Consider the following 51622-nt stretch of genomic DNA (forward strand, 5'->3'; position numbering starts at 1 on the left):
CAGGGCGTGGCGGTTCAGGGCCAACACGTTGGCCCGCCGGCGCCGAGTGCCGGCTGTGCCAGTGAGGCGGGGTGGGTAAGGTGGCGCGGACCCGAGGGCATACCGGACCTGGCGTTCCTGCTCCGCCCGGGCCTGCTGAGAAGCCACCATGAAATCCCTGGCCATGCCGGCGGCCTCGTCGAGATCCAGGTTCCAGGCCAGGGGGGGTGCGACCTTGCACGAGACGCCACGACTCACCGGTTGTGCTGGAAAGGGCTAGTTCAAGGTAGAGCGGCCTGCGTCGGTCCGGGAGTTGCCTCCGACCCCAGCCGCCGGCCCGCAGGCCCTTCCGGAACTTGGCCCGGCTGGTCCGTTCCGCTCTGTTCACGATGCTGCCTTGGCTGCGGCACGCTCACGGCGGACCTGTGCCGACTTGTACGCCAGGGCGATGTAGTACGCCTTCCGGGCGTGGCCTGCCCTGCGCTGTCGCTCTGCCTCGGGCAGCATGCCCTCAAACCGGGTGAGGTTGGCGGCCCGAGCGGCAGCGGTCATTTCCTGGCCCGAGTGCCGTGAGTGGGCTACGTGCGCCGCTTGGCGGGACCGCCGACTCCGGCCGGCGGCGTCAAGTGTTGCCATGGATGATCCTGCCGCCGCATCGGTGCTGACCACCTTGCCGAGTACTTCCCGGCAGGTCGGTGGTGTCGAGGTGACACCGTCGTGATGCGGTACCCCCTAGACTACTACGCAGCTCACGCTCCGTGTTGGGTCTGCATGCCTATGTTGGTGGTCCAACTCGGGCCCGGACGCTCCTCGTATCTATGCCTGAGGCCCCCAATAGCACGGCGCTAGATGCCCCGTACCACCCAATTGGACGATGTGGGGGTGAGCGGCAATGCTCATGGCCCGACCTCCGGGCGACCCTCCGGGGGGCGCTCATGCTCAGGACCAGGCACGGTTTTCGTTGATGAGGACGCACGCGACTTGCGACTGACGAAGCAGGCCCTCGGCAGCCGTTCCGGCGCGCGCGTGCTGCTCCTCCTTCTGGTCGTCGCCGCCCTCGCGGTCGGGTGCGCCAGCAATGCCCCCCAGGACACGCTGCGCCCGGCCGGGCGCAACGCGAACGAGGAGCTCGGCCTCTATCAGCTCGTGTTCTGGGTCGCTGTGGTCGTCTTCGTGCTCGTCCAGGGCCTCGTGATCGCCGCCATCGTGCGCTTCCGACGGCGCGACGGTGACGACGGGAAGGAGCCCGTGCAGGTGCACGGGAACACCCGGCTCGAGTTGAGCTGGACCATCGCCCCCGCGCTGATCCTGCTCGTGCTCGCCATCCCCTCGGTCGCCACGATCTTCAAGCTGGCCCGCGTGCCGAAGGACCATCCCCTCAACGTCACGATCGTCGGACACCAGTTCTGGTGGGAGTACCGTTACACCGACGCCGACACGAAGTTCACCACCGCCAACGAGCTGCACATCCCCACGGGCCGGTCGATACGCATCGTCGAGAACGGCACGCTCGGGAACGCCGACGTGATCCACAGCTGGTGGGTGCCGAAGCTGTCGGGCAAGACCGACAACATCCCCGGTCGCGTCAACAAGCTGACCCTGGAGACCGACAAGCCCGGCACCTACCTCGGCCAGTGCGCGGAGTTCTGTGGGCTGTCCCACGCCAACATGCGCCTGCGGGTCATCGCCGAACGGCCCGCGGACTTCGCGCGCTGGGTCGCCGCACAGAAGCAACCGGAGCCGCTGAAGCCGGACGAAGCGTCACCCGCGGGTCAGGGCCGACTCCTGTTCGAGGCCAAGGGGTGCAGCGGCTGTCACACGGTGACGGGCCTCTCGCGCGGCAAGGTCGGCCCCAACCTCACGCACGTGTACAGCCGTGAGACCTTCGCCGGCGGCATCTTCGAGATGAATACCGACAGTTTGCGCCGCTGGCTCCGCGACCCGCCGGGCGAGAAGCCCGGCTCTCGCATGCCGAACCTCAACCTGGCTCCCCAGGAGATCACGCAGCTGATCGCCTACCTCCAGACGCTCAAGTAGGGACCATCATGGCAACCGTCGCCGAACCGACACTCGCACTCCCCGAGGCAACACCGGCCCGGCGGAGCATGCTGCGCCGACCCTCCGGCGCCCCGAAGGGCGTCTGGGGTTGGATGACGACCGTCGACCACAAGAAGATCGGCATCCTCTACGGAGTCACCGCCGGCATCTTCTTCCTCATCGGCGGCATCGAGGCGCTGGTGCTCCGCTTGCAGCTCGGTGCGCCCAACCAGACTCTCGTGAGCGCGGACCAGTACAACCAGCTGTTCACGATGCACGGCACCACCATGATCTTCCTGGTGGTCATGCCGCTGTCGGCCGGCTTCGCGAACTATCTCGTGCCGCTGATGATCGGCGCACGCGACGTTGCATTCCCGCGGCTCAACGCGTTCGGCTACTGGGTGTTCCTGGTCGGCGGGCTGTTCATGTACTCGAGCTTCTTCCTGGGCGGCGCCCCGAACGGGGGTTGGTTCGGCTACGCGCCGCAGACCGCCCTGCAGTACAGCCCCGGGCACAACATCGACTTCTGGGTGTTCGGGCTGCAGATCCTCGGCATCGCGTCGCTCAGCGGCGCGGTGAACTTGATCGTCACCATCCTCAACATGCGCGCGCCGGGCATGAGCCTGATGCGCATGCCGATCTTCGTCTGGATGAGCCTGGTGGCGCAGATGCTGCTGCTCTTCGCCATGCCGGTCATCACCGTCGCGTTGTTCCTGCTCATGTTCGACCGGCTGTTCGGCGCCAACTTCTTCAACATCAACGCGGGCGCCGACCCATTGTTGTGGCAGCACCTGTTCTGGATCTTCGGCCATCCCGAGGTCTACATCCTCATCCTGCCGGCCATGGGTGTCGTGTCCGAGGTGCTCCCGGTCTTCTCGCGGAAGCCGCTGTTCGGCTACTCGGTGATGGTGTTCTCGGGCATCGCCATCGGCTTCATGGGGTGGGGCGTGTGGGCTCACCACATGTTCGCCACCGGCCTGGGCCCGGTCGCGGTCTCGGCCTTCAGCCTCTCGACCATGTTCATCGCGGTGCCGACGGGCGTGAAGATCTTCAACTGGATCGCCACCATGTGGGGTGGGCGAATACGCATCTCCACCCCGCTCCTGTTCGCGGCCGGCTTCGTCGCGATGTTCACGATCGGCGGGCTCAGCGGGGTCACCCACGCCATCGTGCCGTCCGATACCCAACAGACCGACACCTACTACATCGTCGCCCACTTCCATTACGTGTTGTTCGGGGGCTCGATCTTCGGCCTCTTCGCGGGCGTCTACTACTGGTACCCGAAGTTCACCAACAAGTTGCTCGACGAGCGCTTGGGCAAGCTGCACTTCGTGCTGATGCTCATCGGGTTCAACCTCACGTTCGGGCCGATGCACGTGCTCGGCCTGCAGGGCATGCCCCGGCGCATCTACACCTACCCGGCCAACCGGGGGTGGGACTTCTGGAACTTTGTCTCGACGATCGGCTCGTTGACCATCGCCCTGTCGATCCTCGTCTTCCTCATCAACGTGCGGAAGACACGGCGCACCGAGCAGGACGTCGGCGCCGACCCGTGGGACGCGCGCACGCTCGAGTGGAGCATCCCGTCGCCCCCGCCCTCGTACAACTTCGCCAGCGTTCCGGTCGTCGCGGCGCGCGACGAGCTGTGGCATCGCAAGTACGGCGAGGACGGCGAGGGCCGGCCGGTGCGTCGCGAGCTCGACTATCCGGTGGTCGAGAGCCTCGACGACGGTGAAGGCAAGCACATCCACATGCCATCACCCTCGTACTGGCCGCTCGTCGCCTCGCTCGCGTTTCCCGTCATCTGCTACGGGCTCATCTACCGGGTCTGGGCGGTGTCGATCCTCGGGGCGTTCTGGTTGATCGGCGCCATCTACGCATGGGCCCTCGAGCCCCAGACCGCGCCACCCGAGGACGACGACGACGCGGTCGAGCCGCCTGCGCTCGGGCCGGGCGACGACGGGCAGCCCGTGCCTGCCCTCGCGCAGGGGGGCGGCTGATGGCGTCGGTCACCACCACACCTGTGACCACCGGCCCCTCCGCGGGCCACGGCGACGAGGCCCATGAGACCTCCACCGGGCTCAGCAACGCGAAGGTGGCGATGTGGGCCTTTCTCGGCTCGGAGTGCCTCCTCTTCGGCGCGCTGATCTCCACCTATCTGCTGTACCGGGGCCGCAGCCTCCCGGGCACGCCGACGCCCAAGGACGTCTACGACATCCCCTACACGTCGGTGAGCTCGTTCGTGCTCCTCATGAGCTCGCTCACCATGGTCCTGGCGCTGGCGGCGATCCAGCGCGACGACCACCACCGGGCACGGACGTGGCTGCTGACGACCGCGCTGCTCGGGTCGGTGTTCGTCGGCGGACAGGTGTACGAGTTCACCAAGTTCTACAGCGAAGGCCTGAAGCTCCAGACCAATCTGTTCGGCTCGAGCTTCTTCGTGCTCACCGGATTCCACGGTGCGCACGTCACCGTCGGCGTGCTCATGCTGCTGTCGCTGTTCGGGCTGTCGGCTCGCGGGCGCCTGCCGAAGGAACGGGCCGAGACTGTCGAGCTGGTCGGCCTCTACTGGCACTTCGTCGACGTGGTCTGGATCGTGATCTTCACCCTCATCTACCTGATCCCCAGCTAGGAGAGCCTGCGCGGATGACGGCCACCGACACACACGAGCAACGTGACCACCGCCACGATCATCCGACCGACCAGCAGTACGTCGCCGTCGCGATGGTGCTGGCCGCGATCACCGCGGGTGAGGTGGGCGTCTACTACATCAAGTCGCTCCCCAACCCGCTGATGATCGGGCTGCTCTGCGCGATGGCCTTCACCAAGTTCACCCTGGTCGCCCTGTGGTTCATGCACCTGCGCTTCGACAGCGTGATCTTCCGCCGTCTGTTCGTCACCGGCCTGGCCTTGGCCGCGGCCGTGTACCTCATCCTCCTCACCAGCCTGCACGTCATGGACTAGCCGTGGCGTCGACCCGCGTGTCCGTGACCGTGGCGTGATCGCTACCGCGCTCCGCACCGACCGGTTCCCGCCCTGGCACGCGCACGTCGACGTCCTGGCGATCATCGCGGCCGCGGCGTTCGCGTGGACGATGGCCGTTCGCCTCGAGCAGCGCCGGCGTGACGAGCACGATGTCGACGCGGACGGTGTCACGGAGCACGCTGTCGACGCGGAGCCCGTGGTCACGCGGCACCAGGTCGGCTGCTTCGTGGCCGGCCTCGGTGCCATCTTCGTGGCCTCCGACTGGCCGGTGCACGATCTGGCCGAGGGTTACCTCTACAGCGTGCACATGGTGCAGCACATGCTCATCACGCTGGTGGCCGCCCCGCTGCTCCTGCTGGGCACTCCTGCCTGGCTGGCGCGCCGGCTCCTCCCCGGACGCCTCCTGAGGGTCGTGCGGCAGGCGGCGCGTCCGGTCCCCAACCTCTTCCAGTTCAACGCCATCCTGGTGCTGAGCCACTGGCCCTTCTGGGTGAACGCCACGTTGCGAAACCACCCGCTGCACTTCGTGGCCCATGCGCTGCTGCTGCTCTCGGCCCTGCTCATGTGGATGGTGATCGTCAGCCCGCTACCCGAGGTGCCGCGTGCGCGGCCCCCGATGCAGATGCTGTACCTGTTCCTGCAGACGCTCCTGCCGACGGTGCCCGCCTCGTTCCTCACCTTCGGGTCGAAGCCGCTGTACTCGTTCTACGAGACCGTTCCCCGCCTGTACGGGTGGAGCGCGCTGAGCGACCAGCAGGTGGCCGGCCTCATCATGAAGCTCGTCGGAGGCTTCTACCTCTACACGATCATCGCGGTCATCTTCTTCCGATGGTACGGCGACGAGGAACGCAAAGAGCGAGCGTCCCAGGTTCCCGAGACGCTCTACTGGGACGACGTGGAGCGCGAGCTCAAGCAGCTCGGCTGATCGGTCACTCCCAACGGAACGTCAGCGCGGCGACGAGCGGCGCGACGACAGCCCAGGCCACCAGCACCACCCAGGCGCGCGCAGGCACGTGGCCGGCGGCGGCGAACGCGTCGTGGAGCGCATCGGAGAGCGCAGCCGCGGGCAGCAGGCGGGCGACCGTGCGCGCGACGGCCGGCAGCTTGGCGAGGGGGATCACCATGCCCCCCAGCAGGAGGAGCACGAGGTAGAGCCCGTTCGCCGCGGCCAGCACCAGCTCGCCGCGCATCGTCCCCGCCATGAGCAGTCCGACACCCGCGAAGCCGACGGTGGCGAGCAGCATGGCGAGGCCGGCTTTCGGCGCGGAGCCGGCGGGGTCCCACCCGAGCAGGAGGGCGACGACGACGAGCACCGCGACCTGCAGCACCTCGACTGCGAGGATCGCCAGCGTCTTGGCCGCGAGCAGGGCGGGACGACCGAGCGGCGTCGCGCCCAGGCGTTTCAGGACCCCGTACTGACGCTCGAAGCCGGTTGCGATCCCGAGGCCGACCATCGCGGTGGACATGACGGCGAGCGAGAGTACGCCCGGAGCGACGAAGTCGACCCGGCGACCGTGCTCGATGAAGCCGACGTCGACGGTCGAGAAGAACACCAGCAACAGCACCGGGATGCCGAGCGCGAGGAGCACCGACTCGCCCCGCCGCAAGGTGAGGGTGAGCTCGACGCGCGTCTGCGCGAGAACGGCGCGCATCAGTCGGGGGAAGGGGTCGTGAGCCGTAGGAACACGTCCTCCAGCTTCTGGCGACCGGCGCGCAGGTCGGCGAGGGGAAGGTCGTTCTCCGCGAGCCACGCGGTGAGCGTGGCCACCGTCGCCGGCGCAGGCGGCGCGTCGACCAGGTACTCGCCCGCCGCCACCTCGGTGACCGGCGCCGCGAGGCGCGCACCGAGTGAGCCCACGTCGAGCCCGGGTGGGGCGCCGAAGTGGATCTCGTCGCGGCCCGCGGTCATGAGGTCGGCGGGTGTGCCGCGCACGACCAGCCGGCCGTGGTCGATGATGACGACGTCGTCGGCCAGGCGCTCCGCGTCCTCCAGCTCGTGGGTGGTGAGCACCACGCACACGCCGGACGCGCGCAGGTCGCGGATGACCTCACGCACCACGCGGCGGCCGGCGACGTCGATCCCCGCCGTGGGCTCGTCGAGGAACGCCACCTCCGGTCGCCCGATGAGCGCGAGCGCGAGCGAGAGGCGCTGCTGCTCGCCGCCCGAGAGCCGTCGCCACGGCGTACGCGCCACCGCGCGCAGGCCGACCCGCTCGAGCAGCTCGTCGGGATCCTCGGGCCGGTCGAAGAACTCGGCGAAGAGACGCAGCACCTCGACCGGGCGGATGCCCGGGTACACGCCACCGGTCTGGAGCATGACCCCGATCCGCGGCATGAGCGTGGCGCGATCGCGTCTGGGATCGAGGCCGAGCACGCGGACGGCACCGGCGGTCGGGGCCCGGTAACCCTCGAGCGTCTCGACGGTCGTGGTCTTGCCCGCGCCGTTCGGCCCGAGCAGCGCGAGCACCTGGCCGGGCTCTGCGCTGAACGAAAGGTCGGCCACAGCGGTGATGTCGCCGTAGCGCACGACGAGGCCGGAAACATCGATGGCGGGCATCCGCCCGCAAGGTACCGTGCCCGGCATGCTCGACCCCAGGCGGCTGCGCACCGACCTCGACGCCATGAAGGCCGCGCTGGCCCGGCGGGGCGACGACACGTCGGCGCTCGACCGCGCCGCGGAGCTCGACCGGCTCCATCGGGAGGTGGCCGGCCGGCGCGACGGCGCGCGCGCGGAGGTCAAGCGACTGTCGGTCGAGGTGCGCACGGCCCGCCGTGAGGGCGACGACGCGCGGGCCGAGCAGGCCGTGCACGAGAGCCGGGCGTTGGGCGAGGAGGAGAAGAAGCTGACGGCCGAGGCCGACGCGTTGGGCGGCGAGCTGCGCGGTCTGCTGCTCACGGTGGCCAACCTGCCCGCCGCGGGCAGCCCCGACGGCACCTCACCGGCCGACAACGTGGTGCTGCGCGTCGAGGGTTACGACGCGAGCCGTTACACCGATCAACAACGCGTGCCCCATTGGGACATCGGCGCCGCGCTCGGCATCCTCGACCTCGAGCGGGGGGCGAAGTTGTCGGGTTCGATGTTCCCGATGTTCCGCGGCGCGGGCGCCGTGCTCGTGCGCGCCCTGTGCCAGCTCGCCCTCGACCGCAACGCGGATGCGTTCGAGGAGGTGCGCCCGCCCACGCTGGTGCGCACCGACACGATGGTGTCGACCGGGCACTTGCCCAAGTTCGCGGACGACGCCTACCACGTCGAGCGCGACGACCTCTGGGCGATTCCGACCGCGGAGGTACCGCTCACGTCGCTCGCCCGCGACGAGGTGCTCGACGAGGCCGACCTGCCCATGCGGCTCATGGCGCACACCAGCTGCTTCCGGCGCGAGGCGGGCTCCGCGGGCCGCGACACACGCGGCGTGCTGCGTGTCCACGAGTTCGACAAGGTGGAGCTGCTCGCGTACGCGACCGCCGAGCAGTCGGCGGAGGTGCACGCCGAGCTGCTCGCGCGCGCCGAGGGCACGCTGCGGGCCCTCGGGTTGGCGTACCGGGTGCTCGACCTGTGCGCGGGCGATCTCGGGGTCTCGTCCGCGCGCACGTTCGACCTCGAGGTCTACGCCCCGGGTTGCGACATGTGGCTCGAGGCGTCCTCGGTGTCGTGGTTCACCGACTACCAGGCGCGCCGGGCCAACGTGCGCTACCGCCCCGCGTCGGGGGGCGGCACGAGCTTCGTGCACACGCTGAACGGGTCCGCGCTGGCCGTGCCGCGCGTGTGGGCGGCGCTGGTCGAGACCTGCCGCCGGCCCGATGGCTCGATCGAGGTGCCCGAGGCGCTCCGGCCGTACATGCGCGGCCTCGAGGTGATCGCGGCGCCCGATGGTTCGGGCTGATGGTTCGGCTGACGGTTTGCGCTGAACGACCGGGCGTTGGCTAACGTCCTCGCCGTGAGCACGGCGCAGACCATCTTCGCCATCGCCCTCGGCGCGATCACCGTTCTCATCACCTGCTTCGCGCTCTACGTCGCTTCCTCGACGATGTGGGGCGACCGCTGGTACCGCCGCCCCGCCGGCGAGCCCGGGTCGGAGCCGCAGGCGGCGAGGAGCGAGCCGGGGTGAGCCCGAGCAGCAAGGTCTACAAAGGGAAGTCGGGGCAGTGGGCGTTCGTGGGGCACCGCGTCAGCGGGTTCCTCGTCTTCTTCTTCCTGCTTTTGCACATCGTCGACGTGTCGCTCGTGCGCTGGCCCGCGACCTACAACGAGGTGCACGAGCTCTACGGCAACATCCTGCTGCGTCTGTTCGAGGTGGGCCTGCTCTTCGCGCTGCTGTTCCACTCCCTCAACGGCCTGCGCATCGTGCTCCTCGACTTCTTCCCCGACGGCGTGCGCAATCAGCGGCTGCTGCTCTCCGGCGTGGTGTTCCTCACCCTCGCAGCCGGAATCCCCGGCGCGTGGATCATCGTCAAGCCGTTCTTCCTCAACTGATGGCGATCCGTACACCCGACCGCGTCGGTCGCCCCCGCGCCGGCGGCGACCGCCGGCCCCGCCAGAACTTCGAGACGTGGTCGTGGTTCTTCATGCGGGTCAGCGGGCTGGCGCTCATCTTCCTCGCGCTGACGCACTTCGCCATCACCCACATCACCAACGACGTCACCAAAACGAACATCGACTTCGTCGGGAAGCGGTGGTCGAACCCGCTGTGGCAGGTCTTCGACTGGGCCCTCCTCGCGCTCGCCCTTCTCCACGGCCTCAACGGCCTACGGACGGTAATCGACGACTACGTGCGCGTGCCCACGCGCCGAGTGGCGGTCAAGGCCGTGCTGTACACCTTGAGCTTCGGCCTCTTCGCGTTCGGCACGCTCACCATCTTCACGTTCTCCTCCTAGCGGGTGTGAAGCGGGCGCCGCTGGCCGCGACGGTCGTCTTCGTCGTCGTCACCTCGGGACTCGGTGGGTGCGGCAAGGCCAGGCGCGAGACTCCCGCGGAGCGGCGTGCCAAGGAGCGGGAGACGATCGAGCGGATCCGCGTGCAGGTCGCCCGCGTGCGCGGCCTGAAATGGAAGGCGCCGCTCGCGGTTCGCATCGTCTCGCGGGCTGAGCTGCGCCGGCGGCTGAAGCAGGCGGACGCGCGCGATGCGCGGCCCGAGCGCGAGGCGTCCGACGAGGCGATCCTCAAGCTGCTGAAGCTCATTCCCCAGGATCTCGCCTTGCAGGCAGCAGTCGACAAGCTCGTCGCGGCCGAGGTCGTCGGCTTCTACGACCCTCAGACGAAGCAGCTGTTCATCGCAGGGGAGACCAACGGCAAGCTCACCCCCGATACCGAGGTCACCGTGGCCCACGAGCTCGACCACGCGCTGACCGACCAGCACTTCGACTTCGGTGCCACGACGCGCGCCCTCGAGGAGAGCGACCGCGCCGAGGAGCTGTTCGCGTACACCGCGTTGATCGAGGGCGACGCCGTCCTACTCCAGAGCCTGTGGGCGCAGCGCTATCTGAGCGACAAGGCGCAGGGCTCGCTCGGCGCCGAGCTGAGCGGCTCGGGCCCGGACGACACGCCCGCGTACCTGCGGGCATCGCTCACCTTCCCGTACACGAAAGGCCTCGACTTCACCTTCGAGCGGTACCGCACGACGCGCAGCTTCGCCGGCGTCGACGCCGCCTGGCGCCGACCCCCGACCTCGACCGAGGAGATCCTCCACCCCGAGCGGTACACGGAGGGCCAGGAGTGGCACGCGCCGGCGCTGCCCGACGTGGCCACCGCCGCCGGGTGCACGCCGCTGAGGTCCGGGAGCCTCGGTGAGTTCGACATGCAGGAGGTGCTGGCCCGGTACCTGAGCGAGCGTGACGCGGACCGCGCCGCCGACAGCTGGGCGGGCGACGCGTTCAGCTTCGTTCGGTGTGGCACGGTGCCGGGCCTGGTCGAACGCTGGGCGGCCGACGACGAGGCGGGCGCCGGTCGCCTCACGACCGGCCTGATGCGGTGGGCTCCGTCGTGGGCCGGGGGTCGCCCACCGGACGCGGACGGATTCTTCTCGGGAAAGGGCGGCGCAGGTCGCGTCCACCGCGTCGGCCGCGACGTCGCGCTGGTGCTGGCCGGTGACGAGGCCACCGCCGGCCGCCTCGCCAACGCGCTCGGCTGACCCCGCGGCCCCGCTCGGGGCCGATCCGCGCGTGCAGACTGTCGGGCATGGGCCAGGAGGTGCAATGTTCGGCGCACGTCGACGGTCACACGGTCGTCGGGAAGGCGATGCTCGAGACCGACGAGCTCCTCTTCCGCGGCGCCGAGCGCATGCGCATCCCGTTGGGCGACATCACGAAGGCGACCGCCGCTGACGGCCGTCTCGTCGTCCGCCACAAGAGCGGTACCGCCACCTTCGAGCTGGGGCCGGTGGCCGCGCGTTGGGCCGAGCGGATCACCCACCCGCCGACGCTCGCCGACAAGCTGGGTGTGAAGCCGGGCCATCGGGTGACGCTCCTGGGTCTCGACGACGCGCGGTTCGCGAAGACGCTCGAGGAGCGCGGGGCCGACGTCGGGCGCGGCAGGCTGCGCAAGGGGACCGACGTCGTCCTGCTCGGAGTGCACCGGCCCCGCGACCTCGACCGCCTCGCGAGGCTCGAGACGTCGATGGCGCGCGACGGTGCGATCTGGGTCGTCTATCCCAAGGGCCGCAAGGATCCGAGTGAGGGCGACGTCATCGAGGCGGGCAAGGCCGCGGGATTCGTCGACGTCAAGGTCGCCCGCTTCTCCGACACCCATACCGCGCTCAAGTTCGTGATCCCCAAGGCCCGCCGTTGAGTCATGCCCGGCTGTCCACGAGGAGTCGGAGCACCTCGGCGTCGTCGGCGGAGGCTTCCGGTCCGTAGGTGAGCACGACGGTGCCGCGCGTCCCGCACCGGGGGCAGGTCAGCGCCACGACCGCGGTCTCGTCGGCCGCGTCGGACGCGCCCTCGGTGCGCAGGAGCCGGTGGAGCCGCACCTCGACGGCCGGGCTCTCCCGCCGGCAGGTGAAGCAGAGCAGCGTCCCGTCGGGCCGGGCCGCGAACTGACCGGCGTACCCTTCCGTCTCGAGCCGGTGCATCGCCTCCGCGATCGTGCAGCCGTCGGTCACGTCGTCGCTCGGCTCGCTCGGCTCGCTCATGCCGCGACGGGGAGCTCGACGTCGTCATCGGTGAGCAGCGCGAGCACGGCGCGTTCGATCGCGCCCTGGGTGGAAGGCTGGCCCATCTCGACATCCTCGCCGATCCCCTCGAGCGCCGCGGCGATCGTGAGGCCCGACCGATAGCGGTCGACGACCCGGGGGTCGACGTACGACGAGCGCGACACCGCGGGCGTGTTGCCGAGATAGTGGGCGACCTCCTGCATGGCCCGGGCGACGGCCCGCGTGCGGCCGGTGGCCGATGTCGCCCGCTCGGACACCGCCAGCGCCACCGCCGCGAGCACGGTGGCGTTCCACGTGCGGAAGTCCTTGGCAGTGAGCTCCGCGCCGCTCAGCTCCCGGATGAACGCGTTGATGTCGGCCGATCTCACGTCGACCCACAGGCGGCCCCGCCGGTATGCGAGCAGCTCGTGTCCCCCGCCGGTACGGCGCTTCAACGCGGTCACGACCGAGACGACTTGCGGATCCACGATCGACTGGATGCGGCGCTTGCCGTTCTTGGCCTTGTAGTCGAACGTCACGACGTTGCGCGACACCTCGACGTGGCGCTTGCGCATCGTGGCCAAGCCAAACGTCTGGTTCTGCTCCGCGTAGCCCTCGGTGCCGATGCGGAAGAACCCGAGGTCGAGCAGCCGTACCGCGCACGAGAGCACGCGGTCGCGGGTGAGGCCCCGCTGCGACAGGTTGTGCATGCACGTGGCGCGCAGGTCTGGGAGCAGCCGCGCGAACTCGAGCATGTGGTCGAACTTCTCGCGGTCGCGATGCGCGCGCCAGATGTCGTGGTAGCGGTACTGGCGGCGCCCCCTCGCGTCGGTGCCGGTGGCCTGAATGTGCCCGCCGGGGAGGGGACAGATCCAGACGTCGGTCCAAGCCGGAGGGATGGCAAGCGCGCGGATCCGATCGAGCACACCGGGATCGGCGATCCGCTTGCCGTTCTCGTCGAGGTAGACGAACCCTCTGCCCGCACGCCGCCTGGCGATCCCGGGGCCGGAGCAGTCGACGCGTCGGAGCCGTGGCACGCGCTCACCCCTTCCCGCCTCCGCACCGGGCCAACCGCCCGGGCGTGGACGGGCCCCGGCCCGTGGGCCGGGGCCCATCGTGCTGCTGCCTGCGGGACCTGCCTACTTGGCCCGCTCGGCCACTTCCTGCTCGACCTCGTCCGCCTTGGCCGTGGCCTCGTGCTTCTTGGCCTCGGCGCGGGCCTCGGTCGCCTTCCGCTGGGCCTCGCCCTTGTCCTTCTGGGCCTTGCCCTCGCGTCGCAGGTCGGGGTTGTCGGTCACGTCTCCGACCGCCTCCTTGACCTTGCCCTTCGCCTCTTCGAAAACACCCATGTCGTTCGCTCCTTTTCCTCTGCGTTCGATGCGTTCGAGCGCGCGTACCCGATGGTCCGCGCGGGGAAACTGGACCTGTCGTCCGCCGGGGGGGCGTCATCGCGGATTCGAGTCGTCGCGGCCCAGACCACGCTCTCTGAGGGATCGAGGGCCGGCGGAGCACCCGCATCGCGCCACCGCCACCTGGAGGGGGGTGGGGACCCGGCGGCGGTGGCGCGGTGGAGATCCTCTCCTGTCGAATCAAGGTTGCGGACGCGAAGTGTACGCGACTCCGCGGGCAACGACGTCGAGCGCGCCGAGTGCCGAAACCGCCGCGCGCCATCGCCCACGGCGCGGCACCGCGGGTCCCGGTTCGTGGTCGGTCAGGGCGCGGGCTCGGGCCCGATCACGGGAAGGGCGCGCAGCAGGGGCTCGACCTCGTCGCGGGTGACGACGTTGTCGAAGCGGGCCGTGATCCTGCCGTCGGCACCGATGACGAACACCCAGGGCTCGTTGAGGTCGTTGTTGCGAAGGAGCCACTCGGCCGCCGCCTTCGTCAGCACCTGCTTCTCGAAGTCCTGCCAGATCTCGACGTGGACGAAGCTGGCCCGGTCGGCGTAGGCGCGCGCGAGCTCCTGCACCATGTCGGTGACCGGACCGCAGAAGCGGCTCGTGCAGTACACGGGCGTGGCGAACACCACGACCGCGGGTCGGTGCAGCGCGAGGGCCCGGGCGATCGTGGTCTGGTGGAGCTCGGGGTCGGGTATGGCGGCCCCGTCGGCTCGGGAGTCGAGGGCCTTCGTCGGCACGTTCGGGGACCGCACGGTCAGGTTCTCGCTCGGCAGGGCCGGATCGCCCGGCGCCGGGATCGCGTGCTTGTCGCGCACCGGGAACGCCGCGGTCGCGGTGCGGGGCTTCGCCTCACCGACGAGGCGGGCGGTGACGTGGACCTTCCAGAACCCGGCCCGGTCGAACGCCACCTGGGCGCCGTAGACACCCTTCCCGACAGAGCCGGGCAGGGGCGCCGGGCCCGGACGCGACCCGGCCGCCGGGCTACCCGGCAGGCTGATGAACGGCGCCGTCGCCTCGGGCCCGGGCCGCGACCGCGCCCCCTTCTCGCCTCTGCCCTCGTAGGTGAAGCGAAGGTGGACGGAGCCGTAGCTCACGAACTCCTGGTCGTTGGTGAGCAGGCCGACGATGAAGCGGGCCGCGGGTCCGACCGCGAGGTCGAAGCTCGCCACCTCCGCGGCCAGGCCCTTGGACGCGGCCGCGCCGGCGCCGCTGCTGCTGTTGCCACCACCACCACACGCGGCTGCGCCCAAACCGGCGACTAGGAGGCACGCGGCGACGCGGCGCGTCACGACGCGCAGCCCGGCGCGGCGTGGTCGAGCCGGCGCAGCCCGGCGCGGGCGGCGGCGATGAGCGTGTCGAGGTCGGCGGGGAGCGAAGCAGGCGGGTGGTCGAAGGCGAGGTCGGCCTCGACCCGGAACATCGCCTCGAGCACTCGCGCCGTCGAGCGCCGGTCGACGTTCTCCAGCGCCCGCGCCAGCACATGGAGGGTGCCGTGGGAGCGGTCGAAGAACGTGGTGCGCACGCGCGCCGGGGTGCGGGCGGCTTGGCCACGCGCGACGCACAGCCCGGCGAGCGCGCGTGCATAGGCGTCGTCGGCAGCGGACTTGCCTGCCGCGCAGGCACCGGCGACCAGCACGACGAGCACGAGGAAGGCGCCGAACCGCACGCGGGAGAGCCTAAACGGCAGTCGCGGCGAGACTGCGTCGCCGATGAAAGTGCCGGAGCATTACCGTGGACGCAGCGAGCAACTGGCTCGGGTGCGCAGGAGCGTCATGGTCGATCACGCAATGGTCGGGAAGGTGGGCCGTGTCACCGGCACCATCAGCCCGGGCCGGCTCGGCGAGGTGATGGTGCCTGTTCGGGGCGGAAGCGAGGCGTTCCACGCGTACGCCGCCGACCCCGACGACACCATTGCCAACGGCAAGCGCGTCGTCGTGGTGGAGTACTTCGCTCCGCGCACGGTGGTCGTCACCCCCATGTAGGGGGTCGACGCGAAGGAGGAGGGACACATGGTCCTCGCAAGAGTGACCGGTTGGGAGATCGGCCTGGCGCTCGCGGCAGCTGCGATTCTTCTGTTTCTCATCGTCTTCCGCCTGATGTGGCGGGTGGCCGAGCCGAACGAGGCGCTCATCATCTCGGGCCTCCGCGAGCACGGCTCGCCCCAGGGTGCGGGTGAGAGCCTCGGCTTCAAGATCGTCACCGGCAGGGGAACGCTCGTCATCCCGGGCATCCAGCAGGTCCGACGGCTCTCGCTCGACCTGCGCGAGTCCGAGCTGAGCATCGACTGCGTCACCCACCAGGGCATCCCGCTCGGCATTCGGGGCGTGGTGATCTTCAAGGTGGGCGACGACTTCACCTCGATCGCCAACTCGGCCCGTCGATTCCTCGACCAGCAGAACCAGATGGACCAGCGCGTCCACAACGTCTTCGCCGGCCACCTGCGGGCGATCGTCGGCAACATGACGGTGGAGGAGATGATCCGCGACCGCGAGAAGCTCACCGCGTTGACCCGACAGTCGTCCGGCATCGAGATGGAGAAGCTCGGCCTCATCGTCGACTCGCTGCAGATCCAGGAGATCGACGATCCCACGGGCTACATCACCAACCTGGGCCGGCCCCATGCCGCCGCGGTGGCCAGCCAGGCCCGCATCAACGAGGCGCACGCGGATCGCGAAGCAACCGAGCAGGAACAGCAGGCGAACGCGCTGAAAGCGCAGGCGGTGCGCGGCGCGTCGATCAAGCAGGCCGGGTTCCAGGCCGAGATCGACCGCGCCTCGGCGCAGGCCAAGCAGGCGGGCCCATTGACCGAGGCGACCGCGCACCAAGAGGTGGTCGTCCAGCAGACGAAGGTCGCGGAGCTCGAGGCCCAGCGGGAGGAGCAGAGCCTGCAGGCGACCGTGCGCAAGCCCGCCGACGCCAAGGCGTACGAGCAGGTGACCCTCGCCCGGGCCGAGCGCGACGCCCGCATCTCTGGCGCCGAGGCCGAGCGCCAGGAGGTCGAGCTGGCCGCGGCAGCCAACGCCCAGCGGGTGAAGCTGGCGGCGGTGGCCGATGCCGAGCGCGTCCGTCTGGCCGCGGCGGCCGAAGCCGAGCACGTGCGCCTCAACGCGTCGGCCCAGGCCGAGTCGGTGAAGGCCATCGGTGAGGCGGAGGCGGCGGCCACCCAGGCCAAGGGGTTGGCGGAGGGCGAGGCGGTGCGGGCCAAGGGCATGGCCGAGGCCGAGGCGATCAAGGCGCGGGCCGACGCGCTGGCCGAGAACCAGGACGCCGTCATCGGCCAGCAGCTCGCCGAGAACTGGCCCGCGATCGTCGAGGCGGCCGCCAAGCCGTTCGGTCAGATCGACCAGATGATCGTGCTGAACGGAGCCCAAGGCCTGTCCGAGGCGCTCGCGCAGGCGCTCAGCCAGGGGGTGGCGGGGCTCCAGCTGGCGCGCAATCTCCTGGCCGGTGGCAACGGTGGGCCCGGCGCGGGAGGGGCCCGAGCCGGAGGCTCGCCCGCGGAGCCCGGGTCAGGCGCGCAAGCGGTCGAGGGCTGAGGCCACCGGGCGCCAGCACGCCGCCGTGAACGCGGCCTGCGCGTCCGGGTCGCCGGCGGCCTCGTCGGCCGCGTCCCACAGCTCGGCCTCGACGGGCCCGAACGCGGCACGTATCTCGGGCAGCGCGGCGGCGGTGTCGACGTCGGCCTCCACGCGCTCGCGCAGCGTCAGGAAGCGCTTCCACACGCCCGCGTCGCCGAGCTCACGCGGCACACCGTCGGGCGGGAAGACCGGCACGTAGACGCTCACGCACGGGCTTCCCGGCGCGACCCACGCACGCACGGACCGACCCGTGTCGGACGGCAGCTCCGCGATCAGCGACGAGGCGGTGGCTTGGTAGCCGCGTACGTGCATGCAGACGGTCACGCCGGTGCCGTCGGGCATGGACGCCGCGGGTGGAGCGCTGACGGGTGTCGGGTCACCGCCGGGAGGCGCCCACGGGCGTTCACCGTGATGACGCATCTGCGCCGCGAGTATCCGCGGCGTCAGCGCGTCCGACCCGGCCGCGAGGCAGGCCCGGCTCGCGGCGAGCCGCGCGTCGGCATGGCCGGTCGGCGCGCGCGCCAGGCGGTAGGTGTCGAAGTCGGTTCCTGCCGGGACGTCGTCGGACGCGCGCGTCCAGTCCGCACCCAACGTGAGGCGGTTGGAGATAGCCGCGGTCCGGTCGACCGGCCGGGCCGCCCAGGTGCGCCCGCTCGTCTCGAGCACCCACGCCCGCCCGGGGTCGGCGACGAGGAAGGAGGAGAAGTAGGGCTCGTCGTGCGTCCGGTCGCCGACGCCGCCCTGACCGTGGCGCGCGAGCAGATCGGTCATGACGTCAAGCGCCTCGTTGGCGGTGCGGCCCCGTTCCAGCCCCAGCCGCACCAGGTCCATGCCGAGCAACGCAGGCTCGACCTTGTACGGGTCGTCGACAGTGAAGACCTTCTCGTTGCCGATCGCCACCCGGTGCTCGTTGACGCCGGTCTCGAGCCCCCAGAGCCATTCGGGGCGGCAGCCGAGCAGGGCGAACGCGCCCGCGTCGTCGATCTCGATGTACTGCGTCCTCAGGCGACCGCCGCCGCGTCGGGAGGCGAAGGACTCGACGAGTTGCACCTCGGCCACCGGCCGGTCGGAGTTCTTGGCGAACAGGGTGCGCTCGCTTCCGACGGCACACAACGTGTCGCACATCGACTGTTCCTTCACGGGTTCCCGGGAGCTCACCCCGGTGGATGGCTCAAGCTACTGCGCCCTGCGAACCGGAGGTCCAGGCGCCCGCTGATGGTTCGTCGCCTCTCTGGTGAGAGCCGCCTCATATGTGTCAGCATTGATATTCATGGCGATTGATTCTGACGCGGTTGATGCTGCCGTGGGCCCCTCCACCCTGAAGGTCCTCGGCGATCCGGTGCGCTGGGAGATCGTCCGCCGGCTGGGCGTCGAGGACCTCTGCGTCTGTCACCTCGTCGAGGACCTCGACCTCGCGCAACCCCTCGTGAGCCACCACCTGCGCGTGCTCCGCGAGGCGGGCGTCGTCGAGCCCGAGCGGTGTGGCCCTTTCACCTACTACGTGCTCGATCGGGACACGCTGCGCCGGCTCGCCCGCGAGCTCGGCGAGCTCGGCACGACGCCCCGTCGGCCGCGCCGGCGTCCCTGCACATGAACATCCACATGAACAGCGCCACATGAGCACGACGCGCTCGCTCGGCGCGCGGGCGCTGGCCGAAGGTCTGGGCGCGGGACTGTTGGTCGCCGCCGTCATCGGTTCCGGTATCGCGGCGGAGCGGCTCTCGCCCGGTCAGGTCGGCCTGCAGCTGCTCGAGAACTCGACGGCGACGGTCTTTGCGCTGGCGGCGCTGATACTCACGTTCGGTCCGGTGTCGGGCGCGCACTTCAACCCGGCGGTGACGCTCGCCGAGCTCGCGACCGGCAAGCTCGAAGCGCGTGCGGCGGCGCCATACATCGGCGCGCAACTGGCGGGCGCCTGCGCGGGCGCCATCATCGCCAACCTCATGTTCGAGCTGCCCGCCGTCCAGCTGGCCACCAAGGACCGCATCAGCGTGGCGACCTTCCTCGCCGAGGTGGTCGCCACCTTCGGGCTGTTGACCGTGATCTTCGGTGTCGTGCGCTCCGGGCGCCTCATCGCCGTGCCCGTGGCGGTGGCCGGTTACATCGGCGCGGCCTACTGGTTCACCTCGTCGACCAGCTTCGCCAATCCCGCGGTGACGGTGGCCCGCACGCTCAGTGACACCTTCGCCGGCATCCGCCCCGCATCCGCCCCCGGCTTCATCGCCGCCCAGCTGCTGGGCGCGGCCCTGGCCGTGGTCGCGGCGCGCGTGTTGTTCCCCGAACCGGAACCGTCTCTCGAGGAGGCCCTCGATGCCCGACCTTGACCCAAACGCCCCGGTCGTGCTGTTCCTGTGCGTGCACAACGCCGGGCGCTCTCAGATGGCGCTCGGGTGGTTCAACCACCTCGCGGACGGCAGAGCTGTCGCATGGTCGCGGGGGTCGGAGCCGGCGACTGAGGTCAACCCGGCGGCGATCCAGGCCATGGCCGAGGTCGGCATCGACATCGCCCGCGAGTTCCCCAAGCCCTGGACCGACGAGATCGTGCGCGCTGCAGACGTGGTCGTGACCATGGGGTGTGGTGATGCCTGCCCGGTGTTCCCCGGCAAGCGCTACGAGGACTGGGAGCTCGATGACCCCGCCGGTCAGCGCGTCGAGGCGGTGCGTCCCATCCGCGACGAGATCGGCCGGCGCGTTCGCGAGCTCCTGGTCTCCTTCGGGATGACCGTCGCCTGATCGTGTCCTGTCACTCCTCATGCTGCTCACGGCGCAGGTAGGCGCCGAGCGCGGGTGGCCCGAAGATCACGACCAGCACGGCAAGGCCCGCCGCGACGTAGAGCCCGGTCGCCACCTGGTCCCGCCCGTTGGCGATCGTCGCGGGAACGGCCGCGAGGGCCGTCGCGCTACCGGCCACCCCTGTCGGGTCGGTGCTCGAATCGACGGTCTGATCGGTTGCGGCAGCCGCGCCTGCACCCTGTGCACCCGAGCCCGCCTTCGCTGCAGCGGCCGCCAGAGCCGCACGGGCTGCCGCGGTCGCGCCCTTCTTGGCGCTCGCGGGCGGCAGCGGCGCGTTGCCCGTGATGAACGAGCCGGTGATCGTGGGGTTCGCACACTGGTCGATCGGGGGCGGCGCGGGCGCGCCGGGGATGAGCCTCTCGGCGTCGAAGCCGAACTGCACCAGGTTCTTGGGCAAGGGTGAGTAGCCCAGCTGCACGGCCTTTTGCTGGCCCGCGCACAGGAAGTAGAGGATGAACCTCCCGAGGACGTCGCCCTTGTCGGTTGAGAACGGTGCCTGAGTGCCCGTGGGCACGATCATGTAGCTGTAGCTCGACACCGGATAGGCGCGCGGGTCGGGGTTGGTGTAGACGCCGTCGAGGACCTGGGTGCGGTCGGGGTTGATGCGGGCCGCGGTCAAGGCGATGGAGACAGCCTGTGCGGTGGGCTGAACGTAGTACCCCGCCTGGTTGAGCACGGACACCACCGGGAAGCTGCGCTGGAGGGCGTATCCATACTCGACGTACGTGATCGAGCCGTTGTTGTACGGAGCCGCGACGTAGTTGGCCACTCCGTCGGAGCCCTGCTGCGCCCGGCTGTTGCCGAAGTAGGGGTACAGCGAGGTGGGCGGGCACGGTGAAGGCAGGTGGGTGGCGTTCGCGCAGAATGGGTTCCAGATGTCGGGGGTGACATGAGCCATGTATGCCGTGAACTGAGCGGACGTGCCGGAGCCGTCCGAGCGCACCACTGGTGTGACCGCCAGGTGAGGGAACACCCGGCCGTCGTCGGCGGTGACGGCGGGGTCGTCCCAGAAGGTGATGCCGCCGGTGAAGATCTTCGCGAGAGTCGGCCCCGACAGCTTGAGGTCGGAGATGCGCCGGCCGTTCACCTCGAGGTGGTACATGAACGACGTCCCGCCCGCCACGATCGGCATGTATGCGTAGGGCCGCGCTGCCGCCCGGGCGACCTCGTCGTAGAGCAGGTTGCCGTTGCGGTCGTGGCTGGCAGGCTGGAAGGGGATCTCTGACACCGCGAAGTCCGACTGGGCCGAGATGTAGAAGGTACGCCCGGTCGAGGAGCCCAAGCCCTGGTAGTTGATCGAGAGTCCCTGCCGCGCCACATCGGCACGCCACTGGTCGACCGCGATCTGGCTCCACGTCGAGCCCGCGCCGTCGACTGACACGCTGGCGCCCGCGGGCGCGACGGGCGCACCGAGGAGCACGACCACGCTCACGAGGGCGATCCGGACGAGGATCGGCTCGAGCCGGTTCATCCGAAACGCCCTCTCACGTAGTCGAGCGTGCGGGTGTCGTCGGGTTCGGAGAACATCTTCTCGGTGGTCCCCGACTCGACGATGTAGCCGGGCTCGTTCTCCCCCGCCAGGAAGAAGGCGCAGTCATGGGACACCCGCTGGGCCTGTTGCATGTTGTGCGTGACGATCACCACGGTGACCTCCTCGGATATCTCGGCGATCGTGTCCTCGATGCGCCGGGTTGACGTCGGGTCGAGGGCGGAGCAGGGCTCGTCCATCAACAGGACCTGGGGCCGGACCGCGAGCGCGCGCGCGATGCAGAGCCGCTGCTGCTGACCACCCGACAGGGCGCCACCCGGCGTCTCGAGGCGGCTCTTCACCTCGTTCCAGAGGCCCGCCCGTCCGAGCGCATGCTCAACGAGCTCGCGGCGTTCGGCTCGGCTGCTGAGCTTCATCCGCGACAGCTTCAAGCCCGACAGCACGTTGTCCGCAACGCTCATGGCGGGAAAGGGGTTGGGCTTCTGAAACACCATCCCGATGCGCTTCCGCGTCTCCGTCGTCGACCGTGGGCCTCTGTAGATGTCGAGGCCGTCGAGCTCGACGGTGCCGGCCAGAGATGCGCTGGGGACGAGCTCGTGCATGCGGTTGAGGATGCGAAGGAAGGTGGACTTGCCACATCCGGACGGCCCGATGAGCGCGGTCACGCGCCGGGGGGCCATGTCGAGCGAGACCCGCTCGAGCACCTTGTGATCACCGAACCAGGCGCTCACCGCACGGGCGGTCAGCCTTGCGGGTGCGATCCCGAGGCCGCGCCGTGATGACGTCGCCGGCAACGTCTGGACCGTCGCGCTCACGCGTGCTCCTTCATGTCGAGCCGACGCCTGCGCCGGCGCTTGAACGGTCCGGCGTGCCCCGGACCTCGTCCGCCGATGATGCGGGCGATGACGAACAGGACCAGCACCAGCGCCAGCAGCACCAGTGCGCCGGTCCACGCTCGCTGAACCTGCGCGTTCTGGGGGAACCTGATCAGCCGGTACACGAAGTACGGCAGGGCGTCCTGTTTGCCGTGAAACGGGTCCGCGTTCATCACGAACGCGCCTCCGATGGTGAGCAGCAACGGCGCGGTCTCGCCGATCGCCCGGGCCACGCCGAGGATCACCGCCGTCGCCAGTCCCGGCCGCGCGGTCGGGAGCACGACGTCGCGCGTCGTGCGCCACTCGGACGCGCCCAGCGCGAGCGACGCCTCCCGCAGACCGCCCGGGACCAGGCGCAGCACGACCTCCGAGGTGCGGGTGACCGTGGGCAGCATGAGGACAGAGAGCGCCAGCGCGCCCGCGAAGCCGTTCTGGCCGAACGTGAGGACGATGACGGCGAAGATGAACAGCCCGGCGACGATCGAGGGGATCGCGCTCATGGTGTCGACGATCAATCGCACGGGCCGCGCGAGACGCCCACCCACCTCGTTCAGGAACACGGCCGTGGCGACTCCGAGCGGCACCGATATGAGCACGGCCAGCCCCACCTGCTCGAGCGTGCCGACGATGGCGTGGGCACCTCCCCCGTCGGTGGCCTTGCTCAACGAGCCCGTGTAACGGAGGTCCTTGACGAAGAAGGTCGGGCGCAATGCCGCCCAGCCGCGGTACGCGGTGTAGCCGACGATCAAGGTCAGCGGGACGAGGAGGCAGAGCCCTGCCGTCGTCAGCACCACGGTGGCCAGTCGATCTGCCGCCGCCAGGGGGCCGGACCGCTCGCGTACCACCAGCCAGTGCACAGCCAGGAACACGCCGTACCAGCTCAGCCAGAACCCCAGGCCACCGCTCAAGGGCGTCAGCCGCTCGTACACCAGCCACACCAGGCAGAAGGCGGAGAGCCCGGCGCCGCACACTGCCATCGCGTCGTCGACGTCGAGGCGGCGGAACCGCACCCGGTCTTCGAGGGCCTGTGTCTCCCTTTCGATTCGCAGTTCGGTGGACGCGGTCGTCATGGTGTGACTCAGATCTCCGTAGCCGCGCCGGAGCGCGAGCGGTTGACGATGACCGAGGCGATCGCGTTGACGACGAGAGTCATGCCGAACAGCACCAGGCCTGCTGCCATCAGCGCGCTTATGCCGAAGGTGTTGGACTCGGAGAATCGCAACGCGATGAGGGAAGAGATCGAGTTGCCGCCACCATCGAGAATGTGGATGCTGCGCACGAAGATCGGCGAGATGATGAGTGACACCGCGATGGTCTCGCCCAGCGCACGTCCGAGCCCGAGCATCGACCCGCCCACGATGCCGCCGCGGCCAAATGGCAGCACCACTGTCCGCACCATGCCCCAGCGCGAAGCGCCCAGCGCCAGCGCACCTTCCTTCTCACCCACCGGCGCCTGGGAGAAGACTTCACGCATCACCGCAGTGCAGATGGGAACGACCATGAGTGACACCACGACGCCGGCGATGAACGTGGTCGACGCGTAGTTGGTGCTCTTCGTGCGGAAGAACGGCACAACCGACGCGTGGTCGGTGAGCCAGCGGCTGACCTTGATCAGCCTCGGCTGGAGGAAGAACAGGCCCCACAAGCCGTAGATGAGGCTGGGCACCGCGGCCAGCAGGTCGATGAGCGACGTGATGGGGCGCCGCAGCCTGCGAGGCGCGTACTCGGTGATGAAGAGGGCCGCGCCGATCGACAGGGGCACCGCGATGACGAGGGCAACCACCGCGATGAGCACAGTGCCCAACAGCACCGCAGAGATGCCGAACCGTCCGCTGTCCGGCGTCCAGGCCTGCTCCGTGAGGAACCGCCAACCGCCCGAGCGGAGCGCCGGGAGCGCCCGCGCGAACAAGAAGGCGCCGATGAGCCCCATGACGAGGAGGGTGGCCGAAGCCGCGAGCCGCACGACCATGCGGTACACGCGGTCGGCGGGAGCGCGGTGCACCCGGATGGTCACACGCGGCTGCTCCAGATCGTCGACGATCATGTCCCCGCGCGGACCAGGCCCGGAGGGGCGGCGGGGCCGTCTGGGGGTCATAGCGTGGCGGGGAGCAACCCGCTGAAGCTGTCGAAGATCAGCAGGACCAGCAACAGGATCACCGGTGTGCAGATGAGATAGGCAGGCCACCGGGACCAACGGCGGTAGAGCCAGGCGGTGGCCAGGCCGGCAAGGGCCAGCATCTCGGCCCACAGCAGCAGGGCCGTGATCGCGGTCGGCTCACCCTGGAGCCCCAACTCGTCGCGATGCAGCGTGGTGGGGCGGCCAGCGGGCGCGGGCCACGCCGCGCCCCGCAGCGACGCGGTCGCTCCGAGCCGACGTTCGGCGAGCAGCAGGGGATCCGACGTGACCAGCGTGAGCCGGCTGTCCGCGGTTGGCCCGATCGGGTCGGCATGGTGCGGCGACACGGTCCACGAGCGCTGCACCACGAAGACCGCCCGGCCCTGGCCCGTGGTGACCCTGATCACGTCGCCGCGTCGCAGCCGGTCGAGGTGCAGGAACGGCCCACCGTAGGCAAGGCGCCGGCCGGCGATCACCGCATTGCCGCGCTGACCGGGCAGCGGCGAAGCGCGCAGGTGGCCGGGGCCCTTCTTGAGCTGGGTGGCGCTGGTGCCCTCCACCACGATCTGGTGGATCCCGAGCCTCGGTACGTCGAGCACGGCGACCGCCGTACCCTCGGCGATGTCGCCTCCGAGGGGTGCCTCGCCGAAGGCGAGCGGCGTGCGGAACGAATGTTGGAGCGCCCCCTGGGCGCGCCCGTGCTCGAGGGCGGACGCCGCGACGAGGTAGGCCACGAGACCGAGCGTGAGCACGCTCGCCCACGTGAGACCCCGTCCGATGATGGCCATCGCGGTGCGCCGGCGTCGATCCACCCGCGCTTTCGCGGGACGCGGCGCCGTCGCCTCCGCGGATTCGCGGCGCCCGCCGTTGAGGCCCTCTGGCTCGACGACGACCGCGATCGTGTCGTGCTCGCGAGCCGGCGGGTGGCCGGCCGCGATGCGGTCGACCGATTCCGCGTGGCCGCCGCGGTTCCCGAGCGCGGCGCGCGAGTCGGTCATGCCGGCGTCGGGCCGGTCGGTGGATGTCGCCGGCCCCGCCGGGCCCGGGCGGAGAGGACCGGCCCCGCGGCCCCGGCCGCGAGGCCGAGCACGAGCAGCACGGGAAGGATCAACCGCCACCCGCTCCCCGCCAGCGCGCGGAACGCGGCGCCCAGCGGGCCGCCGCTCCGGCCGCGTGACCGCGTCGCAGGTGCGCGGTACGCGACTGCGCTCGGCGCGGCGATGCTGGTAGGCGCGTCGAAGCCGCTGCCCTGGCTTGATCCGGTGTCGGCACCTGCGGATGGCCCTCCAGGGACCACTGCCGGTTGATCGTTCGCGAGCGGAGGCTGGTCTGGGCTGACGGGTGGCGGAGTTGCGCCTGACACCACCGCATCGCGGGCTGCGGTTGTCTGAGCCGCCAGATCGGGAGGCATCGGCAGATACCCGAGCGGGAGTCGGCCGGGCACCTGGCCGGGTCCGGCTGCGTAACCCAGGAACTGTGCGATCTTGTCCGCCTTGACGGCCGTGGTCTGGCTCGTGGGCACCATCGCGTAGTCGATCTTCACCAGTGGATACGCGTTGGTTGCGCCGACGTCGGCCCACCTCGTCACGCCGTCGGGGTTCGTCTTCATGGCGCGATAGCCGGCCGCGAGCGCGCCAGAGTCCGGGGCCACGAACGCTTCGGTCGGGGCGGCGTTGGCCCGGTGGAGCTTGGCCACCGGGAACCCGAACTGCTTCGCGGTGACCGCGTCGAGCACGGCCATGATCCCGTCGTTCTGGGTGCTGACCGACACTCCGTCGCCGGGCGGCTGGAAGTTGAAGAGGCGTCGCGCGTTGGCGATGGTTCCCGAGCGTGGGTTGTAGTTCCCGAGGGTGTTGGGGTCGCGGGCCTCGAAGATGTCCGTGGGGTAGGCGATGCCTCTCCAGAACTGGTCGACTGCGACGGTCGGGTCGTTGCCGTCGAGAAAGGCCCGGGCTGCATGGTCGGCTTCCAACCACCCGGTGAGCAACAGGGCATCGGCGTTGCGCTCCGCGCGCAGCAGCGGCGGCTGCACCTCCATGGGCCAGCTGTGGCCAGGATTGAGGGCGACGAACTCCGGATCCTGGAACAGGTGCAGGCCGGACCCGGCGACGAGGATGGCCACCAGCCGGGGGCTGAGGTTCATGTCGGTGATGCGCTGGTGCGTGAGCGTGTCGGTAACGCTGAAAGCCACCGCCACGCCGGTGACGTCGATGGGTGCGTACGCGTACGTCCGGTGTGCCGGCGATGCGGCCATCTCGTCAGGTGTCACGGGCGATGAGCTGAGCCCCACGTCGACGCTGCCGTTGAGGAAGTCCCGCCTCCCGGCCGGCGACGAGATCTCGGTGTAGTCAAGGGCGAGGGGTCTGCTGCCGGTGCAGACCTGGGCGGCCCACGTGTACAGCGCGTGTGACGTGGAGGCGGACCCGTCGGTGCGAACGTCGGAGCTCGACGTTGGTGGGCAGTCGGCGGGACTGGGCGCGAAGCGAATGGGGGCCGTGGCCGCCGACACGGGCAGGCCGGTCCGGGGCAGGCGGCTCCCGTCGTTCTCGAACGCGAGCACCGAGCACGGGTTGGTGGACGTGCAGTCGAGCACGGGGAGGTCCTGGGCGGGGCGTACCTCGATGGATGCCGTACCCGTGCCATCGGCGGCGGTGGTGCCGTCGTAGACCCCGGTTCCCTCGTTCGGGCCGCTCGGGGGCTTCAGCACCTGGTAGCAGTCACTCACCGACCTCGGCACCGCGCCCTTGCACTGAAACAGAGTCACCGTGAAGGCGCCGCTGGGGTCCGTGGGGTGGAAGCCCGTCCAGTGGACGTCGACGACCTGATCGACGAGCCCGGAGGCCGGCGAGACGACGATCGCGCGAGCTGTCGCCGACGCCGTCCCGCCGGTCGCGGCCAACAGCGTGGAGAGCAGCGCGAAAGTGAGCACGGTGCGCGCGGCGCGGGCCGCGGTACCGCGTATCCCGTTGAGCGGCCGCCATCGGCGGGCGGCGCAACGTCGTGTCATCGCGATCCTCCGAGGCACCCCACAAGCGCGCCAGATCATCAGTCGTTGAAGCTGACGGGACTTCCGCGCCACCACTAGTAACACGGGCGGACCCGGTGCAGACCGGTTCGCGCGAAGTGTTCCTCCGCCGTTTGCCGTCCTTTTACCGACGCGCGAGATGTCGTCGCGCGAGGCATGTGATCGAGCCGATCCCAGTCGTCGGCCGATGTTCACGCGCCGATCAGACGCCCGCCACGAGACCTTCTCGTTCCACCACTAAGCCATCGCGAGATGCATCAGTTGCCGCGCAAGTCGCCCGGCAAACTGCCGATCAAGGAGGACTCAGACTTGCTTCGTTTCGCCAAGAGAGCAGCGGTGGCCATCGGTGCCACGAGTCTCGCCATGAGCATGTTCGCGACCACCGCGCATGCGGTCGCCCCGCCGAACGGTGTCAAGGAGGTCCTGAACGGGCCCGGCTCCAACACGACGTACAACGTCATGGGCGCGATCACGCACGACTACAACGTGAATGCCACGGTGAACCCCGATCCCGACATTGCCAAGAACCCGCCGCCTGTGCTCGCGTCGGGTCAGACGTACCACATCGGAGGGGACACCCACTGTGGGCCCTTCGACTACAACGCCGGCAACCCTCCGCCCAACGGTTCCTCCAGCGGCATCAATGCTCTGGTGGCCGATTCCGCCGGCTGCGTCGACTACGCGCGGTCGTCTCGCGGGAAGAGCCCCAGCGATCCCTCGAGCCTCAACTTCTACGCGTACTCGAGGGACGCGGTGACCTGGGTCAAGTTCAGCAACGTGGCCTGCCCGGGCAGCGACGTGGCCCCCGCCGGCTGCGCGCCGAAGACCCTGACCCAGGACCAGATCAAGGGCATCTACCTCTGCACCGAGGGCGGCAACACGCCGCTGTACACCGACTGGAGCCAGGTGGGCGGCGACGCCGGTGCCATCCACCGCTACCTGCCCCAGGCCGGATCGGGCACGCTCTCGTTCTTCGAGACCAAGATCCTGGGGCTCTCAAGCGCCCAACAAGGGGTGCTCGACGATTCCCAGTGCACGGTGCATCCCACGCGCATCGAGGAGAACGAGGCGACCTCGATCGCGAGCGCTGATCACCCCTTCGCCATCTCGACGTACTCCTTCGCGGACTGGAAGGCCCAGAGGAACGCGGTCGTCCCGGACCTGAGGAACGGCGCCAACCTGGGCTGGATCAACGGGGTCAAGCCGACCGCGGCGACCGTCACGGACGGCACCTTCCTCGGGATCCGCTACGTCTACAACGTGGCCAAGAACACGTCGCCGTCCATCAACGCCGTGCTCGACCTGATCGGCGTGACCGCTTCGGGCAACGGCTACCTGTGCGACCCGAACAACGCGACGGCCCAATCCGAGATCACGAAGTACGGCTTCGTCCCCTTGGTCTCGGCTCCGGCTGGCACCGGGCTACCGAACAGCGCCTGTCGCAAGAACCCAACGCCGCTGTAGGCGAGTCGCACCAACCGAGCACGCAGAGGGGCCCGGCGGTCGCGCCGGGCCCCGCTCGCGCTCACCCGGGTAGGTTGCCGGCCGGGCAGGTCGGGCAGGCATCTCCCTACGTTCGCGCCCGGCGCGGGCCGATATTCCGATGATGACGTCTCACCGAACGGTGGCGATCGCGCTTGCGGTCGCGGGCACGACCGGGCTGGGTCTGGCCCCGCCGGCTCAAGCCGCGCCACCGGCGCCGCCGACGCCCTCCTCCCAGGTCGCCACCCTGCCGCTCGAGCACGCCGAGCCGACGGCGCTGGCGACGGTCCGGGCCCAGGTGCGCGCGCTCGAGGGATCGGTGGCGGTCACCCGCCGGGCCGCAGCTGCCGCCGCCGATCGGGTCGCCGGACTCGAGATCCGCATCGCCACGCTGAGCGGCCAGCTGAGCGAGCTCAGCGCGAGAGAGAGGGAGCTGGCGGAGCAGCTGCGAGCGGCGCGTGAACGGCTGCGCAAGCTGGCGGTCGCGTCGTACGTCAACGGGGGCGCGAGCTCGTCGGTCGACTACCTGCTGCGCGCCGAGAACCCGGCCGACCTGTCGCGGCGGCGGAAGCTGTTGACGTCGGTGGGCCGGGTACGGAACCGGGCGGTCAAGGACTATGCGGCGGCGCGTCGCGACGCGTCCGAGCGGCTCCGACGCTCGGTCGCGGATCTCGACGATCTCAACGCCGCGGGGGCGACCGCGAAAGCCGAGCTCGTCGCCGCGACCGGGCAGATCGGGCGCCTGAGCGCGGAGCTGGACCGCGCCCGCCGACTGCGGACGCTCCTTCTCGCAGTCACGCCGGTCGCGGGGAGCGACATCCCCGGCCTGTTCCTCGACGCCTACCGGGCCGCCGCCAGCGCCATGGCCGAGCTCGACCCGGGCTGCGGCCTCCGGTGGACCGCGCTGGCCGGTGTGGGGCGGATCGAGTCGAACCACGGACGTTCCACGGAAGCCGAGCTCTCGCTGGCCGGTGACATCTCGCCGCCGATCATCGGTGTCCCCCTCGACGGCAACAACGGCACCGCCTTCGTGCCCGACACCGACCGTGGGCTGCTCGACGGCGACGCAGTCTTCGACCGGGCGGTCGGGCCGATGCAAGTGATCCCGTCGACGTGGCGGATCGTGGCCCGAGACGGCAACGGCGACAACGTCGAGGATCCCAACAACGTGTTCGACGCCGCCATGACCGCGGCGACCTACCTGTGCCGGGCCGCCCCCGCCGGGTTGACGGCGGATGACGGCCTTCTGGCCGCCTTCTTCTCGTACAACCATTCGGAGGCGTACAGCCTCACGGCCCTGCACTGGTCGAAGGTGTACGACGCCTGGCGCCCGCCCCGAGGCCCGATCGTCACCGGGTGACCCCCGGTGGGGTCGTCGCGACTGCGCGGTAGCGTGGGTTGATGGCGACCGACCTCGACGACCTGCTCGAAGGCTCGGAGGCCGACGCACCCGAACTCGCCGACCTGCCCGCGCTCGACGGCGAGGAGTCGCGCTACCTCAACCGTGAGCTCTCATGGCTCGACTTCAACGCGCGCGTGCTCGCCCTGGCCGAGGACGCGGAGATCCCGGTGCTCGAGCGGGCCAAGTTCTGCGCCATCTTCAGCCAGAACCTCGACGAGTTCTTCCAGGTGCGCGTCGCGGGATTGAAGGACCAGCTGGCGGCCGGCCTCGGCGCGACCGCGCCCGATGGCCTCAGCCCTCTCGACCAGCTGCGGGCCACGCGCGAGCGCGTCGAGAGCCTCACCCGCCGACTGCAGTCGTGCTTCGTCGACGACGTCGCACCTGCGCTCGGTCGCGCGGGCATCGTTCTCTCCGACTGGGATCAGCTCGACGACGACGACCGCGACTACCTCGTCGACGTCTTCGAGGAGCGCATCTTCCCGGTGCTCACTCCCCTCGCGGTCGACCCGGGTCACCCGTTCCCCTACATCTCCAACCTGTCCCTCAACCTGGCCGTGCTCGTGCACGACCCGGTGACGGGTGCGCAGCGGTTCGCACGCGTCAAGGTGCCTCCGTTGCTGCCCCGTTTCGTGGTGATGGCCGACGGCCAGCGCTTCGTGCCACTCGAGCAGGTGATCGCCGCACACCTCGCGTCGCTCTTCCCGGGCATGGAGATCGAGTCGCAGTACCCGTTTCGCGTCACGCGCAACGCCGACATGTCGCTCGAGGAGGAGGAGGCCGACGACCTGCTCCTGGCGGTCGAGCACGAGTTGCGCAGGCGACGCTTCGGTCGCGCGGTGCGGCTCGAGATCGACACGACCATGTCGCAGGAGGCGCGCGACCTGCTCATGCGCGAGCTCGACCTCGGCCCGAGCGACGTGTATGTCGTCGAGGGCCCGCTCGATCTCGGCGGCCTCTGGGGCGTGTACGAGCTCGACCGGCCCGAGCTGAAGGACGACCTGTGGGCCCCGACGACCCAGCCCCGCATCGCGCTCGACGACGAGCCGTCCGACATCTTCTCGGTGCTCCGCCAGCGTGAGGTGCTGGTGCACCATCCGTACGACTCGTTCGCCACGTCGGTCGAGGCCTTCATCGAGGAGGCCGCGTCAGACCCGCAGGTGCTGGCCATCAAGCAGACGCTCTACCGCACGTCGGGCGACAGCCCCATCGTCGACGCGCTGATCGACGCCGCGGGCCGCGGCAAGCAGGTTGCCGCGCTAGTCGAGCTCAAGGCCCGTTTCGACGAGCAGGCCAACATCGGGTGGGCGCGCGCGCTGGAGGAAGCGGGCGTCCACGTGGTGTACGGGCTCATGGGACTGAAGACGCACACCAAGATCTCGCTCGTCGTACGTGAGGAGCCCGAGGGCATCCGGCGCTACTGCCACGTCGGCACGGGGAACTACAACCCCAAGACCGCGCGCCTCTACGAGGACATCGGGTTGCTGTCGGCCGACCACGAGCTCGGCGAGGACCTGAGCGACCTGTTCAACTACCTCACGGGCTACAGCCGGCAGTCGAGGTACCGCAAGATGCTCGTGGCGCCGGTGACGTTGCGCGGTGCCGTGCGCCGGCTCATCCGCAACGAGGCCGACGAGGGCGCGCAGGGCCGCATCGTGCTGAAGATGAACAGCCTCGTCGACCCGGGGATGATCGACGAGCTCTATGCGGCTTCGCGTGCTGGCGTGCGCATCGACCTCGTCGTGCGCGGCATCTGCTGCCTGAAACCGGGCGTGCCCGGCCTGTCCGAGAACATCAGCGTGCGCTCGATCGTGGGCCGCTACCTCGAGCACTCGCGCATCTTCGCCTTCGGTGAGCGCCGTGAGCGTCATTACTACATCGGCTCCGCGGACCTGATGCCCCGCAACCTCGACCGCAGGGTCGAGGCGGTCGCACCCGTCGACGACCCCGAGCTGCAGGCCCGCCTGCAGGAGATCCTCGACGTGAACCTGGCCGACGACATGCTCGCGTGGGAGCTGCTGCCCGACGGCCGGTGGCGCAAGGTGCCCACCGTCGAGGGCGTGCACACCCACCGTCGCCTGCAGGAGCTCGCCATCGAACGGGCCCGGCCCCGGCGGCCGAAGGCGCCGAAGGTCCTGCGCGGTGCGTGAGCGCGAGGCGAAGTTGGGGGCGGGGCCCGCGTTCGTCCTCCCCGACCTCGACGGGGTGATCGACGGTGTCACCGCGACCGCCTTGCCGCAACGCAACCTCGACGCCGTCTACTACGACACTCCCGACCTGCGCCTCGCCCGCAGAGGGATCACCGTTCGCCACCGCACCGGCGAGGACGACGGCTGGACGGTGAAGCTGCCGGAGGACGGGGACCGCGGGTCGGCCCTCGTGCGGAACGAGCTCACCTTCCCGGGCGCACGAGCCGCGGGCCCCCCGCCGCCGGTGGCCGACCTCGTGCATGCCCATGTGCGGACGTCGAAGCTCGGCCCCGTGGCGCGTCTGCGGACGCGGCGCACGCCGGTCGAGCTGCGCGACGAGCAGGGCCGGTCCGTCGCAGAGGTCGTCGACGACGAGGTGTCGGTGTTCGAGGGCCGTCGGGTCGCGGCTCGATTCCGCGAGGTCGAGGTCGAGCTCGCGCAGGACGCACCCGCGAGCCTGCTCGACCGCGCCGTGGAGCGTCTCTCGCACGCGGGTGCGGGGCGACCCGACCGCACGCCGAAGTTGGTGCGCGCCCTGGGCTGGCAGGCCACCCGACCGCCCGAGCCCTCGCCGGTCGAGCTGCGCGACGACGCCACGGTGTCTGCCGTCGTGCGCGAGACCCTGGTCGCCGCGATCACGCGCTTGCTGCAACACGATCCCGGAGTTCGCGTCGGCGACGATCCCGAGGACGTCCACCAGGCGCGCGTCGCCACTCGCCGTCTTCGTTCCGACCTGCGCACGTTCCGGTCCGTGATCGATCCTGCATGGCTGTCCGTCACCAGTGGCGAGCTCAAGTGGCTAGGGGCGGTGCTCGGCGACGTCCGCGACGCCGACGTCCTCCTCGAGCGCCTGCACCGGCAGAGCGCCGAGCTCTCGTCGCGCGATGCCCGCGCGACGGCTGCGCTCCTCCGTCGGCTGACCGTACAGCGCGACGCGGCCCGTCTGGCGCTGCTCGCCGCGTTCCGGGGCGAGCGATACGTGGTCCTGCTCGACCGGTTGATCGCGGCATCCGACGCTGTCCCTGTGGCCGACGGCGACGACAAGCCCGCACGCGACGCGCTGCCCGAGCTGGTGCGCCGGCCTTGGAACCACCTGAAGAAGGAGATCGAGTCCCTCGACACCGATCCGGCCGACGAGGCGCTCCACCAGGTGCGCATCCGGGCCAAACGGGCGCGCTACGCGGCCGAGGCGGCGGCGCCTGTCATCGGCAGGCCCGCTCGCGCCTTCGCCAAGGCGGTGGCGGACCTGCAGACCGTGCTCGGCGATCACCAGGACGCGGTTGTGGCCGAGGAGTGGCTGCGACGCGAAGGCGCCCGCAGCAACACCGCGGCGCTCGTCGCCGGCCAGCTCATCGCGAGGCAGCAGCGCGAGGCGGCGGCCACCCGGAAGCAGTGGCCGTCGATGTGGAAGCGGGCGTCGGCCAAGAAGCTGCGGGCCTGGTTCGCCTGAGGTGAGGTCGGCGCGCCGCTGGTACGCGCCGTGGCGCGTGGTGCGGGCGGCCGGTGGGCTGGTGTGGCGGCGTCGTGCCGACGGCGCGCTCGAGGTGCTCCTCGTCCACCGCCCGAAGTACGACGACTGGACGCTGCCGAAGGGCAAGCTCGATCCGGGCGAGAGCCACGAGACCGCGGCCGCGCGCGAGGTGTTCGAGGAGACCGGGTTGCGGACGCGGCTCGGCCGCGAGCTGCCGGCGACGAGGTACCACGACCGGCACGGGCGACCCAAGCGCGTGCGCTACTGGGAGATGCAGGTGGACGGCGGTGACTTCGTGCCGAATCACGAGGTCGACGAGGTGCGGTGGGTCGACCTCGACACCGCGGCCCGGACGCTCAGCTACGAACGCGATCGAGCGCTCCTCGACTCCCTTTCCGTGGCACGCTGAGGGCATGTCGTTGCTCGTGGTTCGCCACGCGCGCGCGGGAAGCCGTCGACATTGGAACGGCCCCGACGAGACGCGGCCGCTGTCCGGCCGCGGCCGTCGACAGGCCGGCGCCCTGGTCAAGGTGCTCGTGCCGTTCGGGCCGACACGGATCCTGTCCAGTCCCTACGTGCGGTGCATCCAGACGGTCGAGCCGCTGAGCGAGAAGTTGGGTCTCGAGGTCGAGGCGTCGGACGCGTTGGCCGAGCATGAGCCGGCCGAGCGCGCGCTGGCCCTCGCCCGCAGCGTGACGGGGTCGACGGTCGTCCTCTGCAGCCACGGTGACGAGATCGCGGCCCTGCTCCACTCGTTGGTGCGCGACGACGGGCTCGCGCTGCCGAAGGACTACGAGTGCGCCAAGGGCTCCACCTGGGTGCTGCACGCGCGCAAGGGCCGCTACTCGAACGCGAGGTACCTTCCCGCTCCCCCTTGAGGCACCGGGCCGACCCCTTGTTCACCTGCGAGCAACCAGGACGTTGCCAGACGGCCAACCACGGCTCGTACCGTCATCCACAGTGCGCATCGCGGCGATCGATCTCGGTACGAACTCGTTCCATCTGCTCGTCGCCGACGCCAACCCGGACGGCGCGATCGTCCCGATCGTGCGCGAGAAGGAGATGCTCCGACTCGGCGAGGCGGTGGGACGGGCGGGACGGATCTCCGAGCCGGCGGCCGACGCCCTGCTCGCGGCCATACGACGTCTGTGCGACCTCGTGTCGGCCGCCGGCGCGACGGAGCTCATCGCGTGTGGCACCAGCGCCATCCGGGAGGCGGAGAACGGCAGCGAGATCGTCGATCGCATCGCCCGGGAGACCGGGGTCGTCGTGGACGTCATCAGCGGCCGTGACGAGGCCCGCATGATCTTTCGGGCGATCCGCGCCGACGTGGCGCTGGGCGAGTCGCCCGCGCTCTGCTTCGACCTGGGCGGGGGCAGCCTCGAGGTGATGGTCGGCGACGCCACCGGCCTCCTGTGGTCGGACAGCGTCAAGCTCGGCGTGACCCGCCTCACGGCCGAGCTGGTGCGGAGCGACCCGCTCTCGGATGCCGACCGGCAGCGGCTGGTCACGCGGCTCACCCTGGTCCTCGCCCCGCTGGCGGCGGAGGTCGCCGACATGCGCCCGGGTCTGGTGGTGTGCACGAGCGGCACCCTGTGCGACCTTGCCCGGCTCGTCGCCGCTCGTCGGGACGGGCCCGGGATCCCACAGGCGGGGCCCGGCGAGCCCTTGCGCTTCTCGCGCCGCGAGTTCGTGCCGCTGCACACCGAGCTGGTGGCGTCGTCGGCGGCCGAGCGCGCCCGTCTGCCCGGTGTCGACGCCCAGCGGGTCGACCTCCTGCCTGCCGGCTCGATGATGCTCGCCACCGCGATGGAGCTCTTCGGCTTCGACGAGGTCGTGGCGTGCGCGTCGGCTCTGCGCGAGGGCATGGTGCTCGAAGCCATTGCCCGCCACGACTCGAGCGATTGGGCGGACGATCCGCAGGCGGTGCGCCGCGCCTCCGTTCTCGCGCTGTGCCGGCGCTGCAACTGGGACGAGGGCCACGGGCGGCAGGTGGCGCGTCTGGCGGGCGACCTGTTCGACCGCCTCCTGCCCCTCCACCACCTCGGTCAGGACGATCGCGAGCTGCTGGAGCACGCCGCGCTCCTGCACGACATCGGCGAGCAGGTCGCACGCGACGAGCACCACGAGCACAGCGCGTATCTGGTCCGGCACGGGAAGCTCCGAGGTTTCACCGCGCACGAGGTCGCCGCCCTCGCCTCGATCGCGCGCTTCCACGGGCGCGACGACCCGGAGCCGCGCCGCGAGCGCTTCGAGCGGCTCGAGGTCGAGTCGCGTCGCCGGGTTCTCACCCTGGCCGCCATCCTCCGCGTGGCCGACGGTCTCGACCGGGGACGCGTCAGCGCGGTCGACAGCGTCGACGTCGACCTGGTCCGAGGCCGGGCCTGCGTCGAGGTGGCCGGGTCGCGCGACCTCGACCTCGAGCTCTGGGGAGCCCGGCGCAAGCGGCACCTGCTGGAGCGCCTCCTGGGTTGTCGGATCGACGTGGTGGGCACCGATCGGACCGCTCCGGCCGCAGTTTCAGTCTGAGGCGTTTCCCGTCGAAACATAGGCGTGCCCCCGCAACGCCAGGAGATCGCGCGAGAAGCCCGACAAGTGGGCATCAGCGAGCTCTCGACCCCGTCGCTGGAGGCGGTCGAGGCCCGGCGCGGGCAGCTGTGGACCATCGCGTTCTTCGTGATGGCCGCCCTGGCGGTCGCCATGGTGCTGGTCTCCTTCGACTCGAAGGTCGGGTTCCAGGGCTTTCGCGTGGCCAACCTTGGTGGATTCCGCATCGGCGTGGTCCTGCTCACCGTCGCCTTTGCCGCGTACGTGTTCGAGAAGGAAGTGCACCTCCGGCGCCTCACGCGGCTGTTGATCGAGGAGCGGGTGCTCACGACCGCGCTCTCCAACCGGCTCGACGAGCTGGCGACGCTCTGCGCGGTGGGGAAGGCCGTCAACTCGGTGCTCGACCTCGAGCGGGTGCTCGACATCATCCTGTCGAGCGCGTGCGAGTTGCTCGACGGCGAGAGCGGCTCGGTGATGTTGCTGGACGGTCCCGACCAGCTCCGGTCGGTTTGCGTGGTCGGCAACAACGAGCTCGCCGCCGACGCCCGGGTGCGTCTGGGCGAGGGCATCGCCGGCCACGTGGCCCAGTCGCGCGAGCCGGTGCTCATCAACGGCCCCGCCGACCGCCGCCGGTTCCTCCGCGCGATCGAGCGGGAGAACCCGGTGCCGAGCGCGGTGAGCGTGCCGTTGACCAACCGCGGCAACCTGCTCGGCGTCCTCAACGTCAACAGTGGCAGCCGCATGTTCACGGAGTACGACCTGCGCGCGCTCGTGCTGTTCGCCGAGCACGCCGCCATGTCGATCGCCAACGCCCGCCTCTACCAGGTGGAGCGCACCCATGTGGAGGAGCTCATCGAGGTCGACCGCATGAAGTCGGAGTTCGTCGCGACCGTGAGCCACGAGCTGCGGACCCCGCTCACGTCGATCCTCGCGAGCGTGCAGACGCTGCAGCGCCGCGAGCTCGACGCGGCCACGAGCGACGAGCTCCTCGAGATGATCGATCGTCAGGGCCAGAAGCTCCTGCGGCTCATCGAGGACATCCTCGAGCTGCAGCGCCCCGGCGGCGGCCCGTCCATCGAGCTCCGGCGGCTCGAGCTCGCTCCGCTGGTCGCTCAGGTCCTCCAGCTCGAGCGCGCGGCGGGCCGGAAGGTGGCCACCCGCGTGCCGGACGACCTGGTCGTCGTGGCCGATCCCGCGGCGGTCGAGCGCATCCTCATCAACCTCATCGACAACGGGTTTGTGCACGGCGGCGGGGTGGTCGAGATCGAGGGCGAGCTCATCGAGCGGGGGTCCGGCCCCCTCGTGCGGCTGAGCGTGCTGGATCGTGGGCCCGGGGTCGATCCCGAGGACGTCGACCGCGTGTTCGACCGTTTCAGCCGCGGCGGTGGCGCGCCCGCCGCGTCCGGCATGGGGCTCGGTCTCTACCTCGTGCGCACCCTCATCGAGGCTCAGGGTGGTGGCATCTCCGTGGCGCGCCGCGAGGGCGGCGGGGCCGCGTTTCACGTGTTCCTGCCCATCTGGCAATAACGTCGGCGCGTGCGGTTGCTGGTGGTGGGCGCCTCGTCGGGCATCGGTCGGTCCGTGGCGCTGCTGGCGGCCCGCGACGGGATCGACGTCGTCGCCGCGGCCCGGCGGGCCGAACGGCTGGACGAGCTTCCCGTCCCCACCGTGGTGTGCGACGCGCGCAAAGCGGAGGACTGCGAGACGGTCGTCGCGTTTGCCGTCGCTCGGTTGGGTGGCCTCGACGCGGTCGTCTACGCCGCGGGTGTGTCGCCGCTCGTGGCCGTCGCGGACGCCGACGCCGACGTGTGGCGCGACGTGCTCCAGACCAACGTCGTCGGCGCCGCGCTCGTCGTTCGCGCCGCGCTGTCCCATCTGATCGCCGCTTCGGGTCACGCCGTGTTCCTGTCGTCCGACTCCGTACCGCGGCCGTACCCGGGGCTGGTCGCGTACGCCGCGAGCAAGGCGGCGTTGAACACCCTCGTCGCGGGCTGGCGGGTCGAGTGCCCCGAGGTGTCGTTCACGAGTGTGGCGGTGGGGCCGACCGTCACCGGCTTCGCCGACGGCTGGTTGCCCGAGCGGGCCGCCGGCTACTTCGCCCGCTGGGAGGCGGAGGCGTACCTGCGCGCGGGCCAGTCGGTCATGACGCCGGATCAGGTGGCCGCCGAGGTCCTGCACATCGTGCGCTCGCCGGCCGGCCTCGACGACGTCGTGGTTCGTGCCCGTTGAGGTCGTGCCCGTTGACGTTCTCCGACGCCGGCGTCAGGCTCTGGCCATGACCGCCTTGCGCTTCGTCGATGCCGACGGCCACATCCTCGAGCACCCGTCGGAGATGCAGGAGCACGCGCCTCGGGCCTTCGCCGACCGCATCTGGCACATCGAGACCGACGCCAAGGGCCGCGAGTGGGCCGTGATGGACGGCCAGCGCATGTCCGCGAACGGGCTGGCGCTCGCCGGCACCGCCGGGATGTCGCACGAGGAGCGCGAGCGCGCCCAGCGACTGGAGCTCAAGTACACCGAGGTGCGACCGGCGGCGTGGAACGCCAAGGCCCGGCTCGACGACATGACCGAGGACCACATCGAGACGTCGGTGCTCTATCCCACGATCCTGCTCGGCATCCAGAGCTATCACGACGTCGAGTTCGCCGACGTCCAGTGCCGCGCGTACAACGACTGGCTCTCCGACCACGTGGGGCAGGGCGACGGGCGACTGTTCGGCGTCGCGGTCCTGCCCCAGCAGGACATCGCGCGGGCGGCCGCGGAGATCCGGCGGGTGGCCGACATGCCGGGCATCGTCGGCGTGTTCATCCGGCCCAACCCCACCGAGGACTGGAAGCCGTTCAACCACGAGGTGTACGACCCCATCTGGCAGGCCGCGGCCGACACCGCGATGCCGGTCGGACTCCACCCCTTCCTGGCCGCGGACCTGCCCGGCGCGTGTCTCGGCCTGCGCATCAACCGGCTGCACACCTCGGCGTTGCCACCCGGGGGTGACGGGGCCGGCACCGGCGACGTGAACATCGACAACGTGCTGTTCACCCAGGCCATCGCCAACCCGGTCGACATGATGACCTCGATGACGTTCCTGCTCGCGGGCGGGGTGTGCGAGCGCTTCCCCGGCTTGAAGCTCGTCTTCCTCGAGGCCAACGGGGGCTGGCTGGTGCCGTGGCTCGAGCGCCTCGACCATCACGCGCAGGTCTTTGCGTGGGACGTTCCGGGCCTGAAGCTGCTGCCCTCGGAGTACTTCAAGCGACAGTGCTGGATCAGCTTCGACCCGGACGAGTCCACCCTCGCGTTCACCGCCACCTCACCGCTGTGCGGGGCCGAGCGCATCATCTGGGCGTCGGACTATCCCCACCCCGACGCCAAGTTCCCCGGTGTCACCGAGGAGCTGGCCGAGGCGATCGCACCGCTGAGCGAGGCGCAGCAGCACCGAATCGCCGGGCAGAACGCCGTCGAGCTGTACGGGCTCGGCTGACGATGGCCGGGCTGCTCCCCGACCCGTCGCCCCGCCCCCGGCACCACACGATCATCTCGGTCGACGATCACCTCATCGAGCCGCCCGATCTCTTCGAGGGTCGTATGCCTTCCGGCTACGTCGACGCGGCCCCGCGCGTTGTCGACGACGACGGGCGCCAGCAGTGGTTGTTCGAGGGCAGCCTTTATCCCAACATCGGGCTCAACGCGGTGGTGGGCCGGCCCACCGACGACTGGAGCATGGACGCGGCCCGCTTCGACGAGATGCGCAAGGGCTGCTGGGACATCCACGCGCGCATCGCCGACATGGACCTCGCCGGAATCTGGGCGTCCGTGTGCTTCCCGTCGCTGCTCGCCGGCTTCGCGGGCACGGTGTTCTCCCGTGCCACCGACCAGGGGCTCGGGCTCGCGTGCGCCCGCGCCTGGAACGATTGGCACCACGAGGTCTGGGCGGGCACCTACCCCGAGCGCATCATCGCGATCCAGATCCCGTGGTTGAGCGACCCGCTCGTCGCGGCGGACGAGGTCCGTCGCAACGCGGCGCGTGGGTTCAAGGCGGTGAGCTTCACCGAGAACCCCGCCAACCAGAAGCTCCCCTCGATGCACACGACCCACTGGGACCCGTTCCTGGCTGCGTGCGAGGAGACGGAGACAGTCGTGTGCCTGCACACGGGTTCGTCCGCGTGGACCGCGGCGAGCTCGCCGAACGCGCCGCTCGAGCTCTACGCCACGCTGTTCCCCGCCAACGCGCTCGCGAGCGCGGCGGACTGGGTGTGGGCCAAAGTGCCGGTGCGCTTCCCCGGTCTCAAGATCGCGATGTCGGAGGGCGGCATCGGATGGGTGCCCCTGCTCCTCGACCGGCTCGACTACGTCGTCGACCACTCGGCTCGGGGGGGCAGCTCGGGCTGGAGCGGTGTCGACCTGCGCCCCAGCGAGGTGCTGCAGCGCAACTTCTGGTTCTGCACCATCGACGACCCGTCGACACTCGCCCTGCGGCACCGCATCGGCGTCGACCACATCATGGTCGAGTGCGACTACCCCCACGCCGACTCCACCTGGCCCGACATTCAGCTCCTGCTCGACGACCGTCTCCGCGACCTCCCTGCCGACGAGGCGCGCAAGATCACGTGCGAGAACGCGGCGCAGCTGTTCCGTCACCCGCTCCCGCGCGACGTCGGCGCCGCAACTGCGTTCTTGTCGTAGTCAGCCGTCCTCACGACGGCTACGTACGACAAGAAGCATCGGTCGTCCCGTCAGGCCGAGGGCTCGCTCCCGACCACCGAGACGAAGCTGACGCACTCGCCGGGTGAGCCGCCCAGGTTGTGGGTGAGCGCGAGCTTCTTGCCCGCCGCGATGCTCTGAATGGTGCGCGCCGCCGGCGTCTCGCCGCGGAGCTGGAGCCAGCACTCGAACAGCATGCGCAGGCCGCTGGCGCCGATGGGATGGCCGAAGGCCTTCAGCCCGCCGTCGGGGTTGACCGGGAGCTCGCCGTCGAGGTCGAACGTGCCCGCGAGCGCCTCCTTCCAGCCGAAGCCGCGCTCGGCGAAGCCGAGGTCCTCGTAGATCACGAGCTCGGTGGGCGTGAAGCAGTCGTGCACCTCCGCCATGGCCAGCTCGGCGCGCGGGTCGGTGACCCCCGCCTGCCGGTAGGCGTCGTCGGCGGCGGCGACGATCTCGGGGAACGTGGTGTAGTCGTAGGCGGGGTCGACCGCGCCCCGCGCGGGCCCGGCGACGAACGACAGACCCTTCACGAAGATCGGCTTGTCGGTGTAGCGGTGGGCGTCCTCCGCGCGCACGATCACCGCGGCCGCCGACCCGTCGCTCACGCCCGAGCAGTCGAAGATGCCGAGCTGCCCCGCCATGATCGGCGAGCAGGCGATGACGTCCTTGGGGACCTCACGACGGAACTGGGCGCGAGGGTTGAGCGCGCCGTTCTTGTGGTTCTTCCACGCGATGCGCGTGAGCACGTCCTTCATCTCGTCGGGGTCGACGCCGTACTTGTTCGAGTAGGCGGGTGCCAGCAGCGAGAACAGCGCGGGCGCGGTGAGCTCGGCGCCGGTGCCGTCGGACGGGGGGGAGGCGATGGCGAGGCCGGAGAAGCCGCCGTCCTTCAGCTTCTCCACTCCGATGGCCATCGCCACGTCGATGGCGCCGGACGCGACCGCGTAGCAGGCGTTGCGGAACGCCTCCGAGCCGGTGGCGCACATGTTCTCGACCCGCGTGACGGGCTTGTAGTCGATGCGCAGCGGCCGCGAGAGCGTGAGCCCGGAGATTCCCGAGCCCATGGTGCCGAGCCAGTAGGCGTCGACGTCGTCCTTGACGACGCCCGCCGAGGTGAACGCAGCGGTGGCTGCGTCGACGAGCAGGTCGTCGGCGCCCTTGTCCCAGTGCTCACCGAAGTTCGTGCACCCCATGCCGACGATGGCGACTCGATCGCGGATCCCTCTCGATGCCATGGCTATGAGTCCTCTCTCACGGGCCGGGCCTTCCAGAAGTAATTGTGCACCCCGTTGGCGGTGGAGATCTTGCGGAACGTCATCTCCACGCGGTCGCCGATCGCCACGGTCGCGGGATCGACGTCGGTGAGCTCGCAGCGGAAGCGGCCGCCGCCGTCGAAGTCGACCACTGCGGCGACCACCGGCGGGTTCAGCGAGTACGCCAGGCGGTCGATCGTGAACGTGGCGACGGTGGCTCGCGAGTCGGCGAGGCGCTCGTGGGTCACGCGATCGACGGCACCGCAGGAGCTGCAGACGCGCGCGGGCGGCAGGTGCCGGGTGCCGCACTGCTCGCAGCGGCTGGCGGTGAAGCCGAACTTCCATTCGTCGTGCCGGAACGAAGGGGGCGCCGCCGGGGAGGTCGGGTCGGGCCGTCGGGGAGGCTCCCGGTGCAGCTGACCCCGCCAGGTGAGGAACGTGGCGTACTCGAGGTCGTCGCGCCCGCGCCCGATCTGTTCAGCCACCGTCGTGTGCCGCCGGTCATGGTAGCGAGCGAGCGCGTCGGTCGTCCGCACGATGCCCACGTCGGCGCCGTCGGCGAGCGAGACCACCGCGACCACCTGGCCCGGCTGGGCCCGGTCGAAGACGTCGGCGAGCACGATGCCCCGCTGCGCGGCACCCGGGTTGCCGATCCGGCTCGACAGGTCGTCGACCACCACCTCGGGTCGCACACCGACGGACTTCCTCACCGCGCGTACCGCACGCGGGTGCACGCCGGTCACGACGAGGTGGTCGATCGCGTCGGCGGTCAAGCTCGCCCGCTTCAACGCCTCGGTGAGTGCCGCTTCTGCGAGCGGGACGTAGGCGTGCTCGCCGAAGCGCTCCTCCCAGACGTGCGAGGCCGGGTCGCCCGGTATCCGCCAGCGGTCGAGGAACTCCGCCGTCGACGCCGCGCCGCCGAGCAATTCGGCGATCACCGCCTCACCGACAGCGTTGCGGGGCGCGAACAGGTAAGCGTCGGCTCCGTCGCCTCCGTCGCGCTCGTCGGTGCCGCCCGCGAGCCCGGTTCGCAGGTCGGAGCGGATCACCAGGGTGGGCACCGGCGCCGCGATCGCGGCCCGGTTGGCGCCGATGGCCGAGCGCACCGACCCGCCCATGTCGTACGCGCCCACGGACGCGTCGAGGCCGAGGGCGGCGTGGATGGCCGTTGCGTTGGTCTTGTCGAGATAGGCGGGGTTCGACGACGCGAACAGCAGCTGGCCGACCTCGACGCCCTCAGGCGCCGCGGCCAGCGCGGCGCGCGCCGCCTCGACTCCCATGGTGGTGGTGTCCTCGTCGTAGGACGCGACCGTGCGGGTGCCGTGGCCGGGAAGCGTGCCGAGCGCGGCGGCGATCGCGCCGCGCTCGAGCCGCCAGTAGGGGATGTACGTGCCGTACGCGACCAGACCGTTCACTCGTGCACCATCCTCGTCCCTCGGATGCTGCACGAGCCCGTCCACATGGACCTGCGGTCCTCCGCTGCGCTTCGGTCCTCGGTCACGTGTCCTCCGCCGCGCTTCGCGACTCGCTGGCGGCCCACGCGAAGATGCCCTTGGCCATCGTCGACGTCTCGACCGCGACCCGGCGCTCGAACACCTCGGCGCGCGCCGACTGCACGTCGCGGTCATCGGGCGCGGCCAGCGCCGCGAGCTCGACGAGGTGGCCCGCCAATCGCAGGCCGTCGTCGTTCGCGGCCAGCTCCCGCGCCCGGGCCGCGAGCCGGATCGCGCCGCCGGCCAGCGCGGCCAGCTCCTCGGCGAGCGCAGCTTCGCGCGCCGGCTTCAGGGTCGAGGGGTTGCCGTCGTACCAGCCGCCGTAGAGACGCCAGACGTTGTGCACGATGAACTCGGGGTCGTCGTAGACCGGTTGCAGATACGGCTTCTCCAGCAGGTGCGCGGGAGCGCGCACCGTGTGGACGATGTCGTTCAGTCGGGCGCCCTCGTTCATCATCGCCACGGTCTGCTCGTGCAGCGAGTCGAGCAGGTCGGCCGTGGCGGTGAGCGCCTCGACGATGCGGTCCGCGCCCACGATCGGCACGCCGTGGCCGGGGAGCAGGTACTCCGCGCCGAGCGCGACCATCTCGCGCAAAGCGGCCGCCCACTCGCGCACGTAGCGCTGCACCTTCTGGGGGTTCCCGCAGTTGGGTGATGCCCAGATGAACAGGTCGCCGCAGCAGAGGACCTTGCGCGACGGCACCCACGTCCACGTGTGGTCGTCGGTCTCGCCCATGGCGTGGTGGAGCTCGAAGCGTGTGTCGCCCACCTCGAGCGTGTGGCGGTCGACATAGGTCTCGTCCGGATAGCGGTACTCGGTCGGCCAGCGCAGCCCGGGTACCTGGAACTGGCGCTGGTTGATCACGCCGTTGTACCCGGCCGTCATGACGTAGCGATCGAAGCGGTGGGGCAGGGCCTCGTGGGCCACGACGCGTGGGGCGCGCCATCCCGCGTCACGGGCCTCCTCGTCGAAGGTGGGCACCCCGAAGACGTGGTCGATGTGGCCGTGCGAGTACACCGCGGTGTCGAGCCGGTCGGGTGACCAGCGGCGCACCTGCTCGTGCACGTGCCCGGCGGTGAACTCGCTGCCGGTGTCGACGAGCACGAGACCGTCGCCGGTCGTGAACGCGCTCACGTTGGCGAACGCGGGCAGGAAGGCGACGCCGTCGTCGATCGGTTGGAGCCGGCCCGTCAGCCCGACCGGATGGTGTTGCTTGATCGACGCCTCGCCCCGCCACAGCCGGTCGGCCAACGTGAGGATGTCGGTCTCAGCCATCGGTCGTCTCGGACACGCCGCTCTCAGACACGCCGTTGTCAGACATTGTGCATCCTTACTGCGAGAAGAACTAGTCTCCCCGCGTGGCGACAGTCGCACGGAGATCTCTCGCTCGGAGATCACCGGCAGACGACCTCGCGGTCGACGGCCGAGTTGCTCGCGCGAACCGTACCCGGATCGCCGTCGTCGATGCGATGCTGCACCTGATCGACGAGGGTGACCTCCGGCCGACGGCTCCCCGCATCGCCGAGCGGGCCGGCGTGTCGCTGCGCTCGGTCTTCCAGCACTTCCGCGATCTCGAGGCGCTCTTCGCGGCGGCCGCCGCGCGCGAGCTCGAGCGTTTGTCCGCGCTGGTCGGCCCGCTCCCGGTCCGGGCATCGCGCGACGACCGGCTCGAAGCGTTCGTCGCCCAACGCACGCGCGTGCTCGAAGCGATCACGCCGGTCCGGCGCGCGTCGCTCCTGCAGGAGCCCAGCTCGGCCCAGCTGCGGTCCAGCCGCACGCGCCTGCTGGCTCTCGCCCGGAGGGAGGTGGCCGAGGTGTTCGCGGCCGAGCTCGACCGGCGTCCGCGCGCGGACCGGGTCGAGCTGCTCGACGCGCTCGACGCCGCGTCGAGCTGGCAGACGTGGGAGGCATTGCGCGCCCACCAGGGTCTCTCGCCGGCCCGCGCGCGTCGCGTCGTGCGGCGCGTGCTCTCCGCCCTTCTCGAAGAAGAAAGGAAGTGACCGTGTCCGACGCATCCACCGATGACGCCCGCAGCGCGCTCGCCGAGCTGGTCGAGGGCCACTCAGACGACGAGATCACGAAGGCCGCCGAGGAGCTGGGGATCGACACCCTGCTCGATCAGGTCTTCACCGGCATGGAGCAGGCTTTCCAACCCGACAAGGCCGCGGGCCAGAGTGCCGTGGTGCAGTGGGACGTCGACGCGCCTGACGGTACGCACTCGCGCACCGTGCACATCGCCGACGGCTCGTGCAAGGTGGAGACCGGCACGACCGCCAGCCCGCGCCTGACGCTGACGCTCACACTGCCCGACTTCCTCCGATTCGTCGCCGGGCAGCTGGACGGCATGCAGGCGTTCATGAGCGGCAAGCTGAAGCTCGGCGGCGACATCATGCTCGCGCAGACCATGCAGGCCTGGTTCGCGACGTAGGTGTCCGCCGCGCTCACCGACGCTCGGTGAGCCAGTCCTCCCACGTGACCGTTCCGTCCTTGTGGTCGGGACAGAGGTTGACGCCCTCCTTGAACGCGCGCGCGGTCTTGCCGGCGATCGGGAACGCGACGACCCGGCGCGGGCGTCCGCGGGCGTTCGACCAGACGCGGGCCAGGTCGTCGAAGCCACGGACCTCGGGCCCACCCATGTCGGCGGCGCGACCAGAAGGGCCGGCTCCGACGAGCGCGACGATGCGCGCCGCCACCTCGCCCGCATCGACGGGCTGGAACCGCACCCCGCGGGGCACTGGCAGCACGGGCAGCCGTGCCAGCCGGGTGAGGAAGCCGTCGAGCAGCGAGTGGAACTGCGTGGCGCGCAGGATCGTGTGCGGTAGTCCCGCCCCTTCGATCACCCCCTCGGCCGCCCACTTGGCCCTGTAGTACGGCAGTGGGTGGCGGTCGACGCCGACGATCGAGATGTAGACGAGGTGCGGGCTGCGGCCGCGCTTCGCCGCGGCCGTCAGACGGCGGGTACCGTCGACCTCGGTGCGCTTCGTGCGGCGGAACGGGCTCGTCGCGCAGTGGATCACGACGTCGACGCCGGCGACCGCGCGGTCGAGACCGTCGCCCGCGAGCACGTCGCCGCGCACGGCCTCGACACCGTCGGGCCGCGACGGCCGGTCCTGACGGCTGAGCAGGCGCACGTCGTGTCCGCCCGACACCAGCCGGGGCACGACCTCTCGTCCGAGCTGCCCGGTCCCCCCGGTGACCAGGACGAGCGCCATCGGTCAGTGCGTCTGCAGGATGGCGTCGTCCCGGAAGTCCGCGAAGAGGCTGTCTGCGCCGGGGCCCGGGAACACCACCGACGCGGGGCCGACCTGGCCCAGGCGGGCCGGCATGACGACGTTGCGCACGTTGGCCGGGTCGACCGACAGTGCGAGCCGGCCCAGCCGGAAGAGATCGCGCGGGCTCACACCCTCGGCCTGGCAGCGCCGCAGCAGCACCTCGAGGCTGCGCACGACGTTCACCGCCCCCGGCTGCGCCCGGAACTTGGCGAGCGCGGACAGGATGAGCACGCCCTGGTCATAGGTGCGGGTGAGGTCGCCGTCACCGAGGTGGCGGTTGCGCGAGAACGCGAGCGCCTGCCCACCGTTCATGTGGACCCTGCCCTGCGGGAAGACGGCGCCCGAGAACCGGTCGTTCATGGCCTGGGGCACGTCGACGTCCACCCCACCCAGGTCGTCGACCATCCCGATGAGACCATCGAAGTTGGTCACGATCGAGAACGCGATGGGCACGCCGGTGAACGCGCTCACCGTGCGGGTCTGCAGCTCTTGCCCCCCGAACTCAAAGGCCGCGTTGATGCGCTCGCGCCCATGTCCGGGGATGTCGATCCACGTGTCGCGGGGGATGTCGAGCATGGTGGCGCGGCCCTGTGCAGGGTTCACGCCGATGACGTGGAGGGCGTCGCCGCGGTTGCCCCCGACGCCGGCGCGTCCGTCGCGGCCGATGACGAGCATGAACGTCAGTCCGTTCGTCCCCGCGAAGTGGGCCCCGTCGACCTTGTGGATGGTGAACGCGGGCTCCTGTCGAGCGGCGGACGGCAATCCGGTCTCGAACGCGATTGCCATGAGCAGGCCGCTGAACACGAGTGCGGCGGCCACCACGCGCTTCACCGTTTCACCGCCGTTGTCGTGGTTGTGCCGGCGGGCGTATCACGTGTCGCCAGCATGTCGTAGCCGCCGATCCTCCACCCGGAGCCCTCCGGCACCAGCACCAGCTCGCCCTGGTGCGCGACGGTGACGCCGGCGCCCTCGACGTCGCGGGCGCGGAGGCGCAGGTCGATCTGGGCGACGACCAACGGCACCTGGTCGCCCACTCTGAACGGCGTGATGGTGGCGTTGGCCGCGTCGGCCTCGACGCCCCCCCCGGCGCGTGGCATCCCCTCGCCCACCATTGCCGCGCGATCGCCGGCGCTGATGCGCGGCGCGGTCTCCGCGGTGAAGAGCGGTCCGAGGTCGGGCGCCGAGCCGCCGCTTCGCATCGGGGCGAGGATCGCGTCGTCGAGGTAGCGCTGGAGCAGCGCCACGGTGGCGTCCCTCACCGCGGCGGGCGTGTCCGGCGACGGAGCGACGTTCAGGGTGATCGGGCGCGACGCGACGGTGGTGGAGGGCCGGGCGCGCGCCGTCGGCTTCTTCTTCGAGCAGCCCGCGCCACCGACCAGGGCCGTGAGCGCGAGCAGGACGACGACCAGGCGGCGGGCGGAATCGGGCACGACCCCCCACGATTAGCACGCCGCCCGCCCCCACGGGTGGAGTGCGGACGTCGACCAGACGCGATCGGACCTGCCGCAGTCGCCCCGCGCCGTCAGACCTGCATCGCGGCGCCGACGACGTAGCCCTCGGGCGCGGTGCGTGCGGGTGCCCGCCGGGCGAGAGCGGCCTCGACGGCCGGTGCCAGACGCTCGAGCTTGTCCTTCGCGCGCGCGTCCTCGCCCTCGTGGAACTCGGGCATGACCTGCTCGGCGAAGAGCTCGAGCGATTCGCAGATGTGCTCGTGACGGTTGTTGCCCGACTGGCTCACGAAGATCACCTGGTCGACGCCCGCCGCTTCGTAGCCCTTCAGCAGCACGCGGATCTGGTCGGGCGTGCCGATCGCCCCCCGCAGCGCGCCGAGGCCCTCCTCCATCAGCTGGGCGCCGAGGGGCTGACCCGTGCGCGATGCGATGTCGCGGTCGAACCCGAACAGAGAGCGGTTCTTCTGGAACTCGTCCCAGATCACCGTTCGTCCGGGTCGGTGCTGCCCGAACACGTAGTAGTGCGCGAGCGAGTACCCGAAGAAGTGGCCACCGTCGAGACCGCGGTCGACCGCGGTCGCCTCGTCCTCGTGGCACATCAGGGGCATGACGACGGCGAGGTTGGGGTTCACCGCGAAGCCGCCCGGCACGCATTCCTCCGACGCGAGCGTGCGGTAGTAGTCGTCCACCCACTGCTTCGCCTCGGCCGGCTCGATGAACGAGAACGAGAGCGCGCCGATGCCCTTCTGCGCGGCGAGGTGGATGGTCTCGCGCCGGCTGCAGGCGACCCACACCGGCGGATGCGGCTTCTGCAGCGGCTTCGGGACAACGTTGCGTGGCGGCATCTTCAGGAACCGGCCGTCGTAGCCCGCGAACGGCTCCTCGACGAACATGCGCGTCACCGCGTCGAGCGCCTCGTCCCACTGGTCGCGCTTGGTGGCCCGGTCGACGTTGAAGCCCCCCAACTCGGCCTCCGACGAGGACTCGCCGGTGCCGAAGTCCACCCGGCCGTCGGACACGAGGTCGAGCGTGGCGATGCGCTCCGCGACACGAGCGGAGTGGTTGAAGCCTTGCGGTAACTGCACGATCCCGTGGCCCAACCGGATGCGGCTCGTGCGCTGCGACGCGGCGGCGAGGAACACCTCGGGCGCCGACGAGTGGCTGTACTCCTCGAGGAAGTGGTGTTCGACCTCCCACGCGCAGTCGATGCCGAGGCGGTCGGCCAGCTCGACCTGGTCGAGCGCGTCCTTGAGCAGTCGATGCTCGTCGTCGGACTCCCACGGACGCGGGAGCTGGTGCTCGTAGAAGATCCCGAACTTCATCGCATCGCCTCTCTGTCGGTTGGATCGGCTGGGTTGGCTGAGGGCGGGTTGGCCAAGGGCGCTGAGGCCGCCGGATCTGGAGTCAGCGGACGGCCTCGGTGGTCTCGTCGAACAGATGGAAGAGCGCGGGCCGGCCGTGGGCCGCGCGCAGCGCGAGCGCGAGCCGGCGACTACGCACGAGGAGGTCGCGCGCGGCGCGTCCCGGCCACGGGCGGGGGAGCAGCTCCGGGGGCAGCAGCGGGTCGTCGTCGAAGACGTCCTGGAAGGCGACGGCCATCGCCAGCGCGCCGGGGAGAAAGGCTCTGTCGGGCAGGCGTTCCTTGCGCGCGCGCAGGTCGGCGAGCGAGTCGAGCACGAACGACCAGTCGTCGACGAGGGCGTGGTAGCGCGCCGCCAGCTCGTCGACCGGCCAGAGACGGCGCGCGAGCTCGCGCGGGTCGCGCTCGCCGCCGACCTCGAGGTCGTCAGTTGACGCGGTCGTCACCAGCTCGGCGACGCCGAGACGGTCGGCCTCCGCGCATGCCTCCTTGTGCCACGGGTGCGGCGACAAGCAGCCGGTCGCGGAACGAGTCGCGTGCGGCCCGCCGGGCCTCGGGGATGGCGAAGGCCACCAGCCGCCACTGCCGGTCCCAGCCCCGTCCTGCCGCGTCCTGCGCGTACGCCAGACGGGTGCGCTCGATCTGGCTGCCGACCGCGGCCATGCCCGCCGGCGTGGCGTCGTAGCGGGCGCGCTGGCCGCTGCCCGTGCGGGTGAGCAGGCCCTCGGCCGACAGGCGCCGCAGGCAGGACCGGAGCTGCTCGGGGGTCTGCCCGCACGCCTCGGCCACGGGCAGGAGCTCGGCGGCATCGACCGTGCCGTCGGCGCGCATCATGCCGAAGACGAGCACCCGGGTGGGGACACCCGTGACGCGGACGTCGGGCCCGTCGTGCTCCCCGGGCCGTCCGGCCGCCGCCAGATCGGTCGTTCTCGCCACGACCGTACCCTAGAGCGACCAGCTTCCCGGGTCAACCAACGCAGCCGTAGCTGGCAACATGGGCCCGTGCCCATGCGCGAGGAGTGCAAGAACTTCGAGAGCCGGGTGAGACGGTGCGGAAGTGCAACCTCGACCTCGCGCCCGAGGCCCCGTGGCGCTGCCCTGACCCGTGCTCGGGCTACGAGCGCCGCCTCGCCGACGTCAACTGGAGCCACGGCAAGCTGGTCGTCGCGCCCACCCCGCCGGAGCCCGCGAGCCTCGAGGGAGTCGCCGAGCTGCTCGACGAGGCGGAGGACATCGTCAACGCGGCCGGCCCGGCCATCCTCGCCGAGATCGACCGCGATCAGCCGAGGCAGCCGTTCTGGAGACGCTTCCGGAAGAAGTGACCGCGCTCAGACCGCGAAGGGGAGCGGTCGCGGCTACTCCGGTCCCTCGTCGCGCACCTGCTGCACCTTCACCAGCGCGTCCTGGAGGTCTTTGATCCAGTCGCCCTGATGGGTGCCGACCAGTCGCACGCACCACGCGAGCGCGTGACTGCGACTGCGCGCGACGCCGCCGCGCACGAGGGTGTCGAGCACGGCGCGCTCCTCCATCCGCAGCCGGGTCATCACCGGGACGCTGAGGGTCGTGAAGAGCACCCGCTCGCCGCCGCACTCCGCGCCCCACGAC

52 protein-coding genes and 1 pseudogene (1 of these 53 cut by a window edge) are annotated in these 51622 nt (G+C 70.6%); 29 read left to right on the plus strand and 24 right to left on the minus strand.

What is annotated here, in order from left to right:
• Positions 1–363: 363 nt before the first annotated feature.
• Positions 364–615: a hypothetical protein gene (locus E6G06_02130; protein ID TML93306.1), complete on the minus strand. Its 252-nt coding sequence runs from the start codon at positions 613–615 to the stop codon at positions 364–366.
• A 213-nt stretch (positions 616–828) separates the two neighbouring features.
• Here E6G06_02130 and coxB point away from each other — a divergent pair, with 213 nt between their 5' ends.
• From coxB to E6G06_02155, 5 genes are all read left to right on the plus strand, one after another.
• On the plus strand, positions 829–2016 hold the full coding sequence (gene coxB, locus E6G06_02135) for a cytochrome c oxidase subunit II (GenBank protein TML93307.1): 1188 nt from the start codon (positions 829–831) through the stop codon (positions 2014–2016).
• Between the two features lie 68 nt (positions 2017–2084).
• Positions 2085–4016 carry a cytochrome c oxidase subunit I gene (gene ctaD / locus E6G06_02140; protein ID TML93445.1) on the plus strand — a complete coding sequence of 644 codons (1932 nt, stop codon included), beginning with the start codon at positions 2085–2087 and terminating at the stop codon, positions 4014–4016.
• A 101-nt stretch (positions 4017–4117) separates the two neighbouring features.
• Positions 4118–4648 carry a heme-copper oxidase subunit III gene (locus tag E6G06_02145; GenBank protein TML93446.1) on the plus strand — a complete coding sequence of 177 codons (531 nt, stop codon included), beginning with the start codon at positions 4118–4120 and terminating at the stop codon, positions 4646–4648.
• 14 nt (positions 4649–4662) lie between these two features.
• A complete protein-coding gene (locus E6G06_02150; GenBank protein ID TML93308.1) occupies positions 4663–4980 on the plus strand; it encodes a cytochrome C oxidase subunit IV in 318 nt (105 codons plus the stop codon).
• Between the two features lie 34 nt (positions 4981–5014).
• Complete coding sequence (locus tag E6G06_02155) at positions 5015–5926, plus strand: cytochrome c oxidase assembly protein (GenBank protein ID TML93309.1); 912 nt, start codon at positions 5015–5017, stop codon at positions 5924–5926.
• Between the two features lie 4 nt (positions 5927–5930).
• Here E6G06_02155 and E6G06_02160 read toward each other — a convergent pair whose 3' ends face one another.
• Together E6G06_02160 and E6G06_02165 are read right to left on the minus strand one after the other, a co-directional pair.
• Positions 5931–6653, minus strand: a complete 723-nt coding sequence (locus tag E6G06_02160) for an ABC transporter permease (protein TML93310.1) — start codon at positions 6651–6653, stop codon at positions 5931–5933.
• Complete coding sequence (locus E6G06_02165) at positions 6653–7585, minus strand: ABC transporter ATP-binding protein (GenBank protein TML93447.1); 933 nt, start codon at positions 7583–7585, stop codon at positions 6653–6655. The genes E6G06_02160 and E6G06_02165 overlap by 1 nt, the downstream gene beginning before the upstream one ends.
• Here E6G06_02165 and serS point away from each other — a divergent pair.
• The 5 genes from serS (at position 7584) to E6G06_02190 (ending at position 11782) form a co-directional block, all read left to right on the plus strand.
• A complete protein-coding gene (gene serS, locus E6G06_02170; GenBank protein ID TML93311.1) occupies positions 7584–8882 on the plus strand; it encodes a serine--tRNA ligase in 1299 nt (432 codons plus the stop codon). The two genes, E6G06_02165 and serS, sit on opposite strands and share 2 nt — an antisense overlap.
• A gap of 113 nt (positions 8883–8995) precedes the next feature.
• Complete coding sequence (sdhC, locus tag E6G06_02175; protein ID TML93312.1) at positions 8996–9472, plus strand: succinate dehydrogenase, cytochrome b556 subunit; 477 nt, start codon at positions 8996–8998, stop codon at positions 9470–9472.
• Complete coding sequence (locus E6G06_02180; protein TML93313.1) at positions 9472–9873, plus strand: succinate dehydrogenase; 402 nt, start codon at positions 9472–9474, stop codon at positions 9871–9873. Before sdhC ends, E6G06_02180 begins: the two co-directional genes overlap by 1 nt.
• Before the next feature lie 5 nt (positions 9874–9878).
• Positions 9879–11126: a hypothetical protein gene (locus tag E6G06_02185; protein TML93314.1), complete on the plus strand. Its 1248-nt coding sequence runs from the start codon at positions 9879–9881 to the stop codon at positions 11124–11126.
• A 47-nt stretch (positions 11127–11173) separates the two neighbouring features.
• Positions 11174–11782, plus strand: coding sequence for a DUF3052 family protein (locus E6G06_02190; protein ID TML93315.1), 609 nt, complete (start codon positions 11174–11176; stop codon positions 11780–11782).
• A 1-nt stretch (position 11783) separates the two neighbouring features.
• On the opposite strand, the gene E6G06_02195 is transcribed toward E6G06_02190, so the two are convergent.
• From E6G06_02195 to E6G06_02215, 5 genes are all read right to left on the minus strand, one after another.
• Positions 11784–12125: a hypothetical protein gene (locus E6G06_02195; GenBank protein TML93316.1), complete on the minus strand. Its 342-nt coding sequence runs from the start codon at positions 12123–12125 to the stop codon at positions 11784–11786.
• Positions 12122–13240, minus strand: coding sequence for a DNA topoisomerase IB (locus tag E6G06_02200; GenBank protein TML93317.1), 1119 nt, complete (start codon positions 13238–13240; stop codon positions 12122–12124). Before E6G06_02200 ends, E6G06_02195 begins: the two co-directional genes overlap by 4 nt.
• Positions 13241–13264: 24 nt before the next feature.
• Positions 13265–13474: a CsbD family protein gene (locus tag E6G06_02205; protein TML93318.1), complete on the minus strand. Its 210-nt coding sequence runs from the start codon at positions 13472–13474 to the stop codon at positions 13265–13267.
• A 362-nt stretch (positions 13475–13836) separates the two neighbouring features.
• Complete coding sequence (locus tag E6G06_02210) at positions 13837–14814, minus strand: hypothetical protein (GenBank protein TML93319.1); 978 nt, start codon at positions 14812–14814, stop codon at positions 13837–13839.
• Positions 14811–15191, minus strand: a complete 381-nt coding sequence (locus tag E6G06_02215; protein TML93320.1) for a hypothetical protein — start codon at positions 15189–15191, stop codon at positions 14811–14813. Before E6G06_02215 ends, E6G06_02210 begins: the two co-directional genes overlap by 4 nt.
• 121 nt (positions 15192–15312) lie before the next feature.
• Between E6G06_02215 and E6G06_02220 the strand changes: the two genes are divergently transcribed.
• The gene (locus E6G06_02220) at positions 15313–15507 is read left to right on the plus strand and encodes a hypothetical protein (protein TML93448.1); all 195 of its coding nucleotides are present in this window, start codon (positions 15313–15315) and stop codon (positions 15505–15507) included.
• 27 nt (positions 15508–15534) lie between these two features.
• Positions 15535–17061 (plus strand): flotillin family protein, encoded by a 1527-nt coding sequence (locus E6G06_02225; protein TML93321.1) that lies wholly within the window; start codon positions 15535–15537, stop codon positions 17059–17061.
• Here E6G06_02225 and E6G06_02230 read toward each other — a convergent pair.
• On the minus strand, positions 17035–18228 hold the full coding sequence (locus E6G06_02230) for a hypothetical protein (GenBank protein ID TML93322.1): 1194 nt from the start codon (positions 18226–18228) through the stop codon (positions 17035–17037). The genes E6G06_02225 and E6G06_02230 overlap by 27 nt on opposite strands.
• A 145-nt stretch (positions 18229–18373) precedes the next feature.
• Between E6G06_02230 and E6G06_02235 the strand changes: the two genes are divergently transcribed.
• From E6G06_02235 to E6G06_02245, 3 genes are read left to right on the plus strand one after another with little or no spacing between them, the layout of a single operon-like run.
• A complete protein-coding gene (locus tag E6G06_02235; GenBank protein TML93323.1) occupies positions 18374–18697 on the plus strand; it encodes a helix-turn-helix transcriptional regulator in 324 nt (107 codons plus the stop codon).
• A 22-nt stretch (positions 18698–18719) separates the two neighbouring features.
• Positions 18720–19427 carry an aquaporin family protein gene (locus E6G06_02240; GenBank protein ID TML93324.1) on the plus strand — a complete coding sequence of 236 codons (708 nt, stop codon included), beginning with the start codon at positions 18720–18722 and terminating at the stop codon, positions 19425–19427.
• Positions 19414–19836 (plus strand): arsenate reductase ArsC, encoded by a 423-nt coding sequence (locus E6G06_02245; protein TML93325.1) that lies wholly within the window; start codon positions 19414–19416, stop codon positions 19834–19836. The genes E6G06_02240 and E6G06_02245 overlap by 14 nt, the downstream gene beginning before the upstream one ends.
• 10 nt (positions 19837–19846) lie before the next feature.
• On the opposite strand, the gene E6G06_02250 is transcribed toward E6G06_02245, so the two are convergent.
• The 6 genes from E6G06_02250 to E6G06_02275 form a co-directional block, all read right to left on the minus strand.
• Positions 19847–21367, minus strand: a complete 1521-nt coding sequence (locus E6G06_02250; protein ID TML93326.1) for a phosphate ABC transporter substrate-binding protein PstS — start codon at positions 21365–21367, stop codon at positions 19847–19849.
• Positions 21364–22065 carry a phosphate ABC transporter ATP-binding protein gene (locus E6G06_02255; protein ID TML93449.1) on the minus strand — a complete coding sequence of 234 codons (702 nt, stop codon included), beginning with the start codon at positions 22063–22065 and terminating at the stop codon, positions 21364–21366. Before E6G06_02255 ends, E6G06_02250 begins: the two co-directional genes overlap by 4 nt.
• Positions 22066–22196: 131 nt before the next feature.
• The gene (pstA, locus tag E6G06_02260; protein TML93327.1) at positions 22197–23330 is read right to left on the minus strand and encodes a phosphate ABC transporter permease PstA; all 1134 of its coding nucleotides are present in this window, start codon (positions 23328–23330) and stop codon (positions 22197–22199) included.
• A gap of 8 nt (positions 23331–23338) precedes the next feature.
• The gene (pstC, locus tag E6G06_02265; GenBank protein TML93328.1) at positions 23339–24304 is read right to left on the minus strand and encodes a phosphate ABC transporter permease subunit PstC; all 966 of its coding nucleotides are present in this window, start codon (positions 24302–24304) and stop codon (positions 23339–23341) included.
• A gap of 47 nt (positions 24305–24351) precedes the next feature.
• The gene (locus E6G06_02270; protein ID TML93329.1) at positions 24352–25374 is read right to left on the minus strand and encodes a class E sortase; all 1023 of its coding nucleotides are present in this window, start codon (positions 25372–25374) and stop codon (positions 24352–24354) included.
• The gene (locus E6G06_02275) at positions 25371–27422 is read right to left on the minus strand and encodes a hypothetical protein (GenBank protein TML93330.1); all 2052 of its coding nucleotides are present in this window, start codon (positions 27420–27422) and stop codon (positions 25371–25373) included. Before E6G06_02275 ends, E6G06_02270 begins: the two co-directional genes overlap by 4 nt.
• Before the next feature lie 231 nt (positions 27423–27653).
• Between E6G06_02275 and E6G06_02280 the strand changes: the two genes are divergently transcribed.
• From E6G06_02280 to E6G06_02330, 11 genes are all read left to right on the plus strand, one after another.
• A complete protein-coding gene (locus E6G06_02280) occupies positions 27654–28865 on the plus strand; it encodes a phosphate ABC transporter substrate-binding protein (GenBank protein ID TML93331.1) in 1212 nt (403 codons plus the stop codon).
• 142 nt (positions 28866–29007) lie between these two features.
• On the plus strand, positions 29008–30243 hold the full coding sequence (locus E6G06_02285) for a hypothetical protein (protein TML93332.1): 1236 nt from the start codon (positions 29008–29010) through the stop codon (positions 30241–30243).
• A gap of 41 nt (positions 30244–30284) precedes the next feature.
• Complete coding sequence (locus tag E6G06_02290) at positions 30285–32432, plus strand: RNA degradosome polyphosphate kinase (protein TML93333.1); 2148 nt, start codon at positions 30285–30287, stop codon at positions 32430–32432.
• Positions 32425–33921 carry a CYTH and CHAD domain-containing protein gene (locus tag E6G06_02295; protein TML93334.1) on the plus strand — a complete coding sequence of 499 codons (1497 nt, stop codon included), beginning with the start codon at positions 32425–32427 and terminating at the stop codon, positions 33919–33921. The genes E6G06_02290 and E6G06_02295 overlap by 8 nt, the downstream gene beginning before the upstream one ends.
• A gap of 37 nt (positions 33922–33958) precedes the next feature.
• On the plus strand, positions 33959–34351 hold the full coding sequence (locus E6G06_02300; protein TML93450.1) for an NUDIX hydrolase: 393 nt from the start codon (positions 33959–33961) through the stop codon (positions 34349–34351).
• Positions 34352–34355: 4 nt separating this feature from the next.
• Positions 34356–34820, plus strand: coding sequence for a histidine phosphatase family protein (locus tag E6G06_02305; GenBank protein ID TML93335.1), 465 nt, complete (start codon positions 34356–34358; stop codon positions 34818–34820).
• Between the two features lie 82 nt (positions 34821–34902).
• Positions 34903–36471, plus strand: a complete 1569-nt coding sequence (locus E6G06_02310; GenBank protein ID TML93336.1) for a Ppx/GppA family phosphatase — start codon at positions 34903–34905, stop codon at positions 36469–36471.
• Positions 36472–36537: 66 nt separating this feature from the next.
• Entirely contained in the window at positions 36538–38016 is a 1479-nt protein-coding gene (locus tag E6G06_02315; protein ID TML93337.1) for a GAF domain-containing protein, read from the plus strand.
• A gap of 9 nt (positions 38017–38025) precedes the next feature.
• The gene (locus tag E6G06_02320; protein TML93338.1) at positions 38026–38718 is read left to right on the plus strand and encodes an SDR family oxidoreductase; all 693 of its coding nucleotides are present in this window, start codon (positions 38026–38028) and stop codon (positions 38716–38718) included.
• A 46-nt stretch (positions 38719–38764) separates the two neighbouring features.
• Complete coding sequence (locus E6G06_02325) at positions 38765–39967, plus strand: amidohydrolase (GenBank protein ID TML93339.1); 1203 nt, start codon at positions 38765–38767, stop codon at positions 39965–39967.
• Between the two features lie 2 nt (positions 39968–39969).
• On the plus strand, positions 39970–41169 hold the full coding sequence (locus E6G06_02330; protein TML93340.1) for an amidohydrolase: 1200 nt from the start codon (positions 39970–39972) through the stop codon (positions 41167–41169).
• A 50-nt stretch (positions 41170–41219) separates the two neighbouring features.
• Here E6G06_02330 and E6G06_02335 read toward each other — a convergent pair whose 3' ends face one another.
• The 3 genes from E6G06_02335 to E6G06_02345 form a co-directional block, all read right to left on the minus strand.
• A complete protein-coding gene (locus E6G06_02335; protein ID TML93341.1) occupies positions 41220–42422 on the minus strand; it encodes an acetyl-CoA acetyltransferase in 1203 nt (400 codons plus the stop codon).
• Between the two features lie 2 nt (positions 42423–42424).
• Positions 42425–43855 carry a hydroxymethylglutaryl-CoA synthase family protein gene (locus E6G06_02340; GenBank protein TML93342.1) on the minus strand — a complete coding sequence of 477 codons (1431 nt, stop codon included), beginning with the start codon at positions 43853–43855 and terminating at the stop codon, positions 42425–42427.
• A gap of 82 nt (positions 43856–43937) precedes the next feature.
• Positions 43938–45209, minus strand: coding sequence for an MBL fold metallo-hydrolase (locus tag E6G06_02345; GenBank protein TML93343.1), 1272 nt, complete (start codon positions 45207–45209; stop codon positions 43938–43940).
• Between the two features lie 194 nt (positions 45210–45403).
• On the opposite strand from E6G06_02345, the gene E6G06_02350 reads away from it, so the two are divergent.
• Together E6G06_02350 and E6G06_02355 are read left to right on the plus strand one after the other, a co-directional pair.
• The gene (locus E6G06_02350; GenBank protein ID TML93344.1) at positions 45404–45934 is read left to right on the plus strand and encodes a TetR family transcriptional regulator; all 531 of its coding nucleotides are present in this window, start codon (positions 45404–45406) and stop codon (positions 45932–45934) included.
• Positions 45935–45936: 2 nt separating this feature from the next.
• Positions 45937–46362: an SCP2 sterol-binding domain-containing protein gene (locus tag E6G06_02355; GenBank protein TML93345.1), complete on the plus strand. Its 426-nt coding sequence runs from the start codon at positions 45937–45939 to the stop codon at positions 46360–46362.
• A 13-nt stretch (positions 46363–46375) separates the two neighbouring features.
• Here the strand turns inward: E6G06_02355 and E6G06_02360 are convergent, their stop codons facing one another.
• The 5 genes from E6G06_02360 to E6G06_02380 form a co-directional block, all read right to left on the minus strand.
• On the minus strand, positions 46376–47146 hold the full coding sequence (locus E6G06_02360; GenBank protein ID TML93346.1) for an NAD-dependent epimerase/dehydratase family protein: 771 nt from the start codon (positions 47144–47146) through the stop codon (positions 46376–46378).
• Positions 47147–47149: 3 nt separating this feature from the next.
• Positions 47150–48037 carry a LytR family transcriptional regulator gene (locus E6G06_02365; protein TML93347.1) on the minus strand — a complete coding sequence of 296 codons (888 nt, stop codon included), beginning with the start codon at positions 48035–48037 and terminating at the stop codon, positions 47150–47152.
• Positions 48034–48636, minus strand: coding sequence for a hypothetical protein (locus E6G06_02370; GenBank protein TML93348.1), 603 nt, complete (start codon positions 48634–48636; stop codon positions 48034–48036). The genes E6G06_02365 and E6G06_02370 overlap by 4 nt, the downstream gene beginning before the upstream one ends.
• Positions 48637–48728: 92 nt before the next feature.
• Entirely contained in the window at positions 48729–49979 is a 1251-nt protein-coding gene (locus E6G06_02375) for an LLM class flavin-dependent oxidoreductase (protein TML93349.1), read from the minus strand.
• A gap of 82 nt (positions 49980–50061) precedes the next feature.
• Positions 50062–50826 (minus strand): hypothetical protein, encoded by a 765-nt coding sequence (locus E6G06_02380; protein ID TML93350.1) that lies wholly within the window; start codon positions 50824–50826, stop codon positions 50062–50064.
• 210 nt (positions 50827–51036) lie between these two features.
• Between E6G06_02380 and E6G06_02385 the strand changes: the two genes are divergently transcribed.
• Complete coding sequence (locus E6G06_02385; GenBank protein TML93351.1) at positions 51037–51339, plus strand: hypothetical protein; 303 nt, start codon at positions 51037–51039, stop codon at positions 51337–51339.
• A 33-nt stretch (positions 51340–51372) separates the two neighbouring features.
• Here E6G06_02385 and E6G06_02390 read toward each other — a convergent pair.
• A pseudogene (locus tag E6G06_02390) lies at positions 51373–51622 on the minus strand (hypothetical protein); it runs 286 nt beyond the window's last position.

This window comes from Actinomycetota bacterium (assembly GCA_005888325.1).
Classification (GTDB): Bacteria; Actinomycetota; Acidimicrobiia; order Acidimicrobiales; family AC-14; genus AC-14.

Excerpts from the sequence above, each read along its gene's own strand:
- E6G06_02250 (TML93326.1), bottom strand. The coding sequence starts at position 21,367 with ATGAACCGGCTCGAGCCGATCCTCGTCCGGATCGCCCTCGTGAGCGTG.
- E6G06_02350 (TML93344.1), top strand. The coding sequence starts at position 45,404 with ATGCTGCACCTGATCGACGAGGGTGACCTCCGGCCGACGGCTCCCCGC.
- E6G06_02360 (TML93346.1), bottom strand. The coding sequence starts at position 47,146 with ATGGCGCTCGTCCTGGTCACCGGGGGGACCGGGCAGCTCGGACGAGAG.
- E6G06_02380 (TML93350.1), bottom strand. The coding sequence starts at position 50,826 with ATGCCGCCGAGCTCCTGCCCGTGGCCGAGGCGTGCGGGCAGACCCCCG.
- E6G06_02325 (TML93339.1), top strand. The coding sequence starts at position 38,765 with ATGACCGCCTTGCGCTTCGTCGATGCCGACGGCCACATCCTCGAGCAC.
- E6G06_02290 (TML93333.1), top strand. The coding sequence starts at position 30,285 with ATGGCGACCGACCTCGACGACCTGCTCGAAGGCTCGGAGGCCGACGCA.
- E6G06_02190 (TML93315.1), top strand. The coding sequence starts at position 11,174 with ATGGGCCAGGAGGTGCAATGTTCGGCGCACGTCGACGGTCACACGGTC.
- E6G06_02245 (TML93325.1), top strand. The coding sequence starts at position 19,414 with ATGCCCGACCTTGACCCAAACGCCCCGGTCGTGCTGTTCCTGTGCGTG.
- E6G06_02200 (TML93317.1), bottom strand. The coding sequence starts at position 13,240 with ATGGGCCCCGGCCCACGGGCCGGGGCCCGTCCACGCCCGGGCGGTTGG.
- E6G06_02285 (TML93332.1), top strand. The coding sequence starts at position 29,008 with ATGACGTCTCACCGAACGGTGGCGATCGCGCTTGCGGTCGCGGGCACG.
- E6G06_02330 (TML93340.1), top strand. The coding sequence starts at position 39,970 with ATGGCCGGGCTGCTCCCCGACCCGTCGCCCCGCCCCCGGCACCACACG.
- E6G06_02220 (TML93448.1), top strand. The coding sequence starts at position 15,313 with ATGGTCGGGAAGGTGGGCCGTGTCACCGGCACCATCAGCCCGGGCCGG.
- E6G06_02230 (TML93322.1), bottom strand. The coding sequence starts at position 18,228 with ATGTGCGACACGTTGTGTGCCGTCGGAAGCGAGCGCACCCTGTTCGCC.
- E6G06_02235 (TML93323.1), top strand. The coding sequence starts at position 18,374 with ATGGCGATTGATTCTGACGCGGTTGATGCTGCCGTGGGCCCCTCCACC.
- E6G06_02150 (TML93308.1), top strand. The coding sequence starts at position 4,663 with ATGACGGCCACCGACACACACGAGCAACGTGACCACCGCCACGATCAT.
- E6G06_02275 (TML93330.1), bottom strand. The coding sequence starts at position 27,422 with ATGATCTGGCGCGCTTGTGGGGTGCCTCGGAGGATCGCGATGACACGA.
- E6G06_02270 (TML93329.1), bottom strand. The coding sequence starts at position 25,374 with ATGACCGACTCGCGCGCCGCGCTCGGGAACCGCGGCGGCCACGCGGAA.
- E6G06_02165 (TML93447.1), bottom strand. The coding sequence starts at position 7,585 with ATGCCGGGCACGGTACCTTGCGGGCGGATGCCCGCCATCGATGTTTCC.
- serS (TML93311.1), top strand. The coding sequence starts at position 7,584 with ATGCTCGACCCCAGGCGGCTGCGCACCGACCTCGACGCCATGAAGGCC.
- E6G06_02240 (TML93324.1), top strand. The coding sequence starts at position 18,720 with ATGAGCACGACGCGCTCGCTCGGCGCGCGGGCGCTGGCCGAAGGTCTG.
- E6G06_02305 (TML93335.1), top strand. The coding sequence starts at position 34,356 with ATGTCGTTGCTCGTGGTTCGCCACGCGCGCGCGGGAAGCCGTCGACAT.
- E6G06_02345 (TML93343.1), bottom strand. The coding sequence starts at position 45,209 with ATGGCTGAGACCGACATCCTCACGTTGGCCGACCGGCTGTGGCGGGGC.
- E6G06_02180 (TML93313.1), top strand. The coding sequence starts at position 9,472 with ATGGCGATCCGTACACCCGACCGCGTCGGTCGCCCCCGCGCCGGCGGC.
- E6G06_02280 (TML93331.1), top strand. The coding sequence starts at position 27,654 with ATGCATCAGTTGCCGCGCAAGTCGCCCGGCAAACTGCCGATCAAGGAG.
- pstA (TML93327.1), bottom strand. The coding sequence starts at position 23,330 with ATGACGACCGCGTCCACCGAACTGCGAATCGAAAGGGAGACACAGGCC.
- E6G06_02255 (TML93449.1), bottom strand. The coding sequence starts at position 22,065 with ATGGCCCCCCGGCGCGTGACCGCGCTCATCGGGCCGTCCGGATGTGGC.
- E6G06_02145 (TML93446.1), top strand. The coding sequence starts at position 4,118 with ATGTGGGCCTTTCTCGGCTCGGAGTGCCTCCTCTTCGGCGCGCTGATC.
- coxB (TML93307.1), top strand. The coding sequence starts at position 829 with ATGCCCCGTACCACCCAATTGGACGATGTGGGGGTGAGCGGCAATGCT.
- E6G06_02195 (TML93316.1), bottom strand. The coding sequence starts at position 12,125 with ATGAGCGAGCCGAGCGAGCCGAGCGACGACGTGACCGACGGCTGCACG.
- E6G06_02225 (TML93321.1), top strand. The coding sequence starts at position 15,535 with ATGGTCCTCGCAAGAGTGACCGGTTGGGAGATCGGCCTGGCGCTCGCG.
- pstC (TML93328.1), bottom strand. The coding sequence starts at position 24,304 with ATGATCGTCGACGATCTGGAGCAGCCGCGTGTGACCATCCGGGTGCAC.
- E6G06_02375 (TML93349.1), bottom strand. The coding sequence starts at position 49,979 with ATGAAGTTCGGGATCTTCTACGAGCACCAGCTCCCGCGTCCGTGGGAG.
- E6G06_02335 (TML93341.1), bottom strand. The coding sequence starts at position 42,422 with ATGGCATCGAGAGGGATCCGCGATCGAGTCGCCATCGTCGGCATGGGG.
- E6G06_02205 (TML93318.1), bottom strand. The coding sequence starts at position 13,474 with ATGGGTGTTTTCGAAGAGGCGAAGGGCAAGGTCAAGGAGGCGGTCGGA.
- E6G06_02130 (TML93306.1), bottom strand. The coding sequence starts at position 615 with ATGGCAACACTTGACGCCGCCGGCCGGAGTCGGCGGTCCCGCCAAGCG.
- ctaD (TML93445.1), top strand. The coding sequence starts at position 2,085 with ATGCTGCGCCGACCCTCCGGCGCCCCGAAGGGCGTCTGGGGTTGGATG.
- E6G06_02160 (TML93310.1), bottom strand. The coding sequence starts at position 6,653 with ATGCGCGCCGTTCTCGCGCAGACGCGCGTCGAGCTCACCCTCACCTTG.